Raw genomic sequence first — 57,671 nt, forward strand, 5'->3', positions numbered from 1 at the left:
CATCTTTATAACCTGCATTTCGAGTAATTGTTAAAATATCATCCTCCGCATAGGCAGGAATAGCTGAAAGACTCAAACTAAGCGCCATTACAATTAATAAAGTTTTTTTAAACACCAAGACACTCCTAATATGAATTATCATCCTCATTTACTTTCAAAAACTTAATTTTGATTAAGATCCAAATAATAGAATATAGAATGATCAAAAAAAGAACCAATTTTAAAAAGACAATTGATAGGCCAAAGAAAGAAAAAAAGGGATAGTGACCAAATAGTTGACCGAATTTTCGTGTAATCAATGTACATAAAATAATTAAAGTAATTGTTGCCCATTTTCGTTGACTAAGTATGATTAATTTGGTTTCTAAACTAGCTAGCGCTTTTCTCAAAAATATCCCCCCTAAAGAAATGATGTAATAGCAATCAAGTTACCTAAATTAGGAAATCAATTGATGGACTGAATTGATGGCATAATAAAGATTTATTCCTGTAAATGAAATGATGCCAATAGAGGTCAAGAAAGTTTTTGTTGCACCTAAGCTAACTGAAGTTGAGAAAAAGAAATGATAAATAGCTTTTCGATTTTTAATGAGGAAGAAGATTCCTAAAACGAAAAAAGGCAGAATGATTATGTAGCTAATCAAGCTTTGGATATGAATAGGTAAGCCAAAAGTTAAGTGGGATAGTAAATCACCTAAAATAAAGTTGTTAAACATATGAAGAGCAATTGCCCATTTTAGAGAGAACTTTATCGTTGTATACCCCAGTATCAAACCCACGAAAAAGGCAAAAATCCCTTGACTAAAATTACCATGATAAATTCCAAATAGAGCGGACGAAGCAACAATAGCAAAAGATTTTCCATACTTCTCTAATGATCGTAGGATTGCTCCTCTGAAAACCAATTCTTCGGCTATTGGAGCGGCAAAAGAAGTATATAAGAACATAGAGAATGTAGTACTGCCTGCTGAAGCGGCAGAAAATTGACTTTTTAACGTTAGTCCAAATTGGTTAAAGATAGTTTCTAATCCCGTATCAACATAAGTTGTTAAAAACTGAATTCCAACAAAACCGCTAAATAGCATGAAAAAGATTTTAAAATCAATTTTTTGATTAACATGAGTAAAATCAGTGAGCCCTTCTTTACCTCGGAATAAAGAAATAACTAATAATCCGGCACAGAGGGCTACTATATAATGCATCCCACTACTTGCTAGTTTATTTGAGATATCTTCTTGGGATAGAATACCTTGATATCTTTGTGTAACTATCATACCCATAAGAGTGCCACCAATAGAAACGATGCCAGAAAAAACAATAGTATAAAATAAAACCATCCATCCAGTTTTTTTTATGTCCTTCACTTTTCCTGTATTTTTTTGTCGCGTATGTTCCATATATATATCCTCCATTTAGAAAATTTATGATAAGGATGAAAATAATTGACGTATTATCGAAAAAATAGAATTTTTCCTGTTTTCTCTGTTAAGCCTTTTTTTATAGACATAAATCAATGAACATATCAACATGCCAATACTACTAAACAGATAAATCACTGAATTCCTCCTTCTCAATAATAGTTAATTTTTAGATCCTAACCATTTTGTTTGTCATTATCAACTGATATCGACACCAATAATATAACATTTGTTATCAGAATAAAATCTATCAATTTTGTTAGATTTTATTTGCTAAAATTATGGTAATTTATATAATATGTGAGCATATTCAACAAACCCTAGTCTTCTACTTGAAAAATATCAAAAAGAGCAGTTTTTACCAAATTTTATAAGGTTGCTTTTTTTCCGTATCATTCATTTTGAAAACTACATTTTATCTAAATTAACATATTTTTTTTGCTTTTAATTCGACAGAGAGTATTTCGACTAAATCTGGTTCTTTCTTCTACTTCTTTATAATTCATGCCTTGCTGCATTAGCTCGTAGGCGTGCTGTTTAGGTCCCGTGATCGTTACCTTTGGTCGTCCTTCACGATTTAGATGTAAAAGGTATTACTCTCCATCCTGCCCCTCCATTAATTTGTTGCATTTCTTGAACGATCAATTCTTTAATATTCACCATGGTTCAACACACTCCTTTAAAACTATTTTTTTCAACTTTAATTGAAATTGATAGTCACAATGTACCATATATAATTTCAGAAAAATCTAACAAAAATGATAGATTTTTTTATAATAATTTAAGTTATATTAAATGGTATCAGCATAAGCTGATTAATAATTAATTCAATGAAGGAGATGTTTTATGTTGAAAGTAACAAAAATCAAAAATAATGTTTTGGCAACAATTAATGGAGGTGGTAGGCAACTTTACCAAGGTGCGAATGGGTATTTGACACGTGGCAGAAATGGTCGTTATCGATATGTAGTCACAAAAACGCCATCTGAAGCTGTTTTTCGTGTAATGGCTAAGGGATGGGGAAACGCTCTTGGTGGTGGATGGGCATCTCGAAAAAATTAGAAAGAAGGTCTAATTATGGCAGATAAAGAAACAGAAATTTTAAATGACGTAGAACGATTGTTGAAAGGAAATCTTTCTAAACAAGAACGATTAATTTTGGAAGAAGCTCAAAATCAATTTGAATCAAAAGTATATTTTCCCAAAATAATTAAAGATTTAGAAATAAGTTTAACCCCTCTCGCAATTCAAAGTAAACTATCTAAAGAAGTGGGTGCCTTTTATCTTAAAATTACTAGCCATAGATTCATAAACAAAGGTTTTGGTCCTGGTTTAATTATAGTCGGCGGAATGAATTCGTAAAAACAAGAATAGATTTTGTCGCTATGTAATGTAATTGAAGAAAACTCTTCTAAATTACCAAATAGGGACACAATCCTTTCAAGAGTTTTTGTCCCTATTTATCAGCTATTAAACTAACAGACTATGAGTATTTAACCTATATGTCTTGGATAGCAAAACAATTTAATCTTTTTAATGGGAATTCTTTTTTACAAATAGCAGGTAAGTGTGCGCATCTATTTTTCTATTTCAGAATTAGATTGCGAATACTGGTCATACGATTTTTAGAGAAACAGTCGGTTAGTTATTTGAAAGGATGTAACGTAGTATATGAGATCATTTTCTTTCGTACCGCAACAAGATGAAAAGGATTGTGGTATAGCTTGTCTCGCCATGATTTTAAAATATTATAAAACGGAGATCCCTATCCATAAACTTCGCGAGTTTTCAGGAACTGATTTAGGCAGCCAGTATACAGCAATCGGAGTATAAAAATGGCTTAAAACCAACAAAATAAGGCATTCCTATAGTCGAAAAGTAACGCCTTATGACAATGCAGGAATCGAATCTTTTCATGCTTCATTGAAAAAGGAGGGAGTATATACAACGAATTACTTAGATTTTAAAGAAGCAAATCGGGCACTATTTAGCTACATTGAAGGATTCTATAATCAGAACCGAATTCATAGCTCAATTGACTATCTAACTCCACAGGAGCTTGAGAACCTATCAAAAAGAAAACAGGGTAACCGTCTCTACTAAAATGTGTCCAAGATATTAACTCAAATTCAGTTATTTTTCAATTTTTAATAACCATATCTAATATTTGACAGAGCAGTTAGCTTTTTCACTTTATCTGATTGGAAAGTTGATAAAGTGATAGGATATTTTCGAAGACATCTTGATATATCAACATTCATTTTGCTCAAAATGAAAGGAATAGAGGCATCCTTTTTTTCTAACTCTATTTTGTAATTTTCTAAAACCTGTCTTAAATTATTGGTTTTCATATCGTGATTTAAATCATTTACTAACAATCTGATAATGGCTATCGCCTGCTCGCTACGATCTTCCCCTCCAGAAAACCATTTTAATTTAGTCAAAAAAATCCCCCCTAATGTTTGATTACATATGCTACTTATCAATAATACTTTAATGGGGGATATTTTCCATATACCCCATTGAAACAAAATGACATATCTAAAACAATGAAAGGAGCATACAGTGATTTATGTTCTCCTTTAATAAGTTGCTCAGTCCTTAATTCTTGCCGTATCCGGATTAAAAAACTTGCTAACCTGAGTACCAACTAGTCATTTTTTGTACACTAAATCGACATTCTAACTATCGTTTCAAAAACTACTAAGTTTTGAAATATTGAAAGGAGACCAAGAACTTTTTTTACATTGGTCTCATGATTATACGTTAAGAATCAGTGATTCCCTTGATATCAATTTCGTTTACATTGTGAAGTCTATGATTCCTTTTTAACTATAGTGTTGTGCTTCAAATATTCTTTGAGCGTTTCTTTCATACAGACATAAAAAATACCACCTAGCGTAAACCCGAAGCCAATAGCTACACCTATTCCAAGTAATAAAGAATAGAAATTTCCAGAAAAGACTTTATTAAAATCTAATTGAAAAATAAACCAGAATAGAGTTAAGTTAAAAAAATACCCGAAAAATAATTGTCCTTTTAAAATAGAAGTTTGTTTATTAGTTGCTATACGCTTAAAAAAATGATATGTCCAATAAAAAAAGAATCCTTCGATTAATAATAAGAGTATTGCTTTCACAACAGTCCACCAAGTAATTCCATTCATAAAATCAGCAAGAAAAGCAATAACGGGAATTAGTAGAAAGTACAAACTCCTTTTTTTTAGAAAATCAAAAAAAATAGCTGTTTTTAGAAACTCCATTTGGGCTTCAAATTTTTTGATATTTGTAATATCCATATCCGATTCCTCATTTCTTTAAAAAGACACTCCCAGACTTAGTCTTTCTTAGTTTTTTTAAGATGCTCATTCACCACTAATTAATTGTTGTTAAAAATCATTTTCAATTTTTATTACTTTCACAATGAAATATCCCCTCCCTAGAGACAATTATTAATCAGCTTATGCTGATACCATTTAATATAACTTAAATTATTATAAAAAAATCTATCATTTTTGTTAGATTTTTCTTGAATAGTGTATGCTAAGATGAATTGAATTGTGGTAAATATACGTTTGTTGTAGGGGGAAAGCACAGCAGTTTATAATATTGAAAACAATTCAGCTGCAAATTAGGTAACTTATTTCCTATCATTTTGTTATTTAATTATTAGGTCAATACAAAAATTATATTGCGAACTAATTTATATATAAATCCTCATCTTTTAATACAATAGATTAGTTACAAAAAGGCCGCACTCGTCAAAAGAATATAGAATAGAGAAAGACAATAGATTTTCAAATCAGGACTGTTATTTTTAAGCGATTTATCTATTAAAAGTTATGTGAAACAGCTCTCAAGGTAACCTAAAAAATGAATGAAATAAGTGTACAAAAAAGGACCATTTTTTGTACACTTATTACGGTCAAACCAAACCTCATAAGACATTCTCACCTTCTGCTTTATCCCAATGCGCTTTCTTCGGGTGCTTAGCACGGTAGCGTTCAGTATGTTCCCATTTCTCAGGTGCTTGTTGGTAGGTTCCAAAGTCAAGATCGTCCATCAACCATTTTTTTTCTTCATTATCAAAAGTAAACATTGCAATGGCATTCTGTTTGTCAGAAATTAACGCTTCGTCGGCACCAACTTCTTCTACCAATTTCATCGAACGTTTCATATCTATATATAAGTCCAACTGTACTTTGGTTTGAGCGGCATTGACTGAGATCGAATCACCATTGATCTCTAATGTTTGGAATTCTTGATCATACCTTTCTATAAACGGCTTCAGTTCATCGAAGCCGCTTTGCAGCGTCTCCTTGTATTTCTTTGAGGCAACTAATTTTGACATATCAAAGCCACTGCGTACTGCATCATTAAACGTATTGAAGTAATTGACTGCCGAACTCAATAAATGTTTCTGAAAGGCTGCGTTTCCTTCATATAAACTGGTCTCCTTGACCGAAAAACGTTGATCTTTTTCTTCGAGGTCAATCTGCTTTTTGACGTTCTTGGACCCAAACTTTGGATGAACAATAGTGTATGTCAATTGGTAATTTCCTGGTACAAGCGGTCCAAATGTGTACTTGTTCCATTTATCTTCATGCTTCCCTGAAATTTCTTCGGATTCCAACACTGCATGCAGCTCTGATCCTTTTGGCAATTCCAAAACCAGAAAACGTGGATTAGGATAAATTTTTGCTGGCTTGAAGTAAGAAGTGGACTTTTTAATCACGAAGTTTTCTTCTGTCTGTAAAAAATCCACTACTTTCTCCTTTTTCATTGTTTTAAATTGTTTTTGAAAAGCCAGTCGTGCAGCTTTAGAGATTTTTTTCTTATTAGAATAGCTTGGCATGTGCTGTTTCACTACTGTCTGATCATTTTCAATCAGCGCATTTGCTAACCGATTCACTACAGCCTTTTCACTATTTTTTTTACTCGAATAGCCTACGATTCCGACAAGGATTACAAGAACAATCGTGATCGTTATTCTTATTCCTGTCTTTTTAGTCATTGATCCCGCCCCTAAAGGTCTCTCTCATTGATTTAAAGTAATAATTTCGACTTTCATTAGCAGAATTGATTTCCCATTTTCCATCTTTTTTCTCTAGTTTAACTTGGTACCCTTCCCCATTCATATTTTTTTCTGTATTCACTTGTGTCTCATTGATTTTTTCTGGCAATTCTTGCAGTAAGAATTTTTCGGCATCCCGTTGAACACTAGCGTAGTCAGTGTATTGACCTTTATTTTCCTCCACAAATTTTTCTACGATTGCCTTTGTATCAACATCATCCAATAAGACTACCTCAGGACGTACATAGATAACCGCCGACTCTGGGAAAAATTCTCTGAATTTATATGTTACTTTTCCTTTTTCGGCATTTGTTTTTTGAATCTGGTCAATGACCTTTTCTAGTTCTGCCGACGCTGGTTCATAGTGAGTAAAGACATCCTTTAAAGCGTTGACGCCATCCTCTTTGAATGTATTCCGCTCCTGTTCGATATCATTAGCTAGCTCTAGCTTACCTATGGCTTTTTTATCTTCCTCCGATACCTCATCTGAGCCATAGAAAACCTTTGTCACATAGCTATCAACCAATGCTTGTACAGCTTTTGACTCATCATTGTACTCTTTGGTATTGAGGCTTAATTCTACGCCTTCGTCTTTTTCTTCATCCGTTAAATACAACGGCTTATAATGGAGTTCGTATTTGGCATCTTTTTTCACCTCAAAAACAAGCGGCTCTGTAAAACTTTTATCTTCTGATAAACTTTCACTTCCCATTACTTTAAAATTATCATTAGAATCATAGACTCGTTCTGAAGAGACCTTTTTCCCAGACTCATCATACAACGAAAAATCATTCGAAGTAACGTCTAATTTATCCTTTGATTTATTTTTAACTTTAATATCCAACGCTAAAAAACCAGTGGAATCGTCGATCATTTTCCCGTTAGGGACGATATAGCTACCCTTTTCAATACTCAATTCTACTTTTGAGCTTTGTACACTATTTTCTTTAGTATCTTCTTTTTTAGCATCACTGCCCGAGCAGGAACTCAATAGTAATAGTAAACTACTCAATAAAATCAACCCATTGACCTTCTTCATCTTTTTCATCATTTGCTCTCTCCCTCACTTCTTTTTAGTATCCGTTAGACATCATGATCTTCACGGGTCACTTCCCTATATGTCTTTGAAACTTACTCAGTTAATTCAAAAGATAGGTCGCCAATTTTAGTCATTCTCCCAAAGCTTTGATCGTAGATACTGATATCTAGCAAGTTACTTAATTTTTTATAGTTTTTTTCATATTCCTCTTTATCCATCAAAAATACTAAATATTTCGTCCCTGTTCCTCCCGGTGCTAAGTCTTCGGATGAGGCCTTTTCTTCTAACATATTCGTATTTAGTAGTTTCACCGTTTTTCCCATCGTTAAAGTTCCTGAGGTATTGTCAAACTTGAGCGTCTCCTTCCCATTATTTACCGCTGTAATTTTTGCTGTCACCAAGACGAGTCCTGCTTCACTATTACTAAATCTGGCTTGCTTATCTTCATTCGGGGTAAAATCAACGACTTGATACCCATCAAGTGTGACTTTGACTCCTTCAAATTCCACTGATTTATTCACTGTATTTGATACTAAGCCCTTTTTATCCCCCCAGTCTTCAGCGGTTACTTTATCCGGATAAAACGCTTCAGATGATGCTGTTTGACCCTCACCTTCACCTGACAAAGCAATAGATACCTCTTTCTTTTCTACAATTGTATTTTCTTTCCCATAACTATCTGCTTTATCAAAAATTCCAGGTATTTCTATTCGTGCCTTTTTATACTCTTCAATTTTTTTCATAACTTCTGGTTTTATTGGCAGTGCGATATAACCAGATCGTTCATCCCCTGGTTTGAATTCTCTTTTTACCTCAACCAATTGGCTGACTAAATCATCTTCAAGTAAACGATTACTTCTTTCTATAGAAGAATTTACCCCTGTGACCGACAGTGAAAAACCTGGGCCAATATAGATTGGTTGCTGCGACTCATTTTTGATTGTCGCTGAAATCAATATCACACCGCCTTCTGACGTCTGATCACCAAATGGAACCCGTAAATTCCTTGAAAAATTCTCGATTTTAAGGTAGGAATACCCCTGGATCGTAACACCCATTCCGTCCTTACTATTCTCCAAAGTGTCATTATTTTCATACAGGGTTTCCACTTTCTCTGCTTCTGTCTCTTTTTGTAGCTTACCCTTGATCTCCGTCCACTTGCTCGTCATTTCTTCTGAAGCGGTACTTGACTCTTCCGTAGCTTCTTCCTTAGAGATATCTACACTTTTTTCCGCAGTAGAGTTCTCTTTACTTACGACACTTGATTTTTCGACAGAACTTTTTTGAGAATCTTCTGGATCCTCACTCCCCCCACTACAGCCACTGGTGACGGCTAAAACACTCAGTAAAAATAAAAAGGTCTTTCTTTTATTCACACGTCTTCACCTCTTTAAGAATTTGTGTTATACTGCTCCGCTGCTATATCTGGCTCTTTTCCAATCTTTTTTATATCAAACGATTACTAATCTTTTAAAGCCTATAAAACAATAATCCCACTTACTTAAGCGGGATTATTGTCTCTTTCATTTACCTAATCGTTCAATCTTTTTTAGTTTTGTTGCTCTTTACGTTTTAAGCCTACGTATAAACTAACTCCTAGTAGCCCAACGCCCAATGCAACCATTGAAGCTGAACGTTCCTCACCTGTTTTAGGTAGTTCATCTTTATCTGAATAAACCCCTTTTATTTGTTTTGTTGCTTCGGGAATTTCTTTATGTTTCCCAATTGTTGTCTCACTTGTTTTTGTTTCAGATGTCTCAGCTTGTTTCTCTGGATTTTCTAGCGGTGTTGCAACATCTTCTTCGACGACAACTGTATTGTCGACATCGGTAGGTTCTTCAGCCGGCTTTTCAGGTTCCCCTAGAATCGTTAAGGTAATGATCTTTTCAATATCGACCTTCTCCCCATTGCTATCTGTTCCTCCGATATAGAATCGAATGGAATGGGTGCCCGGATTTACCAATGTGCTACCTAATGCGGTAACTTGAATAGGATCTCCTACTACTTCAAATCCAACCTTCAATCCTTCCGCATGTTCAAACGTTGCCCAAGCCAAAATATCTTCTTCGGTTAGACGGTCTCCAACAGACATCGTTTTATCAGAAACTTGGATGACAGGCGTATTCACATCAGGTTCTGTGGTGCTTGGTTCTGTCGTGCTTGGCTCCGTTGTGCTTGGCTCCGTTGTGCTTGGCTCCGTTGTGCTTGGTTCTGTCGTGCTTGGTTCTGTCGTGCTTGGTTCTGTCGTGCTTGACTCTGTTGGTGGAGTATCCACAAGAACTAAACCATTAATAGCCGCCTGCAATTGATCATAGTACCAATTAAATGTTTCATCACTTAAATTACGTCCCAAAGCTGAACTTGCATTCTCCATATTAGATCTAAACGTGCCAAAAGAAGAGAGCGTATACTTTTCGGGTGTCGCAAGGTACCCTAATGCACTATCATACAATCCTTTCAAACGTTGCTCACTAGGTGAATTTAATGCTTGGGGGGCATTCCCTTCTGCTGGTGCTTCCGGTGTAGCTGGTACTTCCGGTGTAGCTGGTGCCTCAGGTGTAGCTGGTGCTTCCGGTGTACTACTGCTTTCTGTCACCGGTACATCCGATGTACCCGTACTTTCAGCTACCGAAGTTTCAGATCCACTTGTATTTTCAGGCGCAGGTGCTTCACTTTTTACAGTCTCTTCCGCATAAACATTTGAAACATTCACTGGAAATGATGCTAAAAATGAACTACATAACAACGTGACGCCAAATAACCCTAATTTCTTTTTCATGATAGGTCCCCTTTTTTTAAGCTTTATTTATATAAAAGTGTAAAAGAAGATAGGTTTAGTCTGAAGAAGTTGGTCATATTCCCTCCTTTATTTTTTTTATCTCTTTTAACTACTTCTATCTCTTGTTCTATTGTTCTTACTAACCTTTAACTGAGTTCATAGGAAAATTGACTCATCGATTTGTGGTTGGCGGCGCATCGATCGATTGGAATACCGCCCAAAAGATTCATCATATTGTTCGATCCCTAAAAATCTTGAATCTTGTTTTAATAACTCACTGGTCTCAAACCAATCATCCGAGTAATCTTGAATACGATACATTACTTCTAAAAGTTCTTGGAGAACATAATCAATTCCCAATAAGTAAGAATACGTTGAATTGAAGTTCTGACTAGTTATCTCGTCGCAAATGGTTTTTGCTTTACATGTTAACAATTGATAAAATTCTTGAACAATTCTCATTTTAGGAAGATCATCGACTATGGATGTTGTTTCTACTTTTTCTTTAAACGTCTCATCCCAAAGAGTCTCTAAACCGTCATTTACACCCTCTAATTTCCAAATCAATGATCGTTGGCGAATTTCTTTATATGGCGTGGGGTGTAGAACTTCAAAGAAAGCGCTATTGTAGTCTTTTTCAATCAATTCGATAACGTGCTCTGGTTCCTTTAACTCACTAAAATTTCTAAAAAAATTGTCTCTGAAAAAAAAGAGCAGAATCAGTTTTTCATCAATCATATTAAGTCTGGCAATCGAGGGAACAATCGATTGGGGTGAAATCGATTCAATGATCCTTCGTGCTTCTGTAGATTGTTTTCGATAATACGCCAGATGACTATGACAGGGATTTTCCGAGAAGAGAGTGTATTCATCCATATCCCAGTAATAAAGCGGTTCGCGCATCTTCTCTTACCTCCTTGTACAAAAAATGAACTACTAGATAAAAATTTTGAAAGACTCCTATCTCTTTTTTATTAAATAGAAATTAATCCTATAATCTTTGTCCATATAGCTTGATAAAAAGTAGTTATCATTCCTTCTAACCTAACTATGCGATTAATAGAAGTGAAGAAAGCTTTTTATCTTTTTTTATTTTTTCAAATAAATCAAAATTAATTCGATAGCCTTTTCCCCATATAGTATGGATCGCATTGTTCCCTATATTATTTTGTCTAAATTTATCCTTCATTCGTGTCACCGCACTAGATAGTGAAACTTTATGTGAATTATTAACTTCTCCATTCCAGATCTTTTGACACATTTCCTCCCTACTTACGGTATTTCCTTCAGAATTTATCAAGATTCGTAAAATCTTTGCTTCTGTCGGTGTCAGCCGTTCGATTGTATCCATTAGCTGCCTTTGTTCTTTAACCATGTTATCTATATCTATTGGGGTATATAACTCTCCTAACATATTTTCTTCCATTGTTTGAAGTTTTCCATAATCTTCTAATGATGAATCATTCATTTTAAATGGTTCCTTAAATTGGTGAAAACATTCTCGTAGTTCATCAATCGAAAACTCTGTAGAGATACTGCCGTTTATTTGGTTCTCCTCTATATACATAAGCTCAGTATCTGACAGTTTCTCATCAAATTTCCGAATAATGTTTATTGGAAATTGCCTCAATAAAGGAATCAATTGTGCAACTTCAATTTCAGTAATCGTCTCACTGAGAATGACAAATTGAAAATACATGAATATTTCCGGTATTGACTCTACCTTATTAAAAAGTCTAAATAGACTAGAGGAACAATAAACTTCATAGTCCAAATTTTGCAATTTTTGTTGAATTGTTTTTTCTGATAACACATTTCGCGTTAAAATCAAGATTTGATTCATCTTTCTCACCTCCCTTTGTCTATTCCTTGTTATGCAACTACTCATTCTTCTACGAATAGCTCACTAGTACTCTGTAAATTAATTCCTATTCTTTTTCTATTTCAATTTCTTTCAAGCGTTCTTTAAGTAAGGCTCCTTTAGAAAGCTGATCGATTTTTGAAAGCAACTCATCATAGATCATTAACACATTCTCTTTGGACTCTGTTGCTTCAATATATATTTTTCTGGCACGATTACTAATATTTTCCAGTTCTAATTCTGCCGAACTAATCATATGCTTAGCTTCAATTTGCGCATCAACAATCGTACGATTCGCTTGCTTCTTTGCTGAAATTAGAACCTCTCCGATTTCTTGCTGCGACTGTACAACCTCTTTTTTCAACGCTTCATTTTGCTCCATCAATTCATTGATCTGTTGCTTTGCAAGAACAATTTCTTCACTCTCTTCTTCTTCAGGGGTCGGATCCACTGCTCTACTAAGTTTCTCAAATTGTTCCGCTTGTTCCATTCGAGCTTTTTCAACCTCTTGAACCTGCTCTGCTAATTTTGAAATCTCTTCATGGGCTTCAAATAGGGCACTGTTCAATGCTTCCTTTTCCTCTTCTAGGGTATCTAATTTAGTAACTTCCTCAGTTAATTCTTGCGCTTGACTTTCTTTTTCTTCTAGTGCCATTTGAACTTCCTCCAGTTTTCTATTTAATGATTCCTCAAATTCTTTTCTATTTTCAACCCACAAGTCATTTTCTTCTTTTAGATGCTGACATTTTTGACTCAGTTGTTCTATAGTAGTTTCTTTAGTTCCTAGTTTTATTAATTGGTTATTAATTTGATTCTTCATAATTCTATTTTCACTTAAAGCAGCTTCTTGCTCTTTTAAGTTTTTTTCATTTTTACTAGCTTGCTCCTTATACTTTCGAGTTAGATCCTTATATTTCTTTCGAAGGATCATTCCCTTTTTTAACTTCATATCTCTTTGATGAACTTTTATTTTTAGCCCTTCAATTCTTTTTATGAGGCTATCACTATTTTTTTTTAGCGAAGCTATTTCGGTTCTTCTCAGTTCAGATATCTGAGCCTGCTCTCTTAGTGCCTGTTCTAAGTTTTCCTTTTCTCTTCGAGAATCCTCTAATTGTTCAATAAGTCGTTCTTGTTCAAATAGAATTTTTTCTACACGTTCAAGTTCCTTATTCGACTCTGTAAGATCCTCTTTAACACTGCTTTCTCGTTCCGCTAAATAAGTAAGTTCTTCTTCTCTTAGCCGCTTTTCTTTTGAGTGTATTCGTTCGTTTCGCTCGTTTTCCTCGAGGAGTTCCATTACGTACGATTCTATTTGATCGATAGTAGTTTCTTGTTTTCTTGTTGTTTCTGCCAACTGAAGCTCTTTTTCCTCTTTTAATTTTAGAAGCTGTCTTTCTTTTTGCTTATTTGTTTGTTTCGCTTCAGTTAATTCCTTTTCTAATCGCTTCTTATCCATTTCTAAGTCTGTTAGTGCCTTCGTTTTAGAAGACTTCGCTTTGGTTTTATAAATTTCAATGGTCTTTTTTTGTTCTTCTCTGTTCTTCAGTAACTGCTCATTTTCTTCCGTAATTTGCTGAATTTCTCTATTTAACAAAGCAACGGTCTCTTCTCTCTTCTCCAATAGTTTTTCCATAGATTTAGAGGTAGCTCTATCTTCCTCTTGAATATCCAGATTATGATCGTGCGTCTCTTCTTCTCCCCATTGGATATTGGGATCATACTCATATTCATACTCGTCATAGCTATCCTCATCTTTTTTATCAGGGATATCATCAATAAAATGGATTAGTGATTCCTTTGAGAACCATTTACTACGCCTGTCTTTCTTTTTCATGCTAGCCCTTTTCTCCCCCTTGCTTGACATCCTGTTCAAAATCATTGACCTTTTTAAAGGAAGCTTTATCTGTTTTTCTATTAAAATGAACCGTTTGTACTTTTACTATTCCATCTTTTTCATTTGTTCGTAATCGAAAGTGGATTTCCTTCAAGTGTGGCAGTCCCTCCGCTTCGTTTACAAAGTGGGTAAGATTACGCTCAATCGTTTTCTCAACATCTAAGTGCTCGGCCTGTTGAACCGCATCAATCGTGATACTTTTATCTTTTTCATTAATTGAAACGTTCAAATCAGAAAGCTTGAAATAATCAAGGATTTTTCTGGTAACTCCTGATTCGATATCCGCCTTTAACTGATCATTGTCTGGCTCTTCAAATAGCTGGTTCCAATCATACTCACTTAAATCAATTCCCCTTCGGGGATAGTCTTTGATTACAATTCTTGTCCTCGTTTTGACACCTAATCCTAATTCTTTTTGCTGCTCGTTTAATTCTTCTATCTCGTTCGTTATATCGCTCGTATTCTTTTCTAAAGCCCTATAGCCTACTTGAAGACCAAACAAGAGACTTACTAAAACAAGGATTCCTACAATAATTCCTACGCTAATCGTGATCAGATAATAGATATGATTGCTTTGCTCTCTTCTCTTTACGTAACCTAATTTTCGTTTAAAACTTTCCGTATGATCTTCATCTGTTTCAATGGTTGCTAATCTATAGTCAATAAAAGCACGAAACCCAAGAACTCCTATGATGAATAAAGTGACAATAATGCTAATAAGAGCTAGTACTCCCATATTCTTTTCTCTCCAATTTACTAATTCTAATGCACTCTTTCATAGTGAGTTCAGTTGCTTTATTCCGACAAATAATTAAGGAATTGTTCGTTTCTTAAAAATCTAATGTCCCATTTTCAACTAACTCACTAAGGAGATCTTCATACTGTCCTTCAACGGACGTTACCGCCTTTTTTAACTTTTCTTTTTCTTTTCTAAGTTCGTTCAACTCAATCGCTTCTGACACTAATCCTTTTGTGTAACTTTGCAGTTTCTTATACATCCGTTGTTGTTTTTCTAACTCTTGCTCCAACTGTAAAATCTTTTGTGCTTGCTGCTGTTTCTCTAAACTTTCTTGTCTCTGAATCATTTCACTATTTTTACGATTCGCTTCTAGTATTCTTTTATTTTCTTCTAATACTTGGTCTTTTTGTTTCATCAATCGTTTTATCACTACAGAAAAACTTGCCTGATTATCTAAAAGCTCTTGATTCGCTTGTTCTAATTCAATTATTTTTTCTTTCAATGTATCGTTCTCTTTTGGATCTTTACGGATAGAAGGGCTTTCTGGAATCCCCAGTTTCTCTATCTCCTTTTCAATCGATAGTGTAGGAAAATCTAGCTCTTCTAATTCTTCCAGTTCTTTTACTTCCTCAGCCTTATCCGTTTCTTTTTTGCTGGTTTCAGATGAGGTAGCCGCTTTATTTTTTACACTTTCTTTGGCTTTTCCAGGTAATTCTCTTTCAACAGGGCTAGAATCCGTTGTCTCTGGTGTCTCTTTTTCCTCTACTCCCTCTGATATCTCATTTATTTCATTTAATAAACTCCTTGAAAAAAACCAACCATCTTTTTTCTTTTCTTTTTTATCTCTCATCGTCGCATCTACTCCCCTTTACTGCCTTTGTTAGATTCATTTAATAGTTCAAAAGGCTTGTCTGTATCTTCTCTACCATACGTACAACTATAGACGGTAGTATTTCCCTTCTTTAAAACTTCTTCAATCTCAAAATGCATTTGATTCAATTGTGAAATTGATTCTGCTTCTTTTACAAATGCTTCAATATTGTTTAAGAGTGTTTTTTTATTTCCTGAATAACTCACACTGCCTATGAGAGAGACACTAAGTGTCTTACTTGGAACATCAATAGATACAACCAAAGTGGAAAGACCAAAATAAGGCACCACTTTCTCACTTAAATTAGTTTCAATTTCAGATTGCAATGATTTTTTCTCTGAATCCTCAAAAAGTTTATCCCAAGGATTTTCTTTTAGTCCTATCCCATCTTTGGGATACTCTTTTATCGGTGTTTTAGTGATCAATCGCTTTTGTTCCTGTTTTAATGAGTACGTTTCATCTTTTAACGCTTCATTTTGGGAACGCAGTACGTCAATTTTCTTATCAATTAAAAGCATAGAAACAGTCAAACACATCATGATTGACCCGGTGATCAGCCCATTAATTAATAAAATACGAATATGGTTTTCTTGTTCACCTTGCTTAATTCGTACTAATTTACGCCGAGTGGCTCCTGTTACCCGGGTATCTTTTTCTAACTGATTGATTCGATAATAGATCATGAAACGGTAACCGCTTAGTAGTAGACTTACAATCACCAATACAGCGATTAGAATACTCAATACGAACATGATGATAACTCTCCTTCTTTTCTAATTAATAGGACGGATTTCAGATAACGGATAGATCTTATACTGAACTTTTCCTTCTATCTTTTGTCTTTTTACTAGCCCAAAAGAACGACTATCCCTTGATACTGAAACATTGTCTCCAATCACAAAATAGGAGCGCGGAGGGATTTTCTTCAGATCTTTTATTTCTTGTGAAACGTCACTTGTTAACTCAAACGAGTAAGTAGTATTAAATGATCGATCTCCTACACTTAACGTCAACCGGTTTCCTTGAACTACAATAGAATCCCCAGGCATACCAATGACTCGTTTGACAAACATTCCTTCTTCTTTTGACAAGGAAAATCCGACTACAGAGTAACGAGTAATGGAAGATTTTCTATTGAGAAACACTCTATCTCCATTTTGCAAGGCATCTTCCATTGATGTTCCCGCTACCGGGTGAATGAGATAATTCGTATGCACCCACCCAAATAGAAGGACCAAGCCAATCAGAAAGATGCTACCTTTAATAAACGTCTTCTGATCTACTTTTTTTCTTATTAATTGCCAAACAGCTCGCACACTCATTTCGGCTTGATATACGAAACCAAGTCAGATTTTGCTAATTCGTTTGGAATGATCCGGTAGGAAATAACCAAGCCGCCCACTACATTTCCTTCGGAAATGAGAATTCCGTTATCTGTAATGGCCTCGACAATTGCCACATGACCATAACGTGGATCTGATCCTGCCGTTCCTGGGGTAAATGAAATGACATAGCCTACTTTAGGCGTTTGGGTTACTTCATAGCCCAATCGACGGCCTTTTACTCCCCATTCTCCACCATTCCCCATATAGTCATCGACCTTTCCACCAAGTTGGGCTACTCGGTTAAAGGCGTACCAAGTACATTGCCCAACTGGATAAGAACCGGATCGATTATAGTTTTTCCCGTTATAATCTGGTAAAGTCATTTTCTTCCGATACTCTTCTGGAATCGTATCCTTTCCTTGTAAGAAAATGCCGCTGCTTGTTGTGCCACCAGTCGCCTTTTCACTAGATTCAGGTAACTTTTCATCGTATTGAGTCAGATGATAGACGGCAATAATGGAACTGATTTTCTTATGATACGAAGTATCTGTCGCATATTTTCCGGTTAACGAACTGGCAGCTCGTAAATAGTTTTTTGCTTCTGAACGCCAAGCCTCTTTATAGTACCCATCATTTCCAGAGATTCCCCCGCGAATCAAGGTAACGTAATCCCCTAAGGATTCTCCATAACTTGGATAACGGCGGAATGCGGCTGAAATAGTATATAATTCTCCATTTCCGCGATCTTCTTGTGTCGCCATACTTACGGATTGACCCTCATAACTGCCTTTTACCCCAAACAAATTGTAATTAGGCGCAACCGATAGCCCGCTCGTTCCCGAACCACTTTCCAAAATAGCTTGGGCAATCATAACTGAAGCAAATACGTCATACTTTAAGCCTAATTTTTGCGCCTCTTTTCCAATCTGCTCTACAAATTTTTTCGTCTGTTCATTAGATGAAATCTCAAAAGAAGCTGGGTAAGATTTCTCGACATCTTCCGCATGCTCTGTTTTCGTCAAGTTTGTAAATCTTTGACCCGTAAGGGCCTCTTTTTCATCCAGCTCTGATAGTCGAGCAACCACTACTTCATGTTTCTTTTCCGTTTGTTCTTCTTTGTTCTCTTCTTTATTTTCTTCCTCTTCGTTTTCTTCTTTACTATTTTTCTGTTTTTCTTTAACAGTTAAGTAATAGTCCTCACTTAAATACAGACCAATGATTCCATCCTTCGTTTGTATGACATCCCCAGGAAGAAATTCCGTTTCTTTTATGCTCTCGGCAGAAGAATCATCCATTGATCGATCAAATAATTGCTTGTATAGGTCTGTCGTTAACGTTTGAGCCGTGTAATCTGTTTCTTTTTCTCCTAATTGTCGTAAGCCTTCGTAAACCAGAATGGCCTGATTCTTATCAGAAAAAGTAGAAAGTAACGGTAATTCATACCCATTAAAATCCGATTCCGCTAATTCAAGAACTTCCAATTCCTTATCTAACGCTACGTCATGTTCCCCTAGAGGATCGGAAGAACCAATCGTTGGAATAGAGGAATCATTCGACAAAACAGAAGGTTGCTCCGAATAATCGATACTTGGCGTGGCATTAGAAGATCCTTCGGACTCTGATGCCGATTGGGATTCCTCTTTATTTTCCGGCACAGTAGGTGCCGGTTTCTCTCCTGCTTTCTCCGGTTCTTTTGTTGGTTCAGTGGATGGTTCCGTCGGTGCTTGACTCGTACTTTCCGTAGTTAATGGTGGTTGTTTTTCACTAGAACTTTGAGTTGTTTCCATACTAGAGGAACTTGTTTCTGCCTCACTTGGTGTAGTACTTTCAGAAGCAGAGGAAGATTCAACTGCATTACTACTTGACTCGGTACTCTCTTCTGTTTCTTTTGATTCAGAAGATTCTTCTACAGTAACGATCGGTGCCTTCTCAGGAACGGGCGCCTCTTCCTCCCTAATCTCTTTTTCTGTAGATTCAGAACTCTCTACTATCTCTGTTAACGAGCTACTAGTAGAGTTCTCCTCTTTTACTTTTTCCATACCAACTTGACTACTTTCACTGGTAGCTGCCTCTTCACTAGCACTCAGGTCTCCACCTTTCGAGAGACTTAAAGCTGTCCCAAATGTTAAAACAAGTAATCCAGCGCCTAATACGACCTTTTTCATCATTGCCCTCCTAACGAATAAAACTGAAAAATAATATCGGTAATAAGAGCATCAGGAATAACGGTACTATCGTCTGCATTGGATCAGTAATGATCTTTGCGGCAATATTCATACTTGTTTTTGAAAGGGCAGGTACTGGATCGTTTTGAAATAATTCTCCATTTTTTATCGTGCCTGTCTTTTCTATTCCCATTTCTTGTAACTGCTCTTTACTTACTGCATCTACTGGCTCTTTTTTGACTAATGCTCCTTGAACAACCCGACGATAACGCGTGCCTATATTTCCTTCACAACGTAATAAGGTAATGATAGGGGTTTGTATACCGTCCTTTTCTTCTATATAAGACACTTCCGTGTCTTCAATGACTTTATTTACGGTCACTTCATATTGAAAAACAGTTTTGAAATCGGTCGCGTAAATAAGGTCCTTTTCTTTCAAATTTTGAATCCTATGTAACAAAAGGTCTTGATCAAAAATATTATGGGACAACAACACATAGTTCCCTTTACCTAGTTGCTGATCGGCACTATATGTAGCTGCCCCAGTTAAAAGATTTTGATTGGATAACCCCGCTAAGATAGGAAGCTGAATCTCTTCATTCGGAATAACGAGTTTCCCTATTCCCCATGTATTCGTTGTATCCATTAACATGTTCTTTGCTTTTGCATAGTCAGCGACATTGACACTGGCAATTTGTTTTTCACCATACTCCGCCTGACTAATCTTTTCTAAGTTGTAATCTGCTAATTCTTCTTGTCTTCCAACCTGAATATCTTCAATTTGTGTTTCTTCCTGCATTTGCGTATAGCCATAAATCGCAAATCCAATCGTTGTTAACATGGCGAGTAATAATAAGAAGAAATATGCTTTTGTTATAGAGAACAATCGTTTTAATTTTTTAGCTGCACGCAGCCTTACCTGTTGATCCTCTGGACGCAAGCGTTTTACGTAATAACGATAGGTCACCATTAAAATAATGAATAATAAAACATTGAAAGCTAACGTAGCTAGAACAACATTTTGATAACTAAAGAGATTTCGTTTCTTCACCTTTTTGTCTTGTGCTTGCTTGTACGGGATACGATGCCCTGTAACCAATAAGCGGTACGTATTGATCCCAGGTGGTGTGCACGTTAGTAACGTGACAATATCTTTTCCCGGTTGTACTTTGATTCGATCTATTTCACTCGGTAATATTTCTTCAAATGAATCAATCTCATAGGCCAAACGTCGATTGAGAATATTAATATAGAAGATATCCCCCTCTTCCAGATTTCGCACATCCGTAAAGAGTACTTGGTTTTTAACGCCGCTGTGTCCTGTTATAACAGCGTGTGTATCTTTTCCACCTACGGGAATAGAAGTACTTTCTATATGTCCCAACCCTTTATCCAACGTTTGAAAAGAGGTCCCGTGATAAAAGGGCATCTTTTTTATATCGATGGCTGGAATATCAATGGTTCCCATGGTCCCTCCAACATTGGCGATATTTTTATAAGCCATGGGTTCAACGGGATTGCCTTGTTGCTTTTCAAATACATATCGATTATATTTTTTGGCCAGTTGCCACTGATTTTTTACATCTTCTTCGCTCATTCGTTTTAGCACGTTGTCATATTTTGATGTGGCTTCACTTCGTTCACGATTTGCTAAATAATTACCGACAATAGGATAGAGTAAGAGAGCCACTCCGGCCGCAATCATGACGATCGCAAAGATCATTAAAAAGGATTTGCTCTTTCCTTTACCTGATGCTTTTTTCATTTCTTACTCCCCTATCCTTATCAACTATTGAAAATAAAGAGCAGCTCTGTTTAAAGAGTTACTCTTTATTTTCCTTTAAAAATGATGTTTCTTTGTTTGAATGAAATAACCGCCAATTGCGCCCATCACACAAATCAGTACTATTAAAAGATAAAGTGGCTGCATGGTTCCCAAGTTCCCACTCGTTTGTGGAAGCCGCTCCTTCGCAGCGGTGGTCACCTTTCCATCTTTTTTAGACATTTGTGAAGTCGGGGTATCTTTATCTTTGTCCTTATCGGTCCCTGTACTTGGTGTTTGAATACTTGATTTTGGATACAGGTAAACATCTGAAAGTGCGTTTCCTGTTCGTTGTGGCAACGGTAGCTCAAAAATAACGGGCTCCATTACATTTGGTATTAGTTCCGTTGCCTTTTCACTTACACGGTAGGTTCCTGCCACAAGATTTCCCACATGAGCAATTCCTTGCGCATCTGTAGTAATCTCTGTAGAAAAGGCATCTTCCCCTTGAACCGCTTGAAACTCACTTGTTCCCTCCATTGGAGAAACCCGGACAATTTCATAAGAAACCCCTTCAAAGGCTTCTAAATCATTCCCATTATCATCTGTCACTTTTTCAGCTTTTGTTCCATCTTGAGGAACATCCACCGATAAATTAACTCCTTCACCCAACTTATACTTTTGAATCGTAATGCTATAATTCGTATCCTGAGCATGACCACTTACTGGCAGGAGGAGGACACTGAGTAACAATGGAAAAATAAGTAGTAAAACACGCATTTTTTTCATCATAGTTTCCCCCTTTGCTTAGGATTTCGATAATAGTACATTACACCCGCTAATCCTCCAACTAACACTATTGATGAAAGAATCAGACCAATCAGTAACGGATTATTCCCACCAGCCTCTGGTAACAAGGTTTGTGCGTCATTATCCTGATACAATTGAACGGTTTGGTTATTTTCAGTGATGGTTACTTTGATTGGCTTTTGTAAAAGCTCGTACCCATCTGGTGCCTTGGTTTCGACTAACGTATACTCACCCGGCGCTAGATCATCAAATCTGATAATTCCCATATCATCTGTAGTAGCACTACCAATTTTCTTCTCTCTATCACCCTCATAGAGATCAAAAACAGCACCTTTTAATGGGGTTCCAGTGGCCTTCTCGTTATCAGTCAATTCGCCATCTTTGTTGAGGTCTACTGCTGTGCCAGCAGCATACTTGAAGAGGCGGATACTTGCAGTTTCGCGTATCAAACCGATATTTAGATCCGGAACACTGTGAATAAATTCGTCAGATTTTGCGACATCTTCTAATTTTGGTTGTGTGTAAGGATCGGTTTTATAAGTAGTAGTATCCGCTTTTGAGTTGATCTTCGGATCATCCCCTACTAGTTTTTCAGTTACCTTGAATTTCTTCTGCACAACCATGTCTTCAATCATAAACTCAACAACATACTCTCCCTCAGGGAGATTTTCAAAAAGATATTTCCCATTGTTATCTGTTTTGATCAAAGAATTTCCGGATTCGTCAATGAATTTTTGTCCAGTCAAACTTTCTTTTACAAGTTCATCCTTATAGGAACTATCAACTAGACTCGTACGATACAGTTTCACAGGAATATCTTTTACAAAATCTTCTGGCGAACCATTAGGCGCCTTTCCGATTAATCCATCAGGTAAATCGTCATACCAGGCAACACCGGATAAATTACGCCCATAAACCAGTGTTTTTACATTTTGTGAATTTACTGGAAGATCCAACTTAGAGTTCATTCCAGCATTATTTACATAGAGATCGCCTGCTTTTTGACCATTAGGCTTAATGGTTACTGTCAATCTGACTTTCTCTCCGACGGCTACCCTATCTAAGTTCACCCAGACTGCTTTAGCATCTTTAATGTCCTCTATAGCCGTTTTTCCAGGCTCAAAAGTTGTCCCCTCAGGAAACTTCGATGGATCAGTCTTGTTGTCTATCTCATCATTACTATATTTAATGGTTGCTTTAGATTTGCTGTCAAAGCGTACATCTTCGACCGTGTACCTTCCATTAAATTTTGAGCCGCGAGAATCACCGTTGTACGGAAGAACATCAGCAAGTTGAACATCAATCATATCTTCAACAGACTCATTGGCCATATCAATGGTATAGGTGATCTTATTATCCACTCCGACAGGATCTTTCTCACCCGCTTCAATCGCAGGTTTGTCTTCTTTTTTTGTCAGAATAATCTGTTGGGTTTGATGGAGATTGACCTTGCCATAAGAAGTTCTTGTCGACGCAGCAGAAGTATCCTTTTGATTAGGATCGCTTTGAAGCCATAGTTCACCTATAGTACGAGCTTCTACTTCTGCAAGTGAATATTTATCGAACGTTAAATCTGCCACATCCGCTGTCGTATCAAAATGCGCTTCAATCAGATCTCCCTTTGTAGGATTGATATTTGAGAATCGCCAGACAAGGGTAGTAACCCCATTACTAGCATTTTCAGTCACCGTAGGTTCAGGTATTTTATTCCCATTACTATCAACGGATGTTCCCGGGGTATATTTGATACCTTTTGGTAAATAGGTCGTTAATCGTGAGCCATAATTAGTGTCTGTTGTTCCCAATAGATTGCCTTCAACTTTCCAGCGAATGGTTTCATTTGTTTTATAAGTTGGCTTTTCTGGTGTAGTGGTTGTCTCAATTTTGAATGGTTTGATAAAAATACTATCGCCACCCCGTGATGTATTCGGCTTAGTCGCCTTTCCAGACGAATCATAAACACTTGGAGTATACGACTCATTTATACCCGGAAAATTTTCTATTAAAACATTGTTTGAATCAAAGAAATAAAAACCGTGCATTATGGCATTAGGATTTCCAAACTTATCATTTTGCCCAACTTCTCCAATAACATTTACTGGGGCACCAAACCAATAGGTACACAAATCTTTCTTTTTATTAAAAACAGCTTTTATTGCAGAAATTTTCCCATACTTAGTCGCTTCTTGAGGACTAGAATACCAATTATATTGACCAGAAATATTTTTTTCAGTATCGGTTTTTAATGTTGGATAATCTTTGGTCTTGCCCACACCATATCTAGTTTCGGCTTCAACTAACTCTACTGAATCATTTTGGTCTACATTTATTTCTCTTGTAGGGTCGTATTCAAACGAATTAGCATTCCATCGAATATACGAAATACTTTTTTTCACATCAGGCATCTTGTCAAAAACCGACGTCCCTCCAACATAAATATCTTTTTCTCCTTTTCCAACTGTGCCATCACCAGCTGTAACATCTACTCTTCCAGTAGAATTTAAACCAATAAAATTATTTTTTACTTTCTTTGCGTAAGCAGTAGACCCAATATAAGCACCACTCTTTTCCTTTGAATCAGAAATTGTTACAGTAGAAGCTGGATTAGGAATCTTCTTTTGCCCTTCATAACTAACTTCAGATATCTTTAATTTTGTAGAGAATAGACCTACGCCTTTTCTAATGAGATAATGTTTTGGCCAGAGAACTAATAGCGTAGAACTGGAAAAAAGTTTTTCATTATTGTTTGTTTTTACCCCCTTCAAAGTATATGTGTACGGGTTATAGATTGGTGAATATTCTTCATTTTTAAGATGGATACTTAGATCAGTATCAGAATTTGTCACTGTTGTTTTCCCTGAATCATAGACACCAATCTGCTTCTTTTCTTCCAAACCAACCTGTGGTTCTACTACATGAAGCTGTTCTGACTTACCATTTGGAACAGCTATATTAGTAAAGCCATTAGGAATCTTTAATTCACTACCTGCATACAAAATCTTATTCCAGTCTGTAGGGTTATTAGATGATATTGTTGAAGTAGTCGCTTTCGTTGGCTTGGTATACTTAGAGAAATCAGTACCATCAATCGTTGGTACTGGGGTTATTGCACTAGTACTGTCTTTTTGATAAAAGGAATCTGATCCGATAGTCACATTAATTGCACCATTTGGAAATGTGGATCCTTTAAAATCACCTTTTTCTCTGCCCTCAATAGGTGATAATCCGAGTGTGACACCTAAACTTACAGATTCATGATTATTATTTACTCCTATTGCTGGAATTACATTTTCAGGTGCCGTACGACTACCTAAAACTAAATTTGCTTCAACGGAAGGTTTTGCTGAAACATACGTATCCTTTAACTTTAAATTTCGAATATCGGTTTTCGTATAAGTTTTATTGATCTCCTCAGTTTCTCCAGTTTGTTCATTTTTGGCACTGAGTATAGTTATTTTTGCTTCAGGATAGATTGGATCCCCTTGCTCTGCCCCGTATACATTTACTACAATTGGTAAAAAAACCTGACCATTTGCACTTATCGTAGACTCCACATATCCTTTTGATGTTTTTTGGTTTCCTGGAGCATCTACCAATTCCCCGTGTTCATTATCCACTACTTCATATCTGAAACGAGGTTTACCAGATGATAGGCCATAGGCATGTGGTAATTCCATATCCACACGATATTTTATGTCTGTATACGTTGTATCTGTATGATTAGCTTCTATAGAAAACGATAGTAAATAAAAATTTGAGTCAAATGAACGAACTATATCGTTGCTCTCAGAAGAGTCATATCCAGGAAGATCGTTATCATCAAATTTTCCATTAGTATTCGCTGTCCCTGTTTTTACTGTCACTTTTGCTCCAGTAACCGCCAATGGCTGTGAGGTATCATTCGGTTGTTTTTGAGATAATTCTTTAGCGGGAAGTTCAATTGGCTTAAACGAATCTTTTTCGCTATAATTCTTTTTCATTAATTGATCTATCGTTTGATCATTGGTTACTTCGGCTGTTTCTTGACCCGCTTTTTTGCTCTCTTCTGGTACTTGCTCCACCTTTTCGATAAAACGAAACAGCTTTTGCTTTTCTGCTGTATTTGGCTTTTCAAAAGTGACCGGAACTTCCTCTTCTTCTGAATCCTTAAACACACTCAATAAAAGCGGCTGATCTTTGTGGATCAAGACATACGGTGTTTTTTTCTCTTTTTCTCCCACATAAACTAACTGACTTTCTTTTGTCTCTTCCTCTAAATCTTTTTTTTCTGCCACCTTATCGGAACTTTCAGTTTCTCCGCTAGCTTGACGGGTCTCTTTCTTCTCAATAAAATCAACGTATTCCACTAGTTCTTCCGGTGTAAGTTCTTTTGAAGGAAGGACATTTCCCTTTTCATCTACAGCATTTACGCCATAGTTGTCTGATCCTTTAAATTTTAGTATCTGTGTTTCTTTAGAACTAATTTCTATCGGATTGACTTCATCTGAAAAAGTAGAGTCTACATTGACTTTTTCTCCATTGTATTTCACATCGACCAATTGATAATTCTGATCTTCTGCTTTCAATGGAACCTTCTGGTAGACAGTAACTATGCCTACCAGTAGGAAAAAGAGTGGAAGAAGAACGGCGACTATCTGCTTGTTTCGTTTACTTTCTGGCATCGTCTATCCATCCTTTCGTCCCCTTGTCATTAAGCTTGGCGACGTTTCTTTTCAATCATAATCGTAGCAGTACCGATAGTGATTGCTCCGATTGCGATTGCGACTAACAACATCGTTCCTTCGCCACCTGTAAACGGTAGATCTGTTTCGGGTTTATTCACTACATCTAACTCGATCGCATCATCTTTCGTCGTTAGAGTCACTGTGATTTGTTCTGGCTTTTTAAGGAGTTCATATCCTTGCGGAGCTTTTGTTTCAACTACCCAATAGTCTTTTTTAATATCTTTATGTTCAAATGTTGGTTCGTCATCAATATCTTGTTTCCCATTCTTATTCGCATCGTCATACCAATTTAATGCCAATCCATTAAAACTTGCATGTCCTTGTCCATCAGTTGTTGATTTAAGAAATACCACTGGATCCTTTCCTTCTGGAGTCGGTAGGGTATCATTTTTATGGTAGCTCTTACCATCGGATGCAATGAAGATTTCTTTTTCTGCATTTTCTTTACTTTCTGCTAACATGAATTCTGCTCCGGCCAACTTGTTATCAGGCGCTGTTTTATCTTCAGCCGTCTTTTCAATGTCAAAGCCACCAGTAAAGTACTCTGGGTCTTTTTCTTTTGGATTTTCAGTAGTGATAGGTTTAAGACCTGGAGATAAATACTTCACTTCAAAATGGTTACTTAAAACGCCATTGAAGTCTTTATCTGTCTCCGTCGTATAAACAGTTCTTATTTTTGTAAAATCACCCTGTGAAACTTTCTTCATCCCCGCTTGTTCTAAACTCATGACAACTAATTTTTCAGCATCTGTATTCGTACTACTTGTTTTTTCGTCTCCATCAATGGTAATTTTATAATCTGTTCCTAAAACTAAATCAGTCCAATTACTCTCGTCTGTCTTCACTTGAACTTTTACATTGTTGATTTTTAATTCTTCCACCAATGTATCGGTCATCGTAAAATGATTGGCATAAATCTCTTCATCTTTTGTTACAGATTTATCTGGGCCTTTAATCCATTCGTCGTTCTCATCTTTTTCACCAGTATAGGTAGGGCTAATAACACCATCTTTTGTGGCTACTTGATATAACCCTTCGGGTACATTTGCTTGGGCTTCCCAGCTGAACTCTTCACCGGCTTTAACAGAGTATCCTCGTCCTTCTTCAACTGTCTTGTCGGGTTCAAGCAATGAATTTAAAATATTTTTAGGCTGTACTTCGACATCATAAATTAATGAGCCATGATCTTGGCGATCTGTTTGTGGAACGTAAACAAAGAAAGGATCTGCTGGTTTAGATACTCGATCATCTGCCAACTCAGTAACTAAATAGATACCATCATAATCAGTCCCTACACCCAAATTAAATTTGGCATCCCCTTCTTCTCCAGTAGGAAGTGTCTGTGCCGCAAAACTTTCATCAATATCATAGTCTGTACCTTCTTTTTGTTTCAGCGGATCTTTCAATGAAGCGCCACCGGCTTTTTTCGTGACTTTTTGAATTTTGAAGTTAATCCCTGATAGTGGTTCTTTATCTACATCTTTTTCTTTCCCATCACCACGATCCCCAATTTCAGAAACATCCTTGACTTGATACTTCCAAATCGTAATAGAACGATTAGACGATTCATCTGCGATCGGATTATTATTAATCGTTTGCTCCGCCCTTGCAACGTCTCCATTACCTAGTGAAGCACTATACAAACCCACACCTAATGAAGTTAATAATGATGCCGTCACTGCCAACCTCACAACTTTACTTTTACTACTCTTTTTCATGCTAAAACCCCTTTTCTTTTAATTAGTACAATGAAAAAACCACAATAATAAAACCACTAACTATTACGATTTCCTTATACCCATACCCCTTTCTCTTCTTTTAATCGGTTCCATCTATATCAAAAAGTCTGGACTTTTGATACCATAAATAAAGAAATAAAGTTATCCTGTTTTTGTTAATTTAATTAAAGGATCTATATATAGTAAAAAATGTTTCTTGTTTTATATAAAAACAAGAAACATCAAACATTCACTGACTTATCGAGAAAAACTGTGTGTCCTGACCATTTACCGACGGTAAATAGCTCCTTGCATAGTTGAATTTGACTAAAAAAACAAAAAGAAAGGATCAAAAATATCTTTTTACTTACCTACTTTAAAAAAACAAAAACAAAAAAGCGCTTTCTTAGAAAAAGCAAAAAGAATGGCCCTGTTATTTAAAATAACACTCTTTTTTTATTTATTTAAGGAATGAATCACTGCTTTTCTTTGTTCCATTAGAGAATCTGTATAAACATCTAAGGTCATCCGTGTAGATGCATGCCCTAACAGCCTACTGATACTTGCAATATCGTGATTCTTTTCTAGGCAGCGAGTCGCAAATGTGTGTCTCAATTGATGAAAATGAATACTAAAAAGTCCTGCCTTTTTGACAATATTTTGGAAATGATACGTCAGTAGTCGTGGTTCACAAGGTCGAGACCCGGATGTAAATACAAACTCATACTGGCTATTTTTTCTTTTTTCTTTTAGCTTCAAAAATAGTTCATTTGTCATTGGAACAACCCTTTTTGAAGCTTCTGTTTTCGCTTCTTGATAAACTAGAGAAGTTTTTTTATCTCTCTTTTTAAAAATAGAGATTCGCTGATAGGTTTGTTCGACAGTGATTGTTTTATTGTCAAAGTCGATATTTTCCCATTTTAATCCTGCAATTTCTCCAATACGTAGTCCGGCTTGCAGACTGATAAGAAGGGGGAGTCCTTTTTGGCCAGAAACGGTTCTAGCTGCATTCTCAAGCTTCTTCTGTTCTTGTTTTTTTAGCGCATGTATCTTACTCTTTTTTCTTTTTGGTAAAATGATTTCTCGACAGGGATTAAGGGTAACTAAGCTTTTTTTTACAGCCGCAGCCAAACATCCCTTAAGTAGCTGAAAATAGACATGAATGCTTGAAGGCTTGTATTTTTTCTTCCACTCTTCAACTAAGGATCGCAATGTATCATATTCTAACTGGTTTAATGCGATTTCCCCGATATAAGGAAAGATATAGTGTTCAAGCTTGTATCTATAACTTGCATAGGTAGAGGGTTTAATGTCTCCTTTGATTGAATCTAGCCAATAAAATGCCCACTTATAGAAAGGGGTGGCACACTTTCCTTTGGAAAGCATTTTAGAGGCCGATTCAATTTTTAATGGATAAAGTTTTATTTTTACTTCCTGATACGTTTTTCCATAAATAGAACGGTATCGTATTTTTCCGTCTATTTTATTCCCGATTGGGTAACGTCCCTCCCATCTTCCATCTTTTCGTTTATAAATATTTTCCCCTCGTCTACTCATGTGACAATCCTCTCCATTGACGGTTTATTTGACGTTCTAACTTAGTAATCGAATAAATTAATTTCTGCTGATTTAATAACAAGGACATTGAGTTGATTATTAATAATAAAATTTTTTAAATACTTTTTTTAGCTGATATGTTGCCCAATCAATATATATATATTATAATTAATATGAATTTTATGATTTATGTTGTGACAATAACGTTAGTTATACTTCGTACTAAGCTTTTTTCTTGTTTTTATATAAAACAAGAAACATTTTTATTATAAAAAATGCTATTAAGATAAATTTCCATAACTTATATAGTTTAAATAAAAAAGAAAGTACATAACACTACATTTCTGCAGTGTTTGTACTTTCTTTTTTTGTTCAATTGTGGTATAAGAAGAACCTAATTCTAGTAACTTAAACTATGGAGGACCAACTATGCAGCGAAAAAGGATTCTTCTTTGTGCGTTAGATCATTTAAATCGTTACCCTCTCGAAGATTTAAATATAACTATGATTTCTCAAGAATTAAAGATCAGCCGCTCCACAATTTATTATTATTTTTCTAACATTGATGAAATTCTATCTGGTTGTGTATCTTTATTTTTAGACGGTCTTCAAGACACTTTTGATAAACAGTCCGCATATGCCACCCTTCCCAAAAAAAGGCCCTCACTCAGCGAGTTTCTAAAGGATCGAGAATCTTCTACTTCAGAAATATTACTATATCTGAAATCAGAAAGAGATTGCCTCTATTCGTTACTTAAACACAACCACATACTTGATATTCAGAATAAGATATATGGAAGCTATACACGTGCTTTTCAAAAGGCTGTACCGCGTGAGTTCGCATATCTCTTTCCAAAAGACACGCTTCATACAGCAATCATTTATATTGTTGGTGGAAATATTCAATTAGCTCATGATTGGCTGTATGGAAGCTCTCAAGATAAAACAATTGAAGAGATCACTGAAATAATCAATCGAAATATGTTCTTTTCACTTTTTGGATTATATGAAATCAGTAATGTAAAGGATATTGATTAATTTATTTGAAATTTCCTCAAAGAAAGAACTCATTCTCTCTTTGAGGGCTTTTTTTATTGTATTAAATTCGCACCTCTATAGTCATTCCCATGTTTATTTTTGTATAAAAGATTGGGCACAGGGTACTTAGATTTTTTTCTACACATGTAATCAATTGCTAATGTAGTAGATTTCTAAAATTAAGCCCGTTAACACTGGGATATTCTACTCAATATCAGTCTTTTTTGGGTCCGTTAGTAGATCTTTCGTTTTTGTAAGATTCCGGTTTATCTAGCTTTTTTTACGAGCACAATGTTATCGTAGCTTACAGGAGGTCAATAATTATTGGAAATAAACAAAAAAATTGGAATTTATTATTAAGGAGAGGATCATTCTGCAATATATCAAAAATTTCTTTATCGTTTTAGCACTATTTGTTTTAAGCCAACTTAGTATGACTGTTTTTAGTATTGTTCAATTAAGTCTCACGAAGCCATTGTCTGGTTTAGGTCTACTAGTCATGTTTTTATTTGTATTTGCTAACATTGCCTTACTTTTATGGCTAGCTAAAAGACTGAAACTTATTCAGTTAAATTTTTCTTGGGTCACAAGAAAAAATATTTTAATTATCCTCGGCGCAACCTTACTGTTGCGACTCGTAGCTATTGGGGGCACACTACTTATCCAACAAAGTAGCGGACAACAGACTAGCAATAATGATGCCATGTTAAATACTATGTTCCATGCTGTTAATCCCGCTTTACTTTTTCTGCTAATTGCAATCTCTGCACCCATTATGGAAGAAATTGTTTTTCGTGCCGGGATAATTAAATTGCTTTGTCGGAAACTACCCATTCTAGGTATTGCATTAAGCAGTATCTGTTTTGGAATGATGCATATGACAACAGATATTCCAAACTTCTTTTTATATGCATCCATGGGACTAGTCCTATCGATAGCTTATTACAAATCCGCAAGTTTAGAAGTCTCAATTATGGTTCATTTTTTAAATAATGCTATGGCTTCGATTGCAATGATTTTGATGCAGTAGTTTTTAGACAGCTAGAAGCTGTCTTTTTTTCATTTATTCTGTAATGGATTAATCGTTATGGTAGCCTCAAACTACATATATTTCGTCTATCTACAAACTTTCACAACTTGCCTTCCTTTTTATAACACGTATAATTTTAAGTGAATACCTTTAGCCGATACGTCACTGTCTCACTCATTAGAAAAATACTTTTATATCACCAATTGGAGGGAAGCGTATGTTTTCAAAAAAGAAAAATAGGAGTAGAAGTAAAAATAATCACGATGTTAACCCCGATATATGGGGCCGGAATCCTTTAACCTTATATGAAAAAATCGGACGTTCCATTAAGCGAGATGCAGAAAATCCTTTGCGTTCAAATGAAGGAAAGCGAATACAAGACTTTATGGTTTTATTTTACAATGGTAAGCCAGATATACGTGGAGTAGGCGGCTTGTTATATGCCGGCGAATGGATTTAATTACGGTACAAAAATATATCGAGTAAATACTCTACTTTCACAATTAGAAATGAAGAATCTGATCCTTGAAGAACTTCAGATTAGTGAATCCGATTTCTTAGTTAGCCAAACTAGAACTGATCCACGATTGCATTTATTTTATTAAGGAAGATATAACTTTTTAGTACCAGCTTTACTATATTTTATAAACCTTCCTAAATCATTTTAGTACGGCTATGCCCATTGGGTTTGTGGGGACTAGCTTAGGGTACCAAAAACTTTTTTATTGATTAGAAAATGGTTTCCTCTTTTCTACTTAATACGCTGTATTCACTAACACTTTTGTCACATTTTTTCTAAACCATTGCTTTCTTGATCAGTGATGCTATGATTTCCCTATCAAATTATAGATAAAGGACGTATCGCTGTTGTCCCTAATAAAAAATATATTACTTACCACCTTTATTTTCTTAGTGATTTATATACCACTATGCCTATTTATTGCCTTGATTGTGGCTATCTATAAAGCATTAAGAACCCGTGAACCCTTTTTAATAGCATTTAAAAGTCTGTTCTTTGAGCTTTTTTGGGAGATATTAAACCCTTTAAATTGGCTATATTTACTTCTCTAATGGGGGGATTAATTGAATAATTGTGTCGCTATTTCTTTTCCAACGTTTAAACACCCTTGATTTAAGCTTATTGTGAAACGTTCGCTCTCTCCGAATTCTTCTTTTAGTGATTCCATTTTTTCAAAATCTTCTTTAGCTTATAATTTATTTGTTTTTCTTCTTGATACCGTCCGTTACCTGAATTTCACCTCCCAAATTTCATCATCATTTTGATATAATGTTTACTAAGTGTTGGTATTTTTTATCAAAAAGGAGAAATCTATGGAAACTTTTGAAGATTATCTTATATCAATCGAAAATGTTGTTCATCGAGATAAGTTAGGAAACTTGCTACAGGAAATTATAGATAAATTTCCAGAATTAGAAACACGAATCGGCTGGAGTACACCAATGTTTACCCATCATGGAACTTTCATTATTGGATTTAGTGCAGCAAAAAAGTTTTTCTCTGTCTCACCAGAAGTCTACTGTCTCAATAAATTTCTCAAAGATGTTGAGAAAAGTGAGTATTCCCATACTGATAATATTTTTCGGATCGATTGGGAGCAACCAATCAACTTTGCACTGTTAGAAAAAATGATCTCTTTCAATATCACTGACAAAAAAGATTATGAAAAATTTTGGCGATAAACTTCTCTTATTATTAGGAGAAGTTTTTTCTGTGATAGCCCCAACTTGCAGAACTATTTCATACCTGTTCTAAGGATATTACTCAGCTCTAAACAAAGATATCCAGGAAAAAATATTATAGATCGATTTATTGAGAGTATTCAATAAAACTTCGTAGTTCGCTCGTGGCTACTCTGAGTTTCTTTTCTATCATCCACATTTTGAGATAATTCCACCTCGCTATGAGCAGATAGATAGGTATCCCTCTCTAAGTATGGTACTGTTAACGGAATCAGAAAGGAGGATAAACCACATGAAATACCTAGATATAATTGCTTTAGTGTTATTAATTATCGGTGGAATCAATTGGTTATTAGTCGGTCTTTTTGAATATGATTTAGTTGCAGCAATTGCAGGTGGAAGTACAGCTATTTTGGCTAAGATTATATATATTGTTGTTGGGTTGTGTGCGCTTTATTGCTTGAAATTCATCCCAGCCTTTGCAAATAGAGCGGAGTAACACCCTTCTATCTGCTTTGAGAAAACAGGACTCGCAACTTGCGGGCCCTGTTTTATTTTTTCCCTCAAAGTATTCTTTCAGGTGTTTACTAAATCAAAAAAGGACGATTACTGGGTTGAAGGCAAAAAAATACAGTCGATTAGCGCTTTTTGTTCTTTTCTTACTATTCTTAAAAAACACACTACTAGTAGATTTACAGCTAAATTATATTGCGATCATCAGCTTTGCTGTTATCTTACTAACAGTAACTGTCGGCTTTCTGATCGTTCCTACCCATGAAAAGAAATTATTTATTCCAAAATATTATGGGTATGGTATCTCATTGAATCTTCGTAATCTGGTGGGATTGGCTATTTATATCAGCCTGCTGCTAGTAATGCTACAGGCGATTATCGGATGATCCTATCAAAAATTTCTTTTTCTTTAGTATCGTCCTTAAAATTGAATGATCAAGCGGCGCCATTTAGGCTATGATAGAAGTATTCCATGATAATTTCACAAACCATTTTAAAACGACTGATATTCGACGAGCTTGCCGAATATCAGTCGTTTGTTTTTCTCCATAAATTACTAGTGAAACGAACTATTTTAACAAATAGATCATAAGATACTCTTCATCATTCTCGTCAATAATTTGGAAACCGACTTTTTGATACATGTTTAGAGCATAATTATCTTTTTAAACAGCCAGTGACACTTGTTTATATCCTTTTCCTTCAATCAATAATTGCAGCATTTTCTGTAGCAATTCGGTTCCGATTCCATATCCGCGATACTCTTTTAACAAAGAAATCGCACATTCAGGCGTAGCTGCGTCTACACTTCCGTAGCCAGCGATATTGCGTACCCAAACAATGCCAATGACTTTCTGATCGACCTCGGCACAAAGGCTAAAATCATCTGGTCCTTCACCAAAGTTTTTGAGATAAACTTGCAGCTCAGGTTCATTGATGATGCTTCGTGGCAACTGTGTCTGTCCTTTTCTCTGAAACAGCGCTTCGTGTAAAAAAATTTCCAGTAATGGGTATTCTGCTAATTCTAATTCTCTAATTGTATACTTCATAAATGCCTCCTTTTTTTGGCTTATTTACTCTCCTTAATCATTATTACAAGTCCGAAAACAATTTTCCTTGACCTTCCTCTTACTGGAAGCCTTACGCTAGGTTTGAGACAGGAAGGAGTTTTTATTAATGGAAGAAAATAATCAAAAACGATTGGTGGAACTGATCGAATCGGATCATCCAAACATCGCCGGGATCACCATTTTACAAAACGGCAAAACGGTATGTGAAGCCTTTTTTAATGGCTGTGACGTCACCAGCAAGCTACATGTCTATTCGGTCTCCAAGAGCATCCTTTCTCTTTTAGTTGGGATCGCCTTCGATCAAGGATATTTGAACAGTTTAGAACAAAAGGTACTAACGTTCTTTCCTGCGTACTCAGTCGCAGCAAAGGAACAGACCATTCAGCAGATTACACTGCGCGATTTAATCACCATGACAGCGCCCTACAACTATGATACGACGGATCCAAGCATCTACAGCCAGTATTTTATGAGTAGTGACTGGGCGACTTTTTCGCTGGATTTATTAGGCGGGCAAGGGAGGATTGGAGCGTTTCATTACACGCCTTTAATCGGGCCGGATATTTTATCAGCGGTCCTAGTCAAAGCGACGGGACAATCTGTATTGACATTTGCTCAAGAAAATCTTTTTGCTCCGCTTGGGATCACCATCGAAAAAAATATCACCCTTTCTTCAGCGGAAGAACAGATGGCTTTCAATCAATCGATCGCTTATAACGGCTGGGTCTGTGATGCTAAGGGTGTGAATGCCGGCGGTTGGGGGTTGACCCTTTCTTCTAGGGATATGGCAACGATCGGTCAATTATATTTAAACGATGGACAATGGGATCATAGTCAGATTGTTTCCCCTGAGTGGTTAGCTGAAAGTACCAGTCCTCACAGTAAATGGCTGGAAATGAACCTTTCTTATGGCTATTTGTGGTGGATCATTGATCAAGAAAAGCAGATTTTCGCCGCGATCGGTGACGGCGGTAATGTGATTTATTGTAATCGCGAAAAGCAGCTGGTAATTGCGATTGCCTCGTTATTTATGGAGGGGACCAAAGACCGGATCGAACTGATCCAGCAAGTCATTGAGCCAATGATCCGCTAAAAACAAGCCACGGCCCAAAGAACTTCAACTAGTTTCTTTGGGCCGTTCATTTGATCTTATTTTTCAGTTTCTACCTTCGTAGCGGCAGCTCCGCGTTTTTCTTTATGATACTCTATCAATGCTCGATTGAAATTTGCAATCAAGGCGGTAAGAATTCCCACGCCAATCAGCACATAGACGATGGTAAATAATTTACCCAGTGCCGTGTGGGGAATAAAATCGCCATAACCCACCGTCGCAAGGGTCATCACCGCAAAATACAGCGCGTCAAGATAGGCCATCCCCTCAACATTATGATAAAAGAATGTGCCAATCACTAGAATAAATAAGACCGCCAATAGCACGGCCTTTTGTTCTTCTTGTTTGAATAAAATTTTTAGAATATGCCAGAGGCTTCTGAATAATAAAATAAATGAGATCATCGACGGTCTCCTTTAATTGGTTACTTCTATCGTAGCATTACTTGTTGGAATCACAAAGTTTTTCTAGACTTGATAACGAAAAAAACTTCAACTCGTTTCCAAATTGAAGGATTTTCCAATAGTATAACTGGCCTTAAATCCAGCCAAATTTCACACACGCATTATAAATACCGTCATCGACATTACGATCCGTTACGTAATCCGCCCGCGCTTTCAGTTTCTCGGCACCATTGCCCATCGCGATACTCGTCCAACTAGGATCGAACATGACCAAGTCATTCAAATCGTCGCCAAAAACGACTACCTCTTTTTGCGGCAAACTTAAATAATCCAACACATCGAGAATCCCTTGTTTTTTATTATCGTGCTGGCACATGATATATTCTGGCACAAAACGCAACTTAGCAAATTTTACCGGCTCTGGGATCAACTGATCCTGTTCTTTTGACAACGCCAAATAAAATTTAAAAATCTCTGGGGCTTCATCTATCTTGAAGTCTGGGTCAATCAGATATTCTGTCGGTTCTTGCCGTGGGCCGACCTGCTCGCGAAAAAGATCATTAGCGGCATAGACTTTTTCCGAATCATCCAAAGCAATTAATACACCAATTCCCAACTGCTCAGCGTGATGGATCACCGCTAACGCTTCCCTTCGATCCAATGGCGTATTTTTTACCAGCTGATTATGGATAACCAGTCCCATTCCGCCGGAACAGACCATATTTTCTAAGCCAAGCGACTCAAGCAACCCGCGGCATTTATAATGAGCCCTCCCTGTCGCGATAGAAACGAAATGACCGTTTTTTTCTAGCAACTCCAACGCCCGTTTGGCACTTGGAACGACTTGTCCGGTCTTCCGATCTGTTAAGGTTCCATCAATATCAAAGAAAAATACCTTCTTCTCCATACTTTCCCTACTTTCATTTTTTGCCTGCTGCTACTTATCTCTAATGCCTTCTTATTGTATCACAGCACCGCTAGGTAAAAACTGAGAAAGGCTTTCGCGAACTCGCTCAGCTTTTGAGCAATAAGACCAAACGATTTCTAAATTGTTTCTCAAATTTCGAAATCGTTTTGCTTATTGTCGATAAAGCTAGTTCGTGAAGCCGGACATGGCTAGACCTGCTGTAAAGCGATTTATTCATTTAAAAATTTATACTTCCTTTTACAGTCAAAAAAGTGAACAGCCGATTTGGCTATTCACTTTTTCAATCGATTCAATTTTTTAGTGAAGCTCTTAGAAGTCGTTCCAATCGTCTTCAGCACGTTTGCGTTGCGCTTTTGTTTCCCGTTTAGGACGTTGAGCCCTTTGTCTATCACGTTGTTGGCCAGCTTCTTTTGGCATCAACAGCATAAATAAAATATATAACAAGATCGGTCCGCCATTAAGCACGATCGTTGCAAATACAAAGATCACTCGAGCAATTGTTGGATCGATGCCAAAATATTCAGCAACGCCGGCTAATGTACCGGTCAACATTTTATTATTTTGTGATTTAGTCATTTTTTTACTCATCATTGCAGCTCCTTTAACTATCAGAATCCTTTAAAAAAATATTTCCAGCCTTGGAAGAAACGGTGATTTGCGCAGTTTCTTCCGCTGATCGTTGGAAATGCAACGTTTTTTGATTTCCTTCGTTTCTTTCTCGAACCGTCTCGCAATTCGCGAAGCGGTAATTGATCGTTCCTTGATCCGTTTTTCCAGTTCCCTTTAAGCCTAACCCTTTAGGCAACGCAACTTTCACATCCCCATCGACAGCGCTGGCTTTGATTTTTTTCAAGTTTTCATTTTCAGCAGTAATCTTAATGTCGCCATTGATCGTAGCATAGTCGCCACTAATGATCGCCGCTTTGGAAATAATCGTGCCATTGACCGTCTCGATTGTTGCCTCTAAGATATCGCCAGCTTGTAGTTCGATCTGATTGTTGGTTCCTTGAATCTCTAAGCTCGACGCATCGAGATCTTCAATTCTAATTGTACCCGCGGTGGACTTAATCAATACTTCTTTGGCTGCTAACTCCTCAACCTGCAGATCACTAGTCAAGAGCTGAAGTTTTGCCTGTTGATAGTGGCGTCTTGGCAAGTAGAAGGTCAAGGTCGCTTCTACCCGTTTATTCGGTACATGAAACCGAATCTGATAATCGTCAATCTCGATTTGACTACGTTCCAAGAAAGCTTCCAGCGGGTCCGCGTCCTCAACGGCAGCTAATAGCGTAACCTCAGCATCGACTTTCACGTCACTAACCGTTTCATCGGTCCATGCTTTGAGAATGACTTTTCCCTTGGCCAGCTTGATATCCAGCAAGGTCGCATCGATCGATTCAAATAAGAATTGATGGCTGAAATGTACGTTTCTACGCTGCGGCATTTGCTTGCCTATGTCCTTAAAAGCCCCACTCCCATTGACTGTTTCAGAAACGGCTTGAACGGTTTTATTCATTAATCGTTCTAATCGTCCCGCAAAATTTTGCGGTTCTTCCGTTGGTCGATCCAGTGGCGAATAGTGCTGTTGATCAAAATCATCCGGGATTCCGAAAAAGTTTGGTGTTTCTTCTGAAGCCGTATAATACTCCGTCTCCGGGGTTTCACGTGCTTGCTTTAATTGTTGGATCTCTGACTCTAGCTGATCGATTTCTTCTTTTAATTGCTGATAACGCGGCTGATTTTCGGCTGAAATAATACCTAACTCTGCTTCTAGATTCAGTTCACGGTATTCTTCCTGATTTTCCCGCAGCTGCTTGCTTTTCGCTTGCAAAGCTTGATCGAACTCATCGATTTTTTCCGTTACTGAGTCCTTTGAGGTAGTAGATTCAGTTGTACCTATGTGTTCCCATTCATTGAGTAAGCTGGTTACGCTATCGGTTGGTTGCGGCGTAGGTTTGATTTCCGGTTCGGATTTTTCAGCTACTTTTGGCTCACTAACCGTTGACGAGTCTGACTTAGATCCGACTTCGATATCTACGTTTTCAGTTTCCTCTCGAGGGAACTCTGGTTCTGCTTTCGTAGTTGGTTTACTTTCCTCTATTTTTTCAAAAGTTGTCGTTGGTTTTTCAGCTGCCATTTCAGCTGGTAACGGTGTATCTTCTACCGCTGCTTCTGCTGATTGCTCCGCTGCAGCGTGATTTTTTTCAAGATGTTCTAATAAATCTAGACCTTCTTCAGAGGACAAGATCCCTTTTTTGATTGACGCTAAGATTTGTTCCCGTTCATTCATACGGCTCTCTCCTTGTCGTTTTTCTATAAGCCTATTATGCAAGAACTTTAGCTCTTCGTCATGGGTCGAAAGGACTATTTTTATTAAAAATCCTGCCTTTTTGGCAGCCAGAATAATTGACAGTCTCGCAGCAAGAGACTAAACTCATAAACAATTAGATATCTAACTATAAAAATGAAAGCTGGCATTTCTATGAAAGACGAAACCGTCAAACTCACTAAACTAAATCCTAAACTAAAAGAATTCCAAGATGATTTGCGTAGTCATTATACTGCCGCAAATAAAACCGCTAAGAAAAATCAAATCGTCTTTGTTGGTTCCAGCTTGATGGAAATTTTTCCGATTGAAAAATTTCAAGCAGAAGAAAATTTGGGACTGCCGCTAACGATTTACAATCGCGGCGTCCGAGCTACCACAACAAAAGATGTCTTAGACCACTCAGACACCTTGATTTTTGACTTAAAACCGAGGAAAATTTTTATCAACATTGGCACCAACGACATTGGCTTTGGACTCTCCGAGACTGAAACACTGACAAATTATCGCCAGCTCCTAACCAAGATCAAGGAGCAGTTACCGGAAACACAGGTTTACGTCATGAAATTTTACCCGATCAACGCCGTCGATGAATTTATTGACCCACGTTCAGGAGAAAAAGGCCGCTATTCAGACAAACGGACGAACCAAAATTTGCAGGCAATGAGTGATCAGCTGGGACAACTGGCAGAAACCTTTGGTTACAGCTACATCGACGTCAACGAACAATTAGCTGACAGTGATGGAAATTTACGAAAAGAGCTCAGCTTTGACGGGGCTCACTTACTGCCCGCAGGTTATCAGATCGTCTTGCAGAACCTGATGCCCTATTTACGTTAATTTTTTTGAAAGAAGGACCAACTATATGCAGATTCGTGAAATGATCCCCCAAGATAGAAAAAGTCTGCGGAAACTTTATTTAGAGAGCCGTCGCCGGACGTTTTACTGGGATGATCCACTGCTGATGCACGAAGAGGATTTTGACCGCGATACCCAAGACGAGCAGATTTTCGTGGCGATCGAACAACAGCAGATCGTGGGCTTTATTTCCATTTACCTACCAGAAAACTTTATCCATTGCTTGTTCATTCACCATGAGTTTCAGGGTCTGGGCATCGGTCATTTGCTGATGCAGCAAGCCAAAAAAGTTACCCAGCGACCGATCCGGTTAAAATGTTTGTCTCGCAACCATGGGGCATTAGCCTTTTACGAAAAAGAAGGCTGGCAAAAAGTCCATGAAGTGAAGCTTCACGATCCTTATTGGGAAATGATTTTTCCAGACTGAAAGGCTGGCTTTTCTTATTAAGAACCCTTTGATTTTCCAACGGGATTTACAAATAAAACCATTTACATCACCTCTAGCCAATAGTAGACTTAATTTATACTCAAATTAGGACGTGATGACATGGATATCAAAGCGATCGTACTGGATATCGACGGTACATTATTAACTTCAAAAAAAATGATCTCTCCAAAAACGAAGCAGGCCTTGATCAACGCTCAAGAAAAAGGGATCAAAGTGATTTTAGCTTCCGGTCGCCCTACGACAGGAATGTTTGAACTGGCTGAGCAACTAGAAATGACGAAATATGAAGGCTATCTCGTTTCCTATAACGGTTCTCGTGTGACCGATTGCAAGACCAAGAAAGTCTTGTTCAATCAAGCCATGAGTGTTGAAACCGGACAAGCAATCTTGGAGCACTTGAAAAAGTTCGATGTGATGCCGATGATTGACAAAGAAGACTATATGTATGTAAATGACGTTTACAACAATAACTTAGAGTTGCCAGAAGGAGATTTCAATATCATTCGATATGAGTCTCGCGGCGGCAATTTTAAGCTATGCGAAATCGATGATCTCGCAGCCTTCGCCACTTTTCCAATCAATAAAATTTTGATCGCGGCTCAACCAGAATACTTGCAGGAAAATGTTGAAGCGATCCACGCACCTTTTGATGAGGTTGTGACTGCCGCTTTTTCAGCCCCTTTCTATTTTGAATTTACAGATAAAGGGATTGATAAAGCGAAAGCCTTAAACACCGTTTTTCCTGATTTAGGGATTCATTCGTACAATATGATTGCTTTTGGCGACGGTCAAAATGACCGTACCATTATCGAATACGCCGGTGTCGGTGTTGCGATGGGCAATGCCGTTGAGGAACTAAAAGCGGTGGCTGATGATGTGACACTTTCCTGTGATAAAGATGGGATTGCGGCCGGTTTGGCGAAATATTTATAACCATATCTAAGTAAACAGAAAGTTCCCCACATTCAATATCAATGTGAGGAACTTTTTTCATTGCTTGGAACGTTTACTTTGGGCTTCGGACAGCTCATTGACTAAATTTTGGATTGCCACAATTGATTACGGCGTCACATAAGGGTCCATTGAAATCAATTGATTAAATCAATAGCCCCTCAAATAGATGAGTATCTTTTTAACATAGCTACTAACAAAAAAACGGATCGCTCTAAGGCAATCCGTCTTTATTTTTTATATTTTCCCATTGATTAAAAGTCACTCCACGAACCCTCCGCAACGGGTTCTGCCTGTTTTGGTTGATCAGATTGCGCTTGTTCGTAGACTTGTGTCCGTCTTTCAGCAGAGGGAACCAAAATTGCCAGTAACACATAAAGTAAAATTGGTGCACCAACTAAAAAGATGCTAGTGAAAACATAAATAATACGTGCAGTAGTAGCATCAATCCCAAAGTATTCTGCGATACCGCCCAAAGTCCCTGTTAATACTCGATTATTTTGTGATTTCATCAATTTTTTCGTCATTTTGATTTTCTCCTTGAATGTCAGTTTTACTACTCATAACCAAGTAGCTATCTTATGTTTATATTATGCCGAAGCTCTGAATAATTGTCATAGGGCAAAGGTCTGATTTTTCTACTAGTTATTTGGGCTGAATTTTCCTAGTTTCTTTATAAATGAAACGAAAAAAGGTACATAGATTCTAAACCCTCTCTCCTTCTATTTCCATAAACGTCATTTGTTGAAACTAACCACAAATCAAGCTTGTTGCTTTTTGATTTCTTTTTGCACCTAATGTTTTTTCATTTTTCACCCGCTTTGATAAAATAAAAACAAAGGAAGTGTCCAACTATGCTTAAAATTAAACGAGCTTACTTAGCTGCGGAGAACGCAGATGGCTATCGTGTCCTAGTCGATCGACTATGGCCGCGAGGAAAATCCAAAGAGATTGAACAGATCGATCTTTGGTTAAAAGAAATCGCCCCAAGTCCTGAACTTAGAAAATGGTTCAATCATGACGACGATAAATTCCCTGAGTTTCAAGCGAAATATCTTGAAGAGCTGCAAACGGGTCCACAAAAAGAAGCCTTAGATAAGCTAAAAACAGTGATCGCAAAGGAAAAAGATGTGACCCTTGTCTACGGTGCGAAAAATGTAGAAGCTAATAACGCACAAGTGTTGTATCAGCTTTTGAAAGATGAGATTTAGTGAAAAGTAAATGTTCCAATCTTAAAGTAACATATTTTTTAATTAAGAAATTCAATCTATTTTTTTATTCATATCTTGAGCTACGTTTTCATTGATAATTTGATTGTTACACCATATCCGATTTTACAATGAACCTTTTTTCCAATAAAAAATACTCCTTTCAAATTCTGTTCTAGCAATGATAAAATCTGCTAGTAAACGAATTTGAAGGAGCATCTTTAGTTAGGACAAAAATTAGTTTAAGACTTCATGGGACAACGATAAAATATCAGCTTCTTTTCTGTTAAAACCAGTTAAGCGGAAGGAAATATCGAATTTTTCAAAAGTTGTTCGATATTTTTCTAACTGCCACTGTCCACAAGAAAAGCTTCCTAATGCATTTTGCTTGTAGTCGATATTTACAACTACATAATCCCGTTCTTCTAAGTCGCAAGTATGCTTTGCCTGGTCTAAATCAGCTTCTTCGTAATAAGAAGTGCTGAAGTTAAATCCAGATGATTCAGCAGCGAATACACCTTGTCCTCGATCATCAGTTAGTGCCACCCACCGAGTATCCATTCTGTTTCCATTCGCTTGAGGAACCACATAATTTGTAAACATATCTTTAACACTCGAACTATAAACTCCGAGATACCCTGCTTCTTTTGAATCCGCATAGTTTTCTCTTGGTCCTCGGCCCAAGTATTTCACTTGATTTAAAGCTTTATTTACATGCATCGATACTCCTAGTCGCGGAAGCATGTCTGGGGCTGTATCGATTTTCCCACTAGGAATTCCTTCTATATTAAATAAAATATCGCCACTTCCAAAAATTGTATAACTATAAGTACACTTGTAATGCCAAGCACTATTTGTAGTCGAGTTGATCGTTTCAACAATGATCTTAATTGATCGATCTGCCTTTTCCCAATTAAACGAATGAACAATCTCATGCTCCAAATGAAGGAAATGCTTCTTTTTCATTTCATCAATGATTTCCATATCATTACTAATCGGAGCCCGCCATAAAGTAAACTTAGGTCCTCGTTCAATCAGCGTTTGGCCATCTCGAACCATCTTCAAAAGCGTTCCTCTCACAGTATCAAACATTACTGAAAAATTTTCTCCAACAATAGTAAGCTTTGTTTCATCTTGCTCGACTTGCAAACGACCGTTTGGTTCGACGACAAGGCCTTCTGTCCTAATCGGAAGTTCAAAATTAGCCGAGGCCAATTCATACCCCTTTGGTGCATACGCCATGGCTGCATTAAGTCGATAGGAAAGTTTCAAGAAATAACTTGCTCCTGGCTGGGGTACAAAGTTCAACGAATAAGGCAAGGTCATTTCCATTTTTTGACGTGCTGAAATCGAAGGTAGTGAAATTGTTCCATCTTCGATCACGGTCTCATCCTCGATAACTGAATAATATAAATCAAAAATCTGTAAATTTTGGAAATCAAAATGACTCAACAGCTCAATTTTTCCTTTAGCAAGGTCAATTTCTGTCGTCTGAATAGGTTCGATGACCTTTTTATATTCGTACAGACTTGGAGAAGGAGTGCGATCTGGCATCAGCATCCCATCAATACAGAAATCTTTATTGGAAGGATCATCGCCAAAGTCGCCGCCATAACGATAATATTTTTCTCCTTTTTCAGTATATGACTCAATTCCATGATCAAACCATTCCCAAATAAAACCGCCTTGCAACTTATCATGAGCGTAGAATAAGTCTTGATATTCTTTTAAGTTACCAGGTCCATTCCCCATCGCATGACAATATTCACATAAGATGTGTGGTTTTTTTGATTCCTCAATAATGGTTTTCATCAATGGTTTTTTTGTTGGATGTTCCAGCCAAGTGTACATGGTTGAGTATATATCCGCTGCTTCTACCTCGAAGTCCCCTTCATAATGAACTAGTCGAGTTGGATCCATCTTTTTTGCTACCTCGGTCATTTTTACAAAATTGCTTCCAAAAGCAGATTCATTTCCAAGAGACCAAAGTATAATCGATGGATGATTTTTGTCTCTTTCAATCATTCGAACCATTCTAGAAACATAGGCCATTTCCCACTCAGGATCATCACTAATCCAATCATATTTCCCAGTTAATTCAAATCCATGACATTCTAAATCCGTTTCATCGATGACGTACATTCCATACTGGTCACAAAGATCGTACAAATAATAAGAGGCTGGATAATGACTTGTTCGAATGGCATTAATATTGAATTGCTTCATTAAAATAATATCTTTTTCAATTTCTTCCTTTGAGACAACTCGGCCATTTCTTGGATTATAATCATGACGATTAACGCCTTTGAACTTGATTGCCACACCATTCACTAGAAAAACCTCGCCCGCTAAGCGGATATTTCTAAACCCTACCTGTTGTGGAATAACCTCGATCAATTCATCCCCTTCATAAACAGAGATCATCATTTGGTACAAATTAGGTGTTTCAGCCGTCCAAGGTTCAACCTTAGGAATTTCCATATGAATCCGTTCTCGCTGGTTAACCGACGTTTGACTAACTTGTTTCCCAGCTGAATCGATCAATTCTACCTCTATGCGCTGCGACTTTTCTTCACGGAATTTGAAAGACAGATCCAACAACCCATTTGTATAGTCTTCATCCAAATCTGCGACCACTTTAATATCATTAACCCCTGCAAAAGGAACCCCAAGCAGCTCTACATCTCTAAAGATTCCACTAAGCCACCACATATCCTGATCCTCTAAATATGTCCCATCAGACCATTGATAAACTCTTACCGTCAAATCATTTGCGTCATCTTCATGAATCAGTTTGGTAACATCAAACTCAGCTTCATTTCTTGCACCTTTACTGTAGCCGACTTCTTGCCCATTGACCCAAACATGAAACGCAGAATCTACACCACAAAAACGCAAGATTACTTTCTTTCCTTTGAAGTTTTCATCAACAGTGAATTGTCGTTTGTAAATCCCTGTTGGATTTTCTGTTGGAACATAAGGCGGGTTAATTGGAAAATTGTACCAAAGATCGGAGTAATGCATTTTGCCATATCCCTGAACTTGCCAATTGCCTGGAACTTTGATATCGAACATTTCTTTTGTATCAAAATCTGGTGCATAAAAGTTACGTGGGCTATATTCTGGAGCATCTATTAATAAAAATTTCCATAGTCCATTTAAATTTTTAAAAGCATGTGTATACTTGTTTTCATTCAATAATGCTCTTTCTTTTGTTGGAAAGCTCAAAAAGTGTGCACGTGGTTCTAACTGATTGATATGATCCAATTGATAATTTTCCCAAATTTTCATTTGCCAGTCACCTCTACCTTTGTTTCTTTATTATTTATTAATTTTGATTTTCTCTCATAGCGATTCCAACAAATCCAGGCAAAGCCCATGAATATTACTAGTCCAGCAATGTTATAAATCAGCATTCCAATGGGACTTGCTTCACCCGCTGGTAATGTTCCATGTATCTCAGCCATAATCAACTGCGGATCAGGAACCGTTGACATGAAGAATACGAAAATGAAAATCACTAATAACGTGATACCCGCAAAAATACCAAAATGACGATTGCCAAATTTAAAGCTTCGAGGCATCGAGTCCTTTTTCAACCGTAATCCGATATAGGCAATTAATAAAAATAAAACTGGTAACAATGAGGTAGAAGCAGTCATATTGATTAACGTTGCAAGAAAGCTATCCATGTTACCAATTCCCAATGCAGGAATAATCAGCAACATTGTAACGATAATTCCTTGTACTACTAAGGCATTTGTCGGATTTCCTTCTTCATTGGTTTTAACCAGCCATTTTCCAAAGACACCTTCTGGAATTTCTGAGAAAAAGACCTTGACCGGTGCAGCAGTCCATAACGCTAATGAACCCAGACTACCAATAAATAAAATCAAGCCAACTAAGCGGACCATCACTCCACTTGGAATATGGAAATAAGAACCCAAGATTTTAAAGATATCGAATATCCCATTTGAAAAATTGCCCTTTAATACATCTGAAGGAACCACAAAGCCAACAGCAACCGCGCCTAAAACATACATGATACCAACAATTATAGTTGCACCAATCATTGTCCGAACAAAAGTACTATTTCCACCTTTGACATCCTTAATGTATACACCAATACTTTCACCACCGCCAACAGCTTGTAAAATCCAAGCCATGGTCATGAAAAAAGTCCAATTGAAGGTTGGCTTAATTGACTGCATCGTAAACTCTTGTGCAGGTTCTTTACCAAATCCAAAAACAACAATAAATGCTAAAACTACGAAAGCTACCCCCATGAATAACCTTGCGCTGCCAGCAAAACTTGTGACTTTCGAGATCCAAGATACTCCTTTAATACAGACCCATGTCATTAACCAAAAGAGAAAAATCGAAATAATAGCAATAATAATCGTACTGTTGCCACCCTGAAAAACATTAGCTCCACCAAATGCATAAGAACCATAAATCAATGTGTTCGGCAACAAGGAACAGAAGAAAAATAGATTCACAAAGAAGTAAGACCATGCACCTAAAAATGCCCATTTCTCTCCTAATACTGACTGCAGCCAACTGTGAACTCCTGATTCTTTTCCTGAGTTAGCAGAAGCAAATTCCGCAATCATCAATATAAACGGTAAAAAATAAAAAATAGTGCCAAACAAGTATCCGGGAATCGTCGCCAACCCAATTTGAATACTATTGTTGACAATGCTAGGAAATGCAAAGACTGCTGAAAATGTCATCAACATCAACGCAACCGAACCTAGCCGTTGTCTTGAATTAGAATTCTCCATCTTTTAAACATCCTTTCAATAGTTATTTACACATTGATTTTATAGCGCTTTCATGATATAAAAAATAAGAAATGTTTCCAGATACTTGTAATAATGTTGACTTATCCATTTTTCTTTTAAGGAGTGATTAAATGTATAACTCATTGCCCAATGACGTCAGCATCCTAATTAACAATGAAAATTTAAGTAAAGAATTCAACGTTTGTGAGGTTGGTTATGAGAAATGTCGCTCAACAAAGCCAACTGAATACGCTCCAATCGATTATTGGGTCATTCATTATTGTGTTGAAGGCGAAGGATTTTTCTCCACGCCTTTTTTCTCTGAACGAAAAATTACGGCTGGAGATTTTTTTATCATCCCTTCAAATTGTAAAAATGTTTATTATCCTAATCGGGAAAATCCTTGGCAATACAGATGGATTGGCTTTTCCGGAAGTTTAATAGATCGATGCTTTTCAAAATTAGAACTGAATCAATACAATTGCGTGATTAACCATTCCTTTGATCATCGCATAGATGTTCTTTTTCAAGACATCTACGAATCCTTTAAAAAGGATAATCTTTTCCAAACGATGTCCGCTTCTTTTATTCTATTCGATACAATCGATAGAATGAATCTAAAAGTAGACAAAACCTCACAAGCTGAACTCTTATTTAAGAATATTCTGAACTTCATCGATGATAATATGTCAGAAAATCTTAGTGTTAATCAAATTTCAAAAGCCAATAACATCGATCGAACTTATCTTTACAAACTGTTTCAACTTTATAAAGGCGTGGGCCCTAGCGAGTACATTCAAGAGCTAAAATTACAAAAAGCATGCTCTCTGCTACGGAAAAGTTCACTTTCCATCACTGAAATTGCTTTTGAGTCTGGCTTTTCTTCCTCGTCCTATTTTTCAAAATTTTTTCATTCTAAACTTGATATTTCTCCCTCTACTTATCGAAAAAAATTTATTGTCAATTAGATGATAAAGAGCCGCGTAATTTGAAGCGACCCCTAAATATTAGACCAAAAATCTAACTTTTTGGGGTCACTACATTTCCCGCGGCTTTTTTATCATATCTGAATAGTCTTGTTAAATAGTGCTCTATCATATGTTCAATGAGTAAAGTTCTCACTTACATTAAAATTCTCAACTCACGACACTTGATTAAACGTCTGATTTTTCAACTCGTAGACCACGTCGCAGCCTTTGGCGACTTCCTGTTCATGGGTGACTAAGATGATACATTTTTGTTGTTGATGAGCGATTTCTTGAAAGAGCTTGACGATCTCACCGGATGTATCTTCATCAAGGTTTCCAGTCGGTTCATCGGCGACGATCAGCTCGTGTTCACAGCACAAGGCTCTGGTGATGGCGACTCGCTGCTGCTGTCCGCCTGATAAGAGCGTGACTTTTTTCTCTGCCAGCTCCTTAGTGATCCCGACTTTTTCTAAATTAGCTAACGCATAGGCTTTTTTATCGGTTTGCTGACTTTGGGCGATTTCCATCGCTGTCACTACATTGTCTACCGCCGATAAGTAGGGCAATAAATTATAAGCTTGAAAAACAATTGAGACATCTTTGCGTCGGTATTCACGCAATCCGATTTTTTTTAAGGAGTTGTCCTCATAGAGAATCTCCCCACTTTTAGGGGTGTCTAGTCCGGCGATCAAGGATAAAAAAGTCGTTTTCCCCGAGCCGCTAGTGCCTAAGATCGCGTACATCTTACCATTTTCAAAGGTCAGATTGACTTTTTCAAATAGCGGCCCGTTATTTTCGTACCAGTAACCTAAATCTTTCGTTGATAATGTCATAGCTCATTCTCCTTCTGTTTATGAAATCAAAATTTTCTTAGGGTTCAGCCGCAGAATACCCGCGGAGGAGAGGACGATCGAGAAGAGGCTGATGCCTAATCCGATTCCTGCTAGACTAAGAATTTCGGTTGGCTGTAATGAGATCTTCAGTTCTTGGATCTCTTTTGTTTGGCCAAATGGATTGCCGCCCATTTGGACGCCACCTCGTTGACCGCCATTGTCATTAGGTGCCTGCCCTTGACCCGGCCCGCGATCACCAGTGGCATTAGCTTGTTGATCGGTTTGTTGGCTGCTAGTTTGTTGGCTAAGTAGTTGATTTCCTACGGCGTTACCGACGAGATTGCCGCTGGCGGCGGCGATCCCTAAGGCGAAGACCATGCAGACAAAGATCTCCACGAAAAATTGTGAGATCACTTTGACTCGTGACTCTCCTAATGATAGCAAGACACCAATCTCGTATTTCCGCTCGCGGATCGATAGCATGATAATCAGCGTCAAAATAATCACACCGGCTGCCGCGACTAAGATCACAATATTTTTTGCGAAGCTAGAGACATTGTTTAACGGCTGTAGCATCTGTTGATACATTTGATCGTTGGTCTCTAAGCTGAAAGTATCAGTATCAATCAACTTATTGGCTTTTTTAACAAAGCTTTCCATTTCTTTCGGATCGTTTAAATTGTAAACAGCCGAATCAATCGTTTTGCCATCTGAGCCGGTCAATGTATTGACCAAGGTATAGGAAGAAAAAATCGTATTGGCTGGGTTCATAAAATTAAAGCGAACCCCCATGCTGTCACTAGAGCTGCTGGTTTTATAAATCCCTTTGACAGTAACTGCCACATCTTTATCGTCGCTGTTCTTGATTTTGAAGGTATCGCCGACCTTCAAATCATTGGCTTCCGCTAAGTTTTCTTCTATTAAGACATTGCTAGTGCCTTCATCTTTCGCGGTAAGCGCTTCTCCTTCAACAAGACTGGCGGTGCCGGCGGAAAATTCACTATAGGAACTGCTTTGGGAGACGCCTTTGATTTGGAAATCACCTTGGCTCATCCCTTCTGGCCCACCTTGTCCGCCCATTTTTTGATCAGCGGAATCCTCAGAAGACGAGGTTGTGCTCTCTTCGCTGGAAATTGGTGTAATACCAGTGCTTTTATCCGCCGACGTACTGGCTTCGAAAGAATAGGATTTCACATTGGACAACTTCGCAATTTTTTCCGCGTCGCTAAGGTTAACCGGCGTCTGCTGAAAACTCCCCGGATCAGGCCGAGCATTCTCTGAATTCGAGTCCTGTTGGTTTTTAAACATCGCCTCGTGGTTAGTAGATAAGGTGACGGTTGCCCCGACGCTCTTTTTGGCATTCGTCGTCGCAAGCTCCGCCCCACTGCGGATCGTCAGTCCTGCTAAAACAAAAATTAAAATAGCTGAAAAGACCGCGATCATCAGTAAGCTGCGTCCTTTCTTGGCCCACAGGCTTTGCAGTGCGCGTTTGATATAATTCATAGATTGTTTCCCCCTTTAATTGTTGCTTGTAGCATAAATAGCGTGCCTTAACCCAAGCTTAAGCGAAACGTCAGGAGGTTTAAGGTTGTTTTAGGAAAGCATGGTACACTTATGGGAGATAAGAATAGGAAGGAAAAAAATGATGATAAATCTTTTAATCGTAGAAGACGAAGCAACGCTTTCAGATAATATCAAAGAAATTTTGACCGACCTGGGAACAATCACGCAGGTCTATGATGGTGAAGAAGGCTTATTCGAGGCAGAAAGCGGCATTTACGACTTGATTGTCTTGGATCTAATGCTACCTGGGAAAAATGGGTATGATGTTTTAGCAGAATTAAGGGAAAAAAATATTCAGACGCCCGTTTTGATCCTTACGGCCAAAGACAGTTTGGAAGACAAAGTTACCGGCTTTCAAAAGGGTGCCGATGATTATTTGACCAAACCTTTTTACCGGGAAGAATTGATTATGCGAGTCAAAGCCCTATTGAAGCGTTCTTTAGGCTTATTCTCCGAAAATCAGTTAAGCTATCAAAACATCACCTGTAATCTAGCCACAAAAGAAGTCACCACTGGCGAAGAAACACTGCCAATCCAAGGCAAAGAATTCGATCTCTTAGTCTATTTCATTCAAAACAAAGGAGTGATCCTGACGAAGGAACAAATCTTTGACCGCATCTGGGGCTTTGATTCTGACACGACCATCACCGTGGTGGAGGTTTATATGAGTCATTTGCGGAAACATTTGAAACCGACGGGTGTTGATCAGCTGTTTAAAACATTACGAAACGTCGGCTATATTTTACAAAAGGATTGAGGCTATGAACACAGAACTTTCAAGAAACCAGCGCTTAAAATTTTTCTGTATGAACGTCGCGGCCTTTGCCGTGATCTTTCTGCTGCTAGGATTCATTACACTACAACTATTACAAAGCTCCGCTTATCGCCAAACGGATCTTTCCTTGTCGCAAATGGCAGACAATGATCATTTAATCCAGATGGAGATTAATCGTTATCAACAAAATAACCCCTTTTTAGATCAAAATCCTGGCGGTGATGGGCCTGGCGGCAATAATCGCTTTAATACCCAAATCATCTTGTGGTCCAAAGAGGGGACTATTTTGAATAAGGAGGTCTTAGGCGGCCGCTTTACCGAACTGGATAAGCTGACTTTGGATAAAGAACATTTAAATGCCGTAAAAACGTTAAACATCTCAGACGAAACAGTCCCTAATCAAAAATTGTATTTTCGTTCCTACACGATTCGCTATGACGGAGAGACCGACATCAGTTATATTCAATTTTTAGCGAATACGAATCAAATCGTTGACTCGATGTCCACCTTTGAAACGACGCTGATTATTTGTATGGTGATCTTTTGGCTGATCTCAATTGGGATAAGTTTTTACCTTTCAAAAATGAACATGCAGCCAGTCATGAATTCTTGGCGGAAACAGCAAGAATTTGTCGAAAATGCGTCCCATGAACTGCGGACGCCCCTTGCCATAATCCAAAACAGTTTGCAGCAGTTGTTCACTAAGCCCGATCATACAATTTTAGAAGAATCAGAACCGATTGCTCAAGCCTTGAATGAGACCCGACGATTAAGCGGGCTGACCAACGATTTATTGACGCTGGCTCGCAGCGACTCCAATCAATTACTCTTGGAAAAAGAAAGCCTTGATCCCCAACCTTTTATCCAACAATTAGTCCAGCCCTTCCAAGAAATCGCTGAGATGGCCGGAAAACAATTTGTATTGGAAAATTTTGCCAAGGACCCCGTCCTGATCGACGAAAAACGCATCCATCAAGTCTTGGTGATTTTATTAGATAATGCCTTGAAATATACGGAAGCCGCCGATAAGATCGTTCTTCAGTCAGAGATTTCAAACAACGACTGGCTGATCGAAGTCAAAAATAGCGGCCCCACCATCAGTGATGAAGACAAGCAACACATCTTCGAACGCTTCTATCGAGAAGACCGTTCGCGCTCTAAAGAAACCGGCGGCTATGGCTTAGGTCTGGCCATCGCCCAACAAATCATTACCCAGCACAAAGGCAAGTTAACAGTGCGAGATTGGCAACCTAAAGGCGTGGTTTTTCAAATCCGATTGCCGTTGAAATAAAATGAAAATTGCAAACAATAACAAATGGATACCTTCTAAAGAAAATTTAATCCACGAATTCCCGCAAATGTGTTAAACTCAGACAAAAGAAAGAAAGAGGAGAATTCTTGTGACTGAATATACTGGCTTCGACAAAATTTATCGCGATATTGTGATGGAAATCATTGCGCAGGGCACCGATCAAGACCCCGCCTTAGTTCGTGCGAGATACGCGGACGGCACGCCTGCTCCGACACGCTTTATCCAAGGAGTCAATTTTAAAATCACGCCGGCGGATGGTATCCCGATCTTAAAATCAAAACGCGTGTTCCAAAAAACACCCTTAGTCGAATTAGAATGGATCTGGCAAGAATTATCCAACGACGTAACTTGGTTGCAAGACCATAAATGTAAGGTCTGGAACGAATGGGTCGATGAAAATAACAACATCGGCAAGGCCTATGGCTATCAATTAGCCAAGAAATGCCGCAAGCTGCCTAATCATGATGAAAAACTAAACCAAGTCGAATACGTCTTGCATCAATTAGAAAACAATCCCGGCTCACGCCGTATTATGACCAGTCTTTGGGATGTCGATGATTTGGATGAAATGACCTTAGAACCTTGTGTTTGGGCCACCAATTGGAAAGTCAATAATGGCGTCCTTGACCTGCATGTCAAACAGCGCTCAGCCGACATGGCTTTAGGAAATCCCTTCAACGTTTATCAGTACGCCGTCTTACACCGCTTGATCGCTGACCAACTAGACTTTGAACTAGGTACGATGCACTGGTGTATCGATGATGCTCATGTTTACGATCGTCACATTGATGTCTTAAAAGATCAATTGTCACAACCCGTGCCAGCAAGCGAGCCAACCTTAGTCTTGCCTGCTAAAATAGCTGAAAATGGCAACACACGCTCCTTCTTTGAACGTCGTTTATCCGATGCAAAATTGGAAAACTACGAGAATAACGGCGTGTTTAAATACGAAATCGCCGAATAAACTAAACCAGCGAATCACTCCTCTATTTAGTGGGAAGGGTTGCTGGTTTCATTTTTGTGGTAAATAGTCTTTTCCCAAGAGTTTTTCTTTCCAAGCTGTTTAAATGTCTTTATTTTCGAATCATCCTTATAATAAATAAGAAGCAAATATTAGGAGGGTTTTAAATGAAAATCGGTATTTTTGGACTTGGACAAATGGGCAGCGCGATGATCCGCGGTTATCTGCGGACAAATACGCTCAGCCCAGCAGATGTGCTAGTAAAAGGTGGTCGTAGTCAGACTGCCAAAAAGGTCTCAGATTCATTAGGATTGACCTTGATCGACAATTTAACAGAACTGGCTGAAGCATCATTGATTTTGATTGCCACCAACCCAGCCAGTGTCTTGTCTGTTTTAGAATCTTTACCAGAAGAAGTGACAGCTAACCGTATCCCGATCGTTTCTGTCGCTGGCGGTGTGTCACTTGATGAAATGGGCGCTGTCTTAGGTGCTGACTACCCCCTCGCTCACAGTATCCCGAACACTGCAGTTGAAGTAAATCAAGGCGTCTTAGGTATTGCTTATGCTGAAAAAATCTCAGCGGACGCTAAAAAGATCATTTCAGAGCTGCTTACACCATTAGGAAGATTATTTGAAACACAGGAAGCTACCTTAGACGTGATCGGCTCTGTCGGTGGCAGCGCACCAGCCTTCGTGGATGTCTTTATTGAAGCTCTCTCTGATGCAGCGGTCCTTTATGGCATCGATCGGAAATCCTCTTATCAAATCGTGGAGCAGATGATCAAAGGCTCCGCCGAACTAGCGTTAGAAACTGGAAAACACCCGGCCGAGCTTAAAGACGGCGTCACCTCCCCCGGCGGTACAACAATTAAAGGCATCGCTGCTTTGGAAGCAAATGGTTTTCGTCATGCGGTGATCGAAGCCATCAAACAGACGATGAGTTAATTTTTATCTATTTAACTAGTAAACCCCTTTCGACTTTTTATAGTCGGAAGGGGTTTTGTCTTTAAAAATCGCCAATCAAAATAAAAGAGACATGTCAAAATACTTTTTGAGACCCTTTTTGAACGTCCTTATTTCGACTCATCAAAAAATTGCTGCTGAACCATTTTCATAATGTCCGCTTCCGTTAATTTCTTAGTCTCGTTGGCAAATTCATAGTAGGCGGGTTTTTGGTCATAATAAACTTCGACTTCTAATGTTGCCTCCGCTTGGTCCTCGAATAAATCGATCGGGATGTTATACGAATCATTGACGATTAGATGATAAAAAAGATTCGAGCCGCAATTTGAGCAAAAGCCTCTTTCCGCCCACTCAGAAGAACGATATCTAGAAACAAAATCTTCTCCATTAATCGTGACACTCTCTCCTGAACCTGCTTCCACCGTTAACAGTGGCCCTGATCCCCAGCGGCGGCACATTGAGCAATGGCAAGCGCCGACCTCGGAATGAAACTCCGCCACGTCGATTGACACTTTTCCGCACAAACATTTTGCTGTTTTCATTTGTATCTCCTCCTAGGTAATAGAACTGATTTTTTTTAATTTTTAGGATTACTATCTGGCAACGTCTCCAGCAACGCATAGAAATATTTTGCCTCACCGGTATTAAAATAGTCATACCAAGCTTCTAAAGTATTTGTATGAAAAAGATCTAGCTGCTCGATGATCTGTTTCGCCCATAATAAAGCAGCAGTGGAACTTGCGGTAATAAGATTGTCATCGGCAACGGAGGGCTGATCCATATAAAAGTGCTGTCCCTGATATGCTGGGGCAACCATCTCCAGAAATCCAGGGCCATTACTCGTATGCTGGCGCTGATCCAACAACCCGGCATTAGCAAGTGCCGCAGTCGCTCCACAGATTGCCCCCACTATTGCGTTTGCTTTAAGGAATTCATGGGCCTTTTCAATAATCGCACTATGTCTTGCGTCATTCCAAGTATCTGCACCAGGTAATAACAGGACGTTTCCTTCAGCTACCATGATGTCCTCAATCAGACAATCAGGCATAATTGTCATTCCTCCCATTGTCTGGATTGGTTCTTTCGAAGCACCCACTGTTTTGAGTACGATTGGAGGTGCCGCTTTTTTAAAAAAGCGCTTAGAATTTAATTCCGCAGTAACATAGCCTAATTCCCAATCCGCCAGCGTCTCCAGCAGATAAACATAAATTGTCGCCATAAAAAATCCTCCATCTCAATTTGATTACCTTCATTATACCTAACCATTGTTGACAGCTATATGGCAACAATCTACAATTAAAAAAAGAACTTTTTTTGAAAGGCGGCGGACGGATGAAAGTGGAAAGACTAATCAGTATCATTATGATTCTGTTGGATAAAAAAAGAATCGGCGCTCAAGAGCTGGCAGAATTATTTGAAGTATCCCCTCGCACCATTTATCGTGACATCGATTCCATCAATCGAGCAGGAATCCCGATTCGTTCAACCTCCGGAGTCGGCGGCGGCTTTGAGATCATGGAGCAATACAAACTGGATAAAAAAGTCTTTTCCACCGTCGAACTTTCTACACTTTTGTTGGGACTTTCTAGTCTTCCCGATACGATGCACGGTACCGAGACACAGCATGCGCTAGCAAAGATTAAAAGCTTTATTCCTACCGAACAAGCGCAAGCGATTGAGCTAAAAACCAATCAAATAAAAATTGATCTAAGTCCTTGGGAGGGCAATCTCAATACCCAACCCTATTTAGAAATGATCAAAACCGCTTTGCGAAAAAATGAAGTGATTTCCTTCGATTATACCGACCAAAATGGGAACCAAACCGCTCGGAATGTCGAGCCTTATCAACTAGTCTTGAAAGGCAACCATTGGTATCTCCACGGCTATTGCGATCAAAGAAACGATTTTCGCCTGTTTAAATTGACACGTCTGTCAAACCTCCAGCTGCCAAATAATACCTTCACGCCACGAGAACATCACCCGCCGCAATTAAACTTTTCCGATAATCCAGCACCTACGCAAATGGAAATCACTCTACGAATCCATTATTCCGTTCTGGACAGGATTCTAGATTATTGCACATATGAGGCGCTTTCGCCAGATGGCAACCAGCATTTTATTCTTCGTCTTCCATTTATAGAAAACGATTATTACTATAATATTCTTTTCAGTTTTGGGGATAAGTGCGAATG

General features: G+C 37.7%; 52 protein-coding genes and 3 pseudogenes (2 of these 55 running past the window's edge). 21 read left to right on the forward strand and 34 right to left on the reverse strand.

All coding sequences use genetic code 11. From position 1 onward, the window contains the following. The 3 genes in view from IGI54_RS13860 to IGI54_RS13870 are tightly spaced (at most 48 nt apart) and all read right to left on the reverse strand, a layout consistent with a single transcriptional unit that may run on beyond the window. Positions 1-115: the start of a DUF1958 domain-containing protein gene (locus IGI54_RS13860; RefSeq protein ID WP_430621528.1), read on the reverse strand. Its footprint begins 1,172 nt before the window's first position; 115 of the gene's 1,287 nt are visible here — the first part of the coding sequence; its start codon is at positions 113-115; the stop codon falls past the left edge of the window. A gap of 10 nt (positions 116-125) precedes the next feature. Next, positions 126-389, reverse strand: a complete 264-nt coding sequence (locus IGI54_RS13865; RefSeq protein ID WP_430621529.1) for a hypothetical protein — start codon at positions 387-389, stop codon at positions 126-128. A 48-nt stretch (positions 390-437) separates the two neighbouring features. Further along, entirely contained in the window at positions 438-1,397 is a 960-nt protein-coding gene (locus tag IGI54_RS13870) for a CPBP family intramembrane glutamic endopeptidase (protein ID WP_430621530.1), read from the reverse strand. An 867-nt stretch (positions 1,398-2,264) separates the two neighbouring features. On the opposite strand from IGI54_RS13870, the gene IGI54_RS13875 reads away from it, so the two are divergent. The 4 genes and pseudogenes from IGI54_RS13875 to IGI54_RS13890 all read left to right on the forward strand — a co-directional run. Then, the gene (locus IGI54_RS13875; RefSeq protein ID WP_430621531.1) at positions 2,265-2,480 is read left to right on the forward strand and encodes a garvicin Q family class II bacteriocin; all 216 of its coding nucleotides are present in this window, start codon (positions 2,265-2,267) and stop codon (positions 2,478-2,480) included. Between the two features lie 15 nt (positions 2,481-2,495). Continuing rightward, complete coding sequence (locus IGI54_RS13880) at positions 2,496-2,780, forward strand: bacteriocin immunity protein (protein ID WP_430621532.1); 285 nt, start codon at positions 2,496-2,498, stop codon at positions 2,778-2,780. A gap of 309 nt (positions 2,781-3,089) precedes the next feature. After that, positions 3,090-3,221 (forward strand): annotated as a pseudogene (locus IGI54_RS13885) (cysteine peptidase family C39 domain-containing protein); the annotation flags it as partial. Beyond that, positions 3,213-3,521 (forward strand): annotated as a pseudogene (locus IGI54_RS13890) (transposase); the annotation flags it as partial. The pseudogenes IGI54_RS13885 and IGI54_RS13890, both read left to right, overlap by 9 nt. Before the next feature lie 44 nt (positions 3,522-3,565). On the opposite strand, the gene IGI54_RS13895 reads toward IGI54_RS13890, so the two are convergent. The 19 genes from IGI54_RS13895 to IGI54_RS13985 all read right to left on the reverse strand — a co-directional run bounded on the left by IGI54_RS13895 (position 3,566) and on the right by IGI54_RS13985 (position 29,735). Then, on the reverse strand, positions 3,566-3,862 hold the full coding sequence (locus IGI54_RS13895) for a bacteriocin immunity protein (protein ID WP_430621533.1): 297 nt from the start codon (positions 3,860-3,862) through the stop codon (positions 3,566-3,568). 371 nt (positions 3,863-4,233) lie between these two features. Next, positions 4,234-4,716, reverse strand: a complete 483-nt coding sequence (locus IGI54_RS13900) for a hypothetical protein (RefSeq protein ID WP_430621534.1) — start codon at positions 4,714-4,716, stop codon at positions 4,234-4,236. 638 nt (positions 4,717-5,354) lie between these two features. Further along, the gene (locus tag IGI54_RS13905; RefSeq protein ID WP_430621535.1) at positions 5,355-6,431 is read right to left on the reverse strand and encodes a hypothetical protein; all 1,077 of its coding nucleotides are present in this window, start codon (positions 6,429-6,431) and stop codon (positions 5,355-5,357) included. Then, positions 6,424-7,542, reverse strand: a complete 1,119-nt coding sequence (locus IGI54_RS13910) for a DUF4352 domain-containing protein (RefSeq protein WP_430621536.1) — start codon at positions 7,540-7,542, stop codon at positions 6,424-6,426. The genes IGI54_RS13905 and IGI54_RS13910 overlap by 8 nt, the downstream gene beginning before the upstream one ends. An 80-nt stretch (positions 7,543-7,622) precedes the next feature. Beyond that, positions 7,623-8,906, reverse strand: a complete 1,284-nt coding sequence (locus tag IGI54_RS13915) for a DUF4352 domain-containing protein (RefSeq protein ID WP_430621537.1) — start codon at positions 8,904-8,906, stop codon at positions 7,623-7,625. Positions 8,907-9,079: 173 nt separating this feature from the next. Continuing rightward, positions 9,080-10,309 carry an LPXTG cell wall anchor domain-containing protein gene (locus tag IGI54_RS13920; RefSeq protein WP_430621538.1) on the reverse strand — a complete coding sequence of 410 codons (1,230 nt, stop codon included), beginning with the start codon at positions 10,307-10,309 and terminating at the stop codon, positions 9,080-9,082. 156 nt (positions 10,310-10,465) lie between these two features. Then, on the reverse strand, positions 10,466-11,212 hold the full coding sequence (locus tag IGI54_RS13925) for a DUF7006 family protein (RefSeq protein WP_430621539.1): 747 nt from the start codon (positions 11,210-11,212) through the stop codon (positions 10,466-10,468). Positions 11,213-11,357: 145 nt separating this feature from the next. Then, entirely contained in the window at positions 11,358-12,152 is a 795-nt protein-coding gene (locus tag IGI54_RS13930; RefSeq protein ID WP_430621540.1) for a winged helix-turn-helix domain-containing protein, read from the reverse strand. Between the two features lie 85 nt (positions 12,153-12,237). Next, positions 12,238-14,004, reverse strand: coding sequence for a hypothetical protein (locus IGI54_RS13935; protein ID WP_430621541.1), 1,767 nt, complete (start codon positions 14,002-14,004; stop codon positions 12,238-12,240). 1 nt (position 14,005) lies between these two features. Then, entirely contained in the window at positions 14,006-14,800 is a 795-nt protein-coding gene (locus tag IGI54_RS13940; protein WP_430621542.1) for a hypothetical protein, read from the reverse strand. A gap of 94 nt (positions 14,801-14,894) precedes the next feature. Next, positions 14,895-15,653, reverse strand: coding sequence for a hypothetical protein (locus IGI54_RS13945; protein ID WP_430621543.1), 759 nt, complete (start codon positions 15,651-15,653; stop codon positions 14,895-14,897). Positions 15,654-15,661: 8 nt separating this feature from the next. Beyond that, a complete protein-coding gene (locus tag IGI54_RS13950) occupies positions 15,662-16,357 on the reverse strand; it encodes a hypothetical protein (protein WP_430621544.1) in 696 nt (231 codons plus the stop codon). 90 nt (positions 16,358-16,447) lie between these two features. After that, the gene (gene lepB, locus IGI54_RS13955) at positions 16,448-16,996 is read right to left on the reverse strand and encodes a signal peptidase I (protein ID WP_430621545.1); all 549 of its coding nucleotides are present in this window, start codon (positions 16,994-16,996) and stop codon (positions 16,448-16,450) included. Continuing rightward, the gene (locus tag IGI54_RS13960) at positions 16,993-19,164 is read right to left on the reverse strand and encodes a glucosaminidase domain-containing protein (RefSeq protein WP_430621546.1); all 2,172 of its coding nucleotides are present in this window, start codon (positions 19,162-19,164) and stop codon (positions 16,993-16,995) included. The genes lepB and IGI54_RS13960 overlap by 4 nt, the downstream gene beginning before the upstream one ends. Positions 19,165-19,174: 10 nt before the next feature. Further along, on the reverse strand, positions 19,175-20,929 hold the full coding sequence (locus IGI54_RS13965; protein ID WP_430621547.1) for a class C sortase: 1,755 nt from the start codon (positions 20,927-20,929) through the stop codon (positions 19,175-19,177). A gap of 75 nt (positions 20,930-21,004) precedes the next feature. Next, complete coding sequence (locus IGI54_RS13970; protein WP_430621548.1) at positions 21,005-21,715, reverse strand: pilin N-terminal domain-containing protein; 711 nt, start codon at positions 21,713-21,715, stop codon at positions 21,005-21,007. Beyond that, the gene (locus tag IGI54_RS13975) at positions 21,715-26,301 is read right to left on the reverse strand and encodes a SpaA isopeptide-forming pilin-related protein (protein ID WP_430621549.1); all 4,587 of its coding nucleotides are present in this window, start codon (positions 26,299-26,301) and stop codon (positions 21,715-21,717) included. The genes IGI54_RS13970 and IGI54_RS13975 overlap by 1 nt, the downstream gene beginning before the upstream one ends. 125 nt (positions 26,302-26,426) lie before the next feature. Continuing rightward, entirely contained in the window at positions 26,427-28,178 is a 1,752-nt protein-coding gene (locus tag IGI54_RS13980; protein WP_430621550.1) for a SpaH/EbpB family LPXTG-anchored major pilin, read from the reverse strand. A 456-nt stretch (positions 28,179-28,634) separates the two neighbouring features. Next, entirely contained in the window at positions 28,635-29,735 is a 1,101-nt protein-coding gene (locus IGI54_RS13985; RefSeq protein WP_430621551.1) for a tyrosine-type recombinase/integrase, read from the reverse strand. Positions 29,736-30,164: 429 nt separating this feature from the next. Here IGI54_RS13985 and IGI54_RS13990 point away from each other — a divergent pair, with 429 nt between their 5' ends. From IGI54_RS13990 to IGI54_RS14015, 6 genes are all read left to right on the forward strand, one after another. Further along, a complete protein-coding gene (locus IGI54_RS13990) occupies positions 30,165-30,773 on the forward strand; it encodes a TetR/AcrR family transcriptional regulator (RefSeq protein WP_430621552.1) in 609 nt (202 codons plus the stop codon). Between the two features lie 343 nt (positions 30,774-31,116). Next, on the forward strand, positions 31,117-31,803 hold the full coding sequence (locus IGI54_RS13995; RefSeq protein ID WP_430621553.1) for a CPBP family intramembrane glutamic endopeptidase: 687 nt from the start codon (positions 31,117-31,119) through the stop codon (positions 31,801-31,803). A 217-nt stretch (positions 31,804-32,020) separates the two neighbouring features. Then, positions 32,021-32,263: a hypothetical protein gene (locus tag IGI54_RS14000; protein WP_430621554.1), complete on the forward strand. Its 243-nt coding sequence runs from the start codon at positions 32,021-32,023 to the stop codon at positions 32,261-32,263. Between the two features lie 872 nt (positions 32,264-33,135). Then, a complete protein-coding gene (locus tag IGI54_RS14005; protein ID WP_430621555.1) occupies positions 33,136-33,504 on the forward strand; it encodes an iron chaperone in 369 nt (122 codons plus the stop codon). Between the two features lie 292 nt (positions 33,505-33,796). Beyond that, positions 33,797-34,003, forward strand: coding sequence for a DUF378 domain-containing protein (locus IGI54_RS14010; RefSeq protein WP_071862436.1), 207 nt, complete (start codon positions 33,797-33,799; stop codon positions 34,001-34,003). 115 nt (positions 34,004-34,118) lie between these two features. Beyond that, positions 34,119-34,403: a hypothetical protein gene (locus IGI54_RS14015; protein WP_430621556.1), complete on the forward strand. Its 285-nt coding sequence runs from the start codon at positions 34,119-34,121 to the stop codon at positions 34,401-34,403. 183 nt (positions 34,404-34,586) lie between these two features. Here the strand turns inward: IGI54_RS14015 and IGI54_RS14020 are convergent. After that, a pseudogene (locus IGI54_RS14020) lies at positions 34,587-35,066 on the reverse strand (N-acetyltransferase family protein). A gap of 127 nt (positions 35,067-35,193) precedes the next feature. On the opposite strand from IGI54_RS14020, the gene IGI54_RS14025 reads away from it, so the two are divergent. Continuing rightward, complete coding sequence (locus IGI54_RS14025) at positions 35,194-36,180, forward strand: serine hydrolase domain-containing protein (RefSeq protein WP_430621557.1); 987 nt, start codon at positions 35,194-35,196, stop codon at positions 36,178-36,180. A 56-nt stretch (positions 36,181-36,236) separates the two neighbouring features. Here IGI54_RS14025 and IGI54_RS14030 read toward each other — a convergent pair whose 3' ends face one another. From IGI54_RS14030 to liaX, 4 genes are all read right to left on the reverse strand, one after another. Then, entirely contained in the window at positions 36,237-36,602 is a 366-nt protein-coding gene (locus IGI54_RS14030) for a potassium channel family protein (RefSeq protein ID WP_430621558.1), read from the reverse strand. Positions 36,603-36,735: 133 nt separating this feature from the next. Then, positions 36,736-37,509 (reverse strand): HAD-IIB family hydrolase, encoded by a 774-nt coding sequence (locus tag IGI54_RS14035; protein WP_430621559.1) that lies wholly within the window; start codon positions 37,507-37,509, stop codon positions 36,736-36,738. 330 nt (positions 37,510-37,839) lie between these two features. Further along, positions 37,840-38,118, reverse strand: coding sequence for a PspC domain-containing protein (locus IGI54_RS14040; RefSeq protein ID WP_216429909.1), 279 nt, complete (start codon positions 38,116-38,118; stop codon positions 37,840-37,842). A 13-nt stretch (positions 38,119-38,131) separates the two neighbouring features. Then, positions 38,132-39,817, reverse strand: coding sequence for a daptomycin-sensing surface protein LiaX (gene liaX, locus IGI54_RS14045; RefSeq protein ID WP_430621560.1), 1,686 nt, complete (start codon positions 39,815-39,817; stop codon positions 38,132-38,134). A 192-nt stretch (positions 39,818-40,009) separates the two neighbouring features. On the opposite strand from liaX, the gene IGI54_RS14050 reads away from it, so the two are divergent. The 3 genes from IGI54_RS14050 (at position 40,010) to IGI54_RS14060 (ending at position 42,092) form a co-directional block, all read left to right on the forward strand. Continuing rightward, positions 40,010-40,693, forward strand: coding sequence for a GDSL-type esterase/lipase family protein (locus tag IGI54_RS14050; RefSeq protein ID WP_430621561.1), 684 nt, complete (start codon positions 40,010-40,012; stop codon positions 40,691-40,693). A 25-nt stretch (positions 40,694-40,718) separates the two neighbouring features. Continuing rightward, entirely contained in the window at positions 40,719-41,138 is a 420-nt protein-coding gene (locus IGI54_RS14055) for a GNAT family N-acetyltransferase (protein WP_311901252.1), read from the forward strand. Between the two features lie 120 nt (positions 41,139-41,258). Then, positions 41,259-42,092 carry a Cof-type HAD-IIB family hydrolase gene (locus tag IGI54_RS14060; protein ID WP_430621562.1) on the forward strand — a complete coding sequence of 278 codons (834 nt, stop codon included), beginning with the start codon at positions 41,259-41,261 and terminating at the stop codon, positions 42,090-42,092. A gap of 272 nt (positions 42,093-42,364) precedes the next feature. Here the strand turns inward: IGI54_RS14060 and IGI54_RS14065 are convergent, their stop codons facing one another. Next, complete coding sequence (locus IGI54_RS14065) at positions 42,365-42,637, reverse strand: PspC domain-containing protein (RefSeq protein WP_430621563.1); 273 nt, start codon at positions 42,635-42,637, stop codon at positions 42,365-42,367. Positions 42,638-42,964: 327 nt separating this feature from the next. Here IGI54_RS14065 and IGI54_RS14070 point away from each other — a divergent pair, with 327 nt between their 5' ends. Further along, on the forward strand, positions 42,965-43,321 hold the full coding sequence (locus tag IGI54_RS14070; protein ID WP_430621564.1) for a DUF488 domain-containing protein: 357 nt from the start codon (positions 42,965-42,967) through the stop codon (positions 43,319-43,321). A 234-nt stretch (positions 43,322-43,555) separates the two neighbouring features. Here IGI54_RS14070 and ebgA read toward each other — a convergent pair whose 3' ends face one another. Continuing rightward, complete coding sequence (gene ebgA, locus IGI54_RS14075) at positions 43,556-46,609, reverse strand: beta-galactosidase subunit alpha (protein WP_430621565.1); 3,054 nt, start codon at positions 46,607-46,609, stop codon at positions 43,556-43,558. Next, positions 46,606-48,102: an amino acid permease gene (locus IGI54_RS14080; RefSeq protein WP_216429899.1), complete on the reverse strand. Its 1,497-nt coding sequence runs from the start codon at positions 48,100-48,102 to the stop codon at positions 46,606-46,608. Before IGI54_RS14080 ends, ebgA begins: the two co-directional genes overlap by 4 nt. Positions 48,103-48,233: 131 nt before the next feature. Here IGI54_RS14080 and IGI54_RS14085 point away from each other — a divergent pair, with 131 nt between their 5' ends. Further along, the gene (locus IGI54_RS14085; protein WP_430621566.1) at positions 48,234-49,070 is read left to right on the forward strand and encodes a helix-turn-helix domain-containing protein; all 837 of its coding nucleotides are present in this window, start codon (positions 48,234-48,236) and stop codon (positions 49,068-49,070) included. Between the two features lie 173 nt (positions 49,071-49,243). Here the strand turns inward: IGI54_RS14085 and IGI54_RS14090 are convergent, their stop codons facing one another. Next, entirely contained in the window at positions 49,244-49,903 is a 660-nt protein-coding gene (locus IGI54_RS14090) for an ABC transporter ATP-binding protein (RefSeq protein ID WP_430621567.1), read from the reverse strand. Positions 49,904-49,921: 18 nt separating this feature from the next. Beyond that, positions 49,922-51,406: an ABC transporter permease gene (locus IGI54_RS14095; protein WP_430621568.1), complete on the reverse strand. Its 1,485-nt coding sequence runs from the start codon at positions 51,404-51,406 to the stop codon at positions 49,922-49,924. A gap of 142 nt (positions 51,407-51,548) precedes the next feature. On the opposite strand from IGI54_RS14095, the gene IGI54_RS14100 reads away from it, so the two are divergent. From IGI54_RS14100 to proC, 4 genes are all read left to right on the forward strand, one after another. Further along, positions 51,549-52,223, forward strand: a complete 675-nt coding sequence (locus IGI54_RS14100) for a response regulator transcription factor (protein ID WP_430621995.1) — start codon at positions 51,549-51,551, stop codon at positions 52,221-52,223. 4 nt (positions 52,224-52,227) lie between these two features. Next, positions 52,228-53,532 carry a sensor histidine kinase gene (locus IGI54_RS14105; protein ID WP_430621569.1) on the forward strand — a complete coding sequence of 435 codons (1,305 nt, stop codon included), beginning with the start codon at positions 52,228-52,230 and terminating at the stop codon, positions 53,530-53,532. A 109-nt stretch (positions 53,533-53,641) separates the two neighbouring features. Next, on the forward strand, positions 53,642-54,517 hold the full coding sequence (gene thyA / locus IGI54_RS14110; protein WP_430621570.1) for a thymidylate synthase: 876 nt from the start codon (positions 53,642-53,644) through the stop codon (positions 54,515-54,517). A gap of 164 nt (positions 54,518-54,681) precedes the next feature. Continuing rightward, on the forward strand, positions 54,682-55,461 hold the full coding sequence (gene proC, locus IGI54_RS14115; RefSeq protein WP_430621571.1) for a pyrroline-5-carboxylate reductase: 780 nt from the start codon (positions 54,682-54,684) through the stop codon (positions 55,459-55,461). A gap of 128 nt (positions 55,462-55,589) precedes the next feature. Here the strand turns inward: proC and IGI54_RS14120 are convergent, their stop codons facing one another. Both IGI54_RS14120 and IGI54_RS14125 read right to left on the reverse strand, forming a co-directional pair. Continuing rightward, on the reverse strand, positions 55,590-56,021 hold the full coding sequence (locus IGI54_RS14120; RefSeq protein ID WP_430621572.1) for a GFA family protein: 432 nt from the start codon (positions 56,019-56,021) through the stop codon (positions 55,590-55,592). A gap of 35 nt (positions 56,022-56,056) precedes the next feature. After that, positions 56,057-56,698 carry a type 1 glutamine amidotransferase family protein gene (locus tag IGI54_RS14125; RefSeq protein ID WP_430621573.1) on the reverse strand — a complete coding sequence of 214 codons (642 nt, stop codon included), beginning with the start codon at positions 56,696-56,698 and terminating at the stop codon, positions 56,057-56,059. Between the two features lie 113 nt (positions 56,699-56,811). On the opposite strand from IGI54_RS14125, the gene IGI54_RS14130 reads away from it, so the two are divergent. Further along, positions 56,812-57,671: the 5' portion of a helix-turn-helix transcriptional regulator gene (locus tag IGI54_RS14130; RefSeq protein WP_430621574.1), read on the forward strand. It continues 73 nt past the right edge of the window; only the first 860 of its 933 coding nucleotides appear in the window; its start codon is at positions 56,812-56,814; its stop codon lies beyond the right edge, outside the window.

The organism is Enterococcus sp. DIV0800 (assembly GCF_050559735.1).
GTDB lineage: Bacteria > Bacillota > Bacilli > Lactobacillales > Enterococcaceae > Enterococcus_A > Enterococcus_A devriesei.

Excerpts from the sequence above, each read along its gene's own strand:
- IGI54_RS13930 (WP_430621540.1), bottom strand. The coding sequence starts at position 12,152 with ATGAATCAAATCTTGATTTTAACGCGAAATGTGTTATCAGAAAAAACA.
- IGI54_RS13910 (WP_430621536.1), bottom strand. The coding sequence starts at position 7,542 with ATGATGAAAAAGATGAAGAAGGTCAATGGGTTGATTTTATTGAGTAGT.
- IGI54_RS13940 (WP_430621542.1), bottom strand. The coding sequence starts at position 14,800 with ATGGGAGTACTAGCTCTTATTAGCATTATTGTCACTTTATTCATCATA.
- IGI54_RS14055 (WP_311901252.1), top strand. The coding sequence starts at position 40,719 with ATGCAGATTCGTGAAATGATCCCCCAAGATAGAAAAAGTCTGCGGAAA.
- IGI54_RS13965 (WP_430621547.1), bottom strand. The coding sequence starts at position 20,929 with ATGAAAAAAGCATCAGGTAAAGGAAAGAGCAAATCCTTTTTAATGATC.
- IGI54_RS14080 (WP_216429899.1), bottom strand. The coding sequence starts at position 48,102 with ATGGAGAATTCTAATTCAAGACAACGGCTAGGTTCGGTTGCGTTGATG.
- IGI54_RS14035 (WP_430621559.1), bottom strand. The coding sequence starts at position 37,509 with ATGGAGAAGAAGGTATTTTTCTTTGATATTGATGGAACCTTAACAGAT.
- IGI54_RS13960 (WP_430621546.1), bottom strand. The coding sequence starts at position 19,164 with ATGAAAAAGGTCGTATTAGGCGCTGGATTACTTGTTTTAACATTTGGG.
- IGI54_RS14100 (WP_430621995.1), top strand. The coding sequence starts at position 51,549 with ATGATAAATCTTTTAATCGTAGAAGACGAAGCAACGCTTTCAGATAAT.
- liaX (WP_430621560.1), bottom strand. The coding sequence starts at position 39,817 with ATGAATGAACGGGAACAAATCTTAGCGTCAATCAAAAAAGGGATCTTG.
- IGI54_RS13875 (WP_430621531.1), top strand. The coding sequence starts at position 2,265 with ATGTTGAAAGTAACAAAAATCAAAAATAATGTTTTGGCAACAATTAAT.
- IGI54_RS14120 (WP_430621572.1), bottom strand. The coding sequence starts at position 56,021 with ATGAAAACAGCAAAATGTTTGTGCGGAAAAGTGTCAATCGACGTGGCG.
- IGI54_RS13920 (WP_430621538.1), bottom strand. The coding sequence starts at position 10,309 with ATGAAAAAGAAATTAGGGTTATTTGGCGTCACGTTGTTATGTAGTTCA.
- IGI54_RS14030 (WP_430621558.1), bottom strand. The coding sequence starts at position 36,602 with ATGATCTCATTTATTTTATTATTCAGAAGCCTCTGGCATATTCTAAAA.
- IGI54_RS14125 (WP_430621573.1), bottom strand. The coding sequence starts at position 56,698 with ATGGCGACAATTTATGTTTATCTGCTGGAGACGCTGGCGGATTGGGAA.
- IGI54_RS14010 (WP_071862436.1), top strand. The coding sequence starts at position 33,797 with ATGAAATACCTAGATATAATTGCTTTAGTGTTATTAATTATCGGTGGA.
- IGI54_RS14105 (WP_430621569.1), top strand. The coding sequence starts at position 52,228 with ATGAACACAGAACTTTCAAGAAACCAGCGCTTAAAATTTTTCTGTATG.
- IGI54_RS13935 (WP_430621541.1), bottom strand. The coding sequence starts at position 14,004 with ATGAAAAAGAAAGACAGGCGTAGTAAATGGTTCTCAAAGGAATCACTA.
- proC (WP_430621571.1), top strand. The coding sequence starts at position 54,682 with ATGAAAATCGGTATTTTTGGACTTGGACAAATGGGCAGCGCGATGATC.
- IGI54_RS13900 (WP_430621534.1), bottom strand. The coding sequence starts at position 4,716 with ATGGATATTACAAATATCAAAAAATTTGAAGCCCAAATGGAGTTTCTA.
- IGI54_RS14070 (WP_430621564.1), top strand. The coding sequence starts at position 42,965 with ATGCTTAAAATTAAACGAGCTTACTTAGCTGCGGAGAACGCAGATGGC.
- IGI54_RS13880 (WP_430621532.1), top strand. The coding sequence starts at position 2,496 with ATGGCAGATAAAGAAACAGAAATTTTAAATGACGTAGAACGATTGTTG.
- lepB (WP_430621545.1), bottom strand. The coding sequence starts at position 16,996 with ATGAGTGTGCGAGCTGTTTGGCAATTAATAAGAAAAAAAGTAGATCAG.
- IGI54_RS13905 (WP_430621535.1), bottom strand. The coding sequence starts at position 6,431 with ATGACTAAAAAGACAGGAATAAGAATAACGATCACGATTGTTCTTGTA.
- IGI54_RS14040 (WP_216429909.1), bottom strand. The coding sequence starts at position 38,118 with ATGAGTAAAAAAATGACTAAATCACAAAATAATAAAATGTTGACCGGT.
- IGI54_RS14090 (WP_430621567.1), bottom strand. The coding sequence starts at position 49,903 with ATGACATTATCAACGAAAGATTTAGGTTACTGGTACGAAAATAACGGG.
- IGI54_RS14060 (WP_430621562.1), top strand. The coding sequence starts at position 41,259 with ATGGATATCAAAGCGATCGTACTGGATATCGACGGTACATTATTAACT.
- IGI54_RS13950 (WP_430621544.1), bottom strand. The coding sequence starts at position 16,357 with ATGATCTATTATCGAATCAATCAGTTAGAAAAAGATACCCGGGTAACA.
- IGI54_RS13945 (WP_430621543.1), bottom strand. The coding sequence starts at position 15,653 with ATGAGAGATAAAAAAGAAAAGAAAAAAGATGGTTGGTTTTTTTCAAGG.
- IGI54_RS13870 (WP_430621530.1), bottom strand. The coding sequence starts at position 1,397 with ATGGAACATACGCGACAAAAAAATACAGGAAAAGTGAAGGACATAAAA.
- IGI54_RS13925 (WP_430621539.1), bottom strand. The coding sequence starts at position 11,212 with ATGCGCGAACCGCTTTATTACTGGGATATGGATGAATACACTCTCTTC.
- IGI54_RS13985 (WP_430621551.1), bottom strand. The coding sequence starts at position 29,735 with ATGAGTAGACGAGGGGAAAATATTTATAAACGAAAAGATGGAAGATGG.
- IGI54_RS13970 (WP_430621548.1), bottom strand. The coding sequence starts at position 21,715 with ATGAAAAAAATGCGTGTTTTACTACTTATTTTTCCATTGTTACTCAGT.
- IGI54_RS14065 (WP_430621563.1), bottom strand. The coding sequence starts at position 42,637 with ATGACGAAAAAATTGATGAAATCACAAAATAATCGAGTATTAACAGGG.
- IGI54_RS13990 (WP_430621552.1), top strand. The coding sequence starts at position 30,165 with ATGCAGCGAAAAAGGATTCTTCTTTGTGCGTTAGATCATTTAAATCGT.
- IGI54_RS14000 (WP_430621554.1), top strand. The coding sequence starts at position 32,021 with ATGTTTTCAAAAAAGAAAAATAGGAGTAGAAGTAAAAATAATCACGAT.
- IGI54_RS14050 (WP_430621561.1), top strand. The coding sequence starts at position 40,010 with ATGAAAGACGAAACCGTCAAACTCACTAAACTAAATCCTAAACTAAAA.
- IGI54_RS14005 (WP_430621555.1), top strand. The coding sequence starts at position 33,136 with ATGGAAACTTTTGAAGATTATCTTATATCAATCGAAAATGTTGTTCAT.
- IGI54_RS14085 (WP_430621566.1), top strand. The coding sequence starts at position 48,234 with ATGTATAACTCATTGCCCAATGACGTCAGCATCCTAATTAACAATGAA.
- ebgA (WP_430621565.1), bottom strand. The coding sequence starts at position 46,609 with ATGAAAATTTGGGAAAATTATCAATTGGATCATATCAATCAGTTAGAA.
- IGI54_RS14025 (WP_430621557.1), top strand. The coding sequence starts at position 35,194 with ATGGAAGAAAATAATCAAAAACGATTGGTGGAACTGATCGAATCGGAT.
- IGI54_RS14095 (WP_430621568.1), bottom strand. The coding sequence starts at position 51,406 with ATGAATTATATCAAACGCGCACTGCAAAGCCTGTGGGCCAAGAAAGGA.
- IGI54_RS13980 (WP_430621550.1), bottom strand. The coding sequence starts at position 28,178 with ATGAAAAAGAGTAGTAAAAGTAAAGTTGTGAGGTTGGCAGTGACGGCA.